At 60.4% G+C, this 57,671-nt stretch carries 44 protein-coding genes and 2 tRNA genes (1 of these 46 running past the window's edge); 35 read left to right on the forward strand and 11 right to left on the reverse strand.

Annotated elements, in window-relative coordinates; all coding sequences use genetic code 11:
- The 17 genes from GT571_RS07050 to GT571_RS07130 all read left to right on the forward strand — a co-directional run.
- Positions 1–185: hypothetical protein (locus GT571_RS07050; protein ID WP_161145533.1), on the forward strand; the 185-nt coding region annotated here is incomplete at its 5' end.
- A gap of 367 nt (positions 186–552) precedes the next feature.
- Positions 553–978, forward strand: coding sequence for a 50S ribosomal protein L31 (rpmE, locus tag GT571_RS07055; protein ID WP_006235303.1), 426 nt, complete (start codon positions 553–555; stop codon positions 976–978).
- Between the two features lie 307 nt (positions 979–1,285).
- Positions 1,286–4,093, forward strand: coding sequence for a preprotein translocase subunit SecA (gene secA / locus GT571_RS07060; RefSeq protein ID WP_161156308.1), 2,808 nt, complete (start codon positions 1,286–1,288; stop codon positions 4,091–4,093).
- Positions 4,093–5,241, forward strand: a complete 1,149-nt coding sequence (prfB, locus tag GT571_RS07065) for a peptide chain release factor 2 (protein WP_117641061.1) — start codon at positions 4,093–4,095, stop codon at positions 5,239–5,241. The genes secA and prfB overlap by 1 nt, the downstream gene beginning before the upstream one ends.
- A gap of 166 nt (positions 5,242–5,407) precedes the next feature.
- A complete protein-coding gene (locus GT571_RS07070; protein WP_161156310.1) occupies positions 5,408–6,298 on the forward strand; it encodes a YitT family protein in 891 nt (296 codons plus the stop codon).
- A 207-nt stretch (positions 6,299–6,505) separates the two neighbouring features.
- The gene (locus GT571_RS07075; protein WP_118079460.1) at positions 6,506–7,336 is read left to right on the forward strand and encodes a transketolase; all 831 of its coding nucleotides are present in this window, start codon (positions 6,506–6,508) and stop codon (positions 7,334–7,336) included.
- 1 nt (position 7,337) lies between these two features.
- Entirely contained in the window at positions 7,338–8,279 is a 942-nt protein-coding gene (locus GT571_RS07080; RefSeq protein ID WP_006235309.1) for a transketolase family protein, read from the forward strand.
- 451 nt (positions 8,280–8,730) lie between these two features.
- Positions 8,731–9,951, forward strand: coding sequence for a cell division ATP-binding protein FtsE (ftsE, locus tag GT571_RS07085; protein WP_161156312.1), 1,221 nt, complete (start codon positions 8,731–8,733; stop codon positions 9,949–9,951).
- On the forward strand, positions 9,938–10,858 hold the full coding sequence (gene ftsX / locus GT571_RS07090) for a permease-like cell division protein FtsX (RefSeq protein WP_117769462.1): 921 nt from the start codon (positions 9,938–9,940) through the stop codon (positions 10,856–10,858). Before ftsE ends, ftsX begins: the two co-directional genes overlap by 14 nt.
- Positions 10,859–10,993: 135 nt before the next feature.
- Positions 10,994–13,129 carry a ribonuclease R family protein gene (locus GT571_RS07095; RefSeq protein ID WP_161156314.1) on the forward strand — a complete coding sequence of 712 codons (2,136 nt, stop codon included), beginning with the start codon at positions 10,994–10,996 and terminating at the stop codon, positions 13,127–13,129.
- Between the two features lie 177 nt (positions 13,130–13,306).
- Positions 13,307–13,912, forward strand: coding sequence for a recombinase family protein (locus tag GT571_RS07100; RefSeq protein ID WP_035137411.1), 606 nt, complete (start codon positions 13,307–13,309; stop codon positions 13,910–13,912).
- Positions 13,913–14,016: 104 nt separating this feature from the next.
- On the forward strand, positions 14,017–14,598 hold the full coding sequence (locus tag GT571_RS07105) for a VanZ family protein (RefSeq protein ID WP_161156316.1): 582 nt from the start codon (positions 14,017–14,019) through the stop codon (positions 14,596–14,598).
- Between the two features lie 204 nt (positions 14,599–14,802).
- Entirely contained in the window at positions 14,803–15,654 is an 852-nt protein-coding gene (locus tag GT571_RS07110; RefSeq protein ID WP_055310345.1) for a MurR/RpiR family transcriptional regulator, read from the forward strand.
- 10 nt (positions 15,655–15,664) lie between these two features.
- Entirely contained in the window at positions 15,665–16,588 is a 924-nt protein-coding gene (gene murQ / locus GT571_RS07115) for an N-acetylmuramic acid 6-phosphate etherase (RefSeq protein WP_161156318.1), read from the forward strand.
- 57 nt (positions 16,589–16,645) lie between these two features.
- The gene (locus GT571_RS07120) at positions 16,646–18,076 is read left to right on the forward strand and encodes a PTS transporter subunit EIIC (protein WP_161156320.1); all 1,431 of its coding nucleotides are present in this window, start codon (positions 16,646–16,648) and stop codon (positions 18,074–18,076) included.
- Positions 18,077–18,193: 117 nt separating this feature from the next.
- On the forward strand, positions 18,194–19,246 hold the full coding sequence (locus GT571_RS07125; RefSeq protein WP_161156323.1) for a MupG family TIM beta-alpha barrel fold protein: 1,053 nt from the start codon (positions 18,194–18,196) through the stop codon (positions 19,244–19,246).
- Positions 19,247–19,338: 92 nt separating this feature from the next.
- The gene (locus GT571_RS07130; RefSeq protein WP_117564210.1) at positions 19,339–19,698 is read left to right on the forward strand and encodes an arsenate reductase family protein; all 360 of its coding nucleotides are present in this window, start codon (positions 19,339–19,341) and stop codon (positions 19,696–19,698) included.
- Between the two features lie 134 nt (positions 19,699–19,832).
- Here the strand turns inward: GT571_RS07130 and GT571_RS07135 are convergent, their stop codons facing one another.
- Positions 19,833–20,243 carry a hypothetical protein gene (locus GT571_RS07135; RefSeq protein ID WP_117564211.1) on the reverse strand — a complete coding sequence of 137 codons (411 nt, stop codon included), beginning with the start codon at positions 20,241–20,243 and terminating at the stop codon, positions 19,833–19,835.
- Positions 20,244–20,509: 266 nt separating this feature from the next.
- Here GT571_RS07135 and GT571_RS07140 point away from each other — a divergent pair.
- The 6 genes from GT571_RS07140 (at position 20,510) to GT571_RS07165 (ending at position 23,094) form a co-directional block, all read left to right on the forward strand.
- A tRNA-Gln gene (locus tag GT571_RS07140) sits at positions 20,510–20,583 on the forward strand.
- 17 nt (positions 20,584–20,600) lie between these two features.
- Positions 20,601–20,677, forward strand: a tRNA-Glu gene (locus tag GT571_RS07145).
- Between the two features lie 94 nt (positions 20,678–20,771).
- Positions 20,772–21,689, forward strand: coding sequence for a tetratricopeptide repeat protein (locus tag GT571_RS07150; protein ID WP_006235324.1), 918 nt, complete (start codon positions 20,772–20,774; stop codon positions 21,687–21,689).
- On the forward strand, positions 21,679–22,149 hold the full coding sequence (gene smpB, locus GT571_RS07155; RefSeq protein WP_006235325.1) for an SsrA-binding protein SmpB: 471 nt from the start codon (positions 21,679–21,681) through the stop codon (positions 22,147–22,149). Before GT571_RS07150 ends, smpB begins: the two co-directional genes overlap by 11 nt.
- Positions 22,150–22,357: 208 nt before the next feature.
- The gene (locus tag GT571_RS07160) at positions 22,358–22,861 is read left to right on the forward strand and encodes a flavin reductase family protein (protein ID WP_055251877.1); all 504 of its coding nucleotides are present in this window, start codon (positions 22,358–22,360) and stop codon (positions 22,859–22,861) included.
- Positions 22,862–22,950: 89 nt separating this feature from the next.
- Entirely contained in the window at positions 22,951–23,094 is a 144-nt protein-coding gene (locus GT571_RS07165; RefSeq protein WP_055251878.1) for a rubredoxin-like domain-containing protein, read from the forward strand.
- A gap of 307 nt (positions 23,095–23,401) precedes the next feature.
- Here the strand turns inward: GT571_RS07165 and GT571_RS07170 are convergent, their stop codons facing one another.
- Together GT571_RS07170 and gpmA are read right to left on the reverse strand one after the other, a co-directional pair.
- On the reverse strand, positions 23,402–24,658 hold the full coding sequence (locus GT571_RS07170) for an Nramp family divalent metal transporter (protein WP_161156374.1): 1,257 nt from the start codon (positions 24,656–24,658) through the stop codon (positions 23,402–23,404).
- A 75-nt stretch (positions 24,659–24,733) separates the two neighbouring features.
- The gene (gene gpmA / locus GT571_RS07175) at positions 24,734–25,507 is read right to left on the reverse strand and encodes a 2,3-diphosphoglycerate-dependent phosphoglycerate mutase (RefSeq protein ID WP_117583012.1); all 774 of its coding nucleotides are present in this window, start codon (positions 25,505–25,507) and stop codon (positions 24,734–24,736) included.
- Positions 25,508–26,131: 624 nt separating this feature from the next.
- Between gpmA and gltB the strand changes: the two genes are divergently transcribed.
- The 5 genes from gltB (at position 26,132) to GT571_RS07200 (ending at position 36,320) form a co-directional block, all read left to right on the forward strand.
- Positions 26,132–30,829 carry a glutamate synthase large subunit gene (gltB, locus tag GT571_RS07180; protein ID WP_161156325.1) on the forward strand — a complete coding sequence of 1,566 codons (4,698 nt, stop codon included), beginning with the start codon at positions 26,132–26,134 and terminating at the stop codon, positions 30,827–30,829.
- Positions 30,830–30,834: 5 nt separating this feature from the next.
- Positions 30,835–32,316: a glutamate synthase subunit beta gene (locus GT571_RS07185; protein WP_161156327.1), complete on the forward strand. Its 1,482-nt coding sequence runs from the start codon at positions 30,835–30,837 to the stop codon at positions 32,314–32,316.
- 361 nt (positions 32,317–32,677) lie between these two features.
- A complete protein-coding gene (locus tag GT571_RS07190; RefSeq protein WP_161156329.1) occupies positions 32,678–33,385 on the forward strand; it encodes a hypothetical protein in 708 nt (235 codons plus the stop codon).
- Between the two features lie 199 nt (positions 33,386–33,584).
- Positions 33,585–34,655 (forward strand): hypothetical protein, encoded by a 1,071-nt coding sequence (locus GT571_RS07195; RefSeq protein WP_161156331.1) that lies wholly within the window; start codon positions 33,585–33,587, stop codon positions 34,653–34,655.
- A 267-nt stretch (positions 34,656–34,922) separates the two neighbouring features.
- Entirely contained in the window at positions 34,923–36,320 is a 1,398-nt protein-coding gene (locus GT571_RS07200; protein WP_240136169.1) for an amidohydrolase family protein, read from the forward strand.
- A 133-nt stretch (positions 36,321–36,453) separates the two neighbouring features.
- Here the strand turns inward: GT571_RS07200 and GT571_RS07205 are convergent, their stop codons facing one another.
- The 8 genes from GT571_RS07205 to GT571_RS07235 form a co-directional block, all read right to left on the reverse strand.
- On the reverse strand, positions 36,454–36,927 hold the full coding sequence (locus GT571_RS07205; protein ID WP_161156335.1) for a hypothetical protein: 474 nt from the start codon (positions 36,925–36,927) through the stop codon (positions 36,454–36,456).
- Positions 36,928–37,074: 147 nt separating this feature from the next.
- Positions 37,075–37,344: a metal-sensing transcriptional repressor gene (locus tag GT571_RS07210; protein ID WP_229066831.1), complete on the reverse strand. Its 270-nt coding sequence runs from the start codon at positions 37,342–37,344 to the stop codon at positions 37,075–37,077.
- A gap of 138 nt (positions 37,345–37,482) precedes the next feature.
- Positions 37,483–37,704, reverse strand: a complete 222-nt coding sequence (locus tag GT571_RS07215) for a heavy-metal-associated domain-containing protein (protein ID WP_055251893.1) — start codon at positions 37,702–37,704, stop codon at positions 37,483–37,485.
- Between the two features lie 147 nt (positions 37,705–37,851).
- Positions 37,852–40,194: a heavy metal translocating P-type ATPase gene (locus tag GT571_RS07220; protein ID WP_161156337.1), complete on the reverse strand. Its 2,343-nt coding sequence runs from the start codon at positions 40,192–40,194 to the stop codon at positions 37,852–37,854.
- 580 nt (positions 40,195–40,774) lie between these two features.
- Complete coding sequence (locus GT571_RS07225; RefSeq protein ID WP_161156339.1) at positions 40,775–44,110, reverse strand: CAP domain-containing protein; 3,336 nt, start codon at positions 44,108–44,110, stop codon at positions 40,775–40,777.
- 402 nt (positions 44,111–44,512) lie between these two features.
- Positions 44,513–45,064, reverse strand: a complete 552-nt coding sequence (locus tag GT571_RS10100) for a DUF6273 domain-containing protein (RefSeq protein ID WP_240136175.1) — start codon at positions 45,062–45,064, stop codon at positions 44,513–44,515.
- Positions 45,065–45,299: 235 nt separating this feature from the next.
- Positions 45,300–46,595 carry a protein kinase domain-containing protein gene (locus GT571_RS07230; protein WP_161156341.1) on the reverse strand — a complete coding sequence of 432 codons (1,296 nt, stop codon included), beginning with the start codon at positions 46,593–46,595 and terminating at the stop codon, positions 45,300–45,302.
- Between the two features lie 171 nt (positions 46,596–46,766).
- Positions 46,767–47,729 carry an FHA domain-containing protein gene (locus GT571_RS07235; RefSeq protein WP_161156343.1) on the reverse strand — a complete coding sequence of 321 codons (963 nt, stop codon included), beginning with the start codon at positions 47,727–47,729 and terminating at the stop codon, positions 46,767–46,769.
- A 599-nt stretch (positions 47,730–48,328) separates the two neighbouring features.
- Here GT571_RS07235 and GT571_RS07240 point away from each other — a divergent pair.
- The 7 genes from GT571_RS07240 to GT571_RS07270 all read left to right on the forward strand — a co-directional run.
- Positions 48,329–50,527, forward strand: a complete 2,199-nt coding sequence (locus GT571_RS07240) for a DEAD/DEAH box helicase (RefSeq protein WP_192934665.1) — start codon at positions 48,329–48,331, stop codon at positions 50,525–50,527.
- A gap of 618 nt (positions 50,528–51,145) precedes the next feature.
- On the forward strand, positions 51,146–51,907 hold the full coding sequence (locus GT571_RS07245) for a 4Fe-4S binding protein (protein ID WP_161156345.1): 762 nt from the start codon (positions 51,146–51,148) through the stop codon (positions 51,905–51,907).
- 294 nt (positions 51,908–52,201) lie between these two features.
- Positions 52,202–52,714 (forward strand): PTS sugar transporter subunit IIA, encoded by a 513-nt coding sequence (locus tag GT571_RS07250; RefSeq protein WP_158563755.1) that lies wholly within the window; start codon positions 52,202–52,204, stop codon positions 52,712–52,714.
- Between the two features lie 18 nt (positions 52,715–52,732).
- The gene (locus tag GT571_RS10220) at positions 52,733–53,587 is read left to right on the forward strand and encodes a PRD domain-containing protein (protein WP_161156347.1); all 855 of its coding nucleotides are present in this window, start codon (positions 52,733–52,735) and stop codon (positions 53,585–53,587) included.
- Positions 53,588–53,686: 99 nt separating this feature from the next.
- Positions 53,687–55,303, forward strand: coding sequence for a PTS transporter subunit EIIC (locus GT571_RS07260; RefSeq protein ID WP_124786033.1), 1,617 nt, complete (start codon positions 53,687–53,689; stop codon positions 55,301–55,303).
- A gap of 3 nt (positions 55,304–55,306) precedes the next feature.
- Positions 55,307–56,689 (forward strand): 6-phospho-alpha-glucosidase, encoded by a 1,383-nt coding sequence (locus GT571_RS07265; protein ID WP_161156349.1) that lies wholly within the window; start codon positions 55,307–55,309, stop codon positions 56,687–56,689.
- 256 nt (positions 56,690–56,945) lie between these two features.
- Positions 56,946–57,671: the 5' end (the start) of an NAD(P)-binding protein gene (locus tag GT571_RS07270; protein WP_161156351.1), read on the forward strand. It continues 1,107 nt past the right edge of the window; only the first 726 of its 1,833 coding nucleotides appear in the window; it begins with the start codon at positions 56,946–56,948; its stop codon lies off the right edge, out of view.

Raw genomic sequence — 57,671 nt, forward strand, 5'->3', positions numbered from 1 at the left:
GGTACAAAGCCTTCTCTGGAGACACGTTTTACGTAGCAGAGTACGACACGACCTACCGTCAGCTTCGCTACAACAAGGGCTACGACTATCTAGGCGCAGAGGCAATCAGCTATACGTCGGGCTGGTACCGCTCCAACTATGGACACATAACCCAGTTCAAGTGTAACTACCGTGTGTACAACTAAAGCAACCGGCCGGGACGAGGGGCGACGCAAAAGCGTCGCCCCTCGTTTTTAACCATGTCAACTGAACCTAGTTCAGTTTGGTTGATTTCCGATCTCAGCCGAACACATTGATCGGAAAGGCCGTTCCCGCAGTCAGTCCAACGTCCCCGGGGCCCTTCTCAGGCCCCGGGGACGGCATTTTCCCAGTTGAAGGAACGGTGGAGATGTGTTTCGATGGGTCAGATTCGTGTCGTTCCGAAAAGACCGTGAACCTTTTGTGGGACGCGCGGCGCCGTGGTACCATAGCCGAGTTTGTTGTCTTGGTCGGAAACCAAGACGCCTTATGCGCTGATCGGTAACCAGCGCCTGACCAATAAGGAGTCCTACCATGAAGCAGGGTATCCATCCCCAGTATGTCGAGTGCACGGTGACGTGCTCCTGCGGCAACACCTTCAAGACGCACGCTACCGTGTCCGAGATGAAGGTCGAGCTTTGCAACGAGTGCCACCCGTTCTACACCGGCCAGCAGAAGTTCGTCGACACCGGTGGACGCGTCCAGCGCTTCGCCGACAAGTTCGGTGGCGCCGCTGCCGCCCAGCTCAAGAAGGCTGAGGAGGCCAAGGCTGCCAAGGCCGCCAAGGCTGCTGAGGCCGAGGCCGCTCGCAAGGCCGCCGCTGAGGCTAAGGCTGCCGAGAAGGCTAAGCGTGCCGCTAAGTTCGCCGAGGAGGCTGCCAAGCAGGCCGCCGAGGCTCCCGCAGAGGCTCCCGTCGAGGAGGCCGCTGCCGAGGCCGAGACCACCGAGGCTGCTGAGTAAATAGCTCGCCGCGGAATCACTCGCATTCATGGCATGAGGGCCGTGCATCCATTTGGGTGCGCGGCCCTTTTCTTTTTATTGGCGCAAGCTAACCTGTCCCCGTGGCACCAAATGGCAGAGAGACGGCGTTTGCTCAGATAAAACCTGCCAAAATAAACCTGTTCCATTGCGGCAGGTTGGTCATAGTTATTACGTGGCGGTCGAGGTCGACCGTATAGGCCGCGCCTTGTTTGGCTAAAGTACAATCATCTGTGTTTAACTCGCCCGCAGCTGCACGGCGTGGGCGATGGCCAAAAAGGAAAACCACATGGGATTCATGTCAAAGCTGCTGTCCTTTGGATCCGATAAGGACCTTAAGCGCTACTACAAGATCGTCGACCAGATCAACGGTCTTGAGCCCCAGTTTGAGAAGATGACCGAGGAGGAACTCCGCGGCCAGACCGATAAGTTCCGTGAGCGTTACGCCAACGGTGAGTCGCTCGACGACATGCTCCCCGAGGCCTTTGCCACCGTGCGCGAGGCTTCCAAGCGCACCATGGGTATGCGCCACTTTGACGTGCAGCTCATTGGCGCCATGGCACTGCACGAGGGCCACATCGCCGAGATGAAGACTGGCGAAGGCAAGACCCTCGTCTCCACGTTGGCCGGCTATCTCAACGCTATTGCCGGCAAGGGCGTGCACGTCGTTACTGTCAATGATTACCTTGCCAAGCGCGACTCCGAGTGGATGGGCCGCATCTACAAGTACCTGGGCATGACCGTCGGTCTGCTCCAGAACAACATGCCGCTCGAGCTCAAGCGCCCGGCCTACCAGGCCGACGTCACCTACGGCACCAACTCCGAGTTCGGCTTTGATTACCTGCGCGACAACATGGTTACCCGTCCCGAGCAGCGCGTGCAGCGCGGCCACAACTACGCCATCGTCGACGAGGTTGACTCCATCCTGATCGATGAGGCTCGCACTCCGCTGATCATCTCGGGCGCTGGCACCAAGTCCGCCAGTACCTACAAGGACTTCGCGCGTGCCGTGCGTGGCCTTGAGCGCGGCGAGGACGTGTCGCACGACATGCTTACCGCCACCGAGGACGTTGAACCCACGGGCGACTACGTCATGGACGAGGCCAAGCACACCATCGCTGCCACCGAGCGCGGTCTTAAGAAGATCGAGCGTCGCCTGGGTATCGATGACATCTATGCCGATCTCTCCGGCCAGCTGGTCAACCACCTGCAGCAGGCGCTGAAGGCCCAGTACATGTTCCACCGCGACAAGCAGTATGTGGTCACCAACGGCGAGGTCAAGATCGTCGACGAGTTCACCGGCCGCATTATGGAAGGCCGCCGTTACTCCGAGGGCCTGCACCAGGCCATCGAGGCCAAAGAGGGCGTGCTTGTACGCGAGGAGAACCAGACGCTGGCCACTATCACCTTGCAGAACTACTTCCGTCTGTATGACAAGCTCTCCGGCATGACCGGTACGGCACTCACCGAGGATGCCGAGTTCCGCGAGATCTACAAGCTGCCCGTCGAGGTCATCCCCTCCAACAAACCCGTTCAGCGTGTTGACCACGAGGACCTGGTGTACCGTACCATTCAGGCCAAGTACAACGCCGTCGCCGACGATGTCGAGCAGCGTCACGCCAAGGGCCAGCCGGTCCTGGTGGGCACCGTCTCCATCGAGAGCTCCGAGAAGCTGTCGGCCGCCCTTACCAAGCGCGGCATCGCGCACGAGGTCCTCAACGCCAAGCACCATGAGCGCGAGGCTCATATCGTTGCCCAGGCCGGACGCTACGGCGCCGTGACCATCGCTACCAACATGGCCGGTCGTGGTACCGACATCCTGTTGGGCGGCAACCCCGACGAGCTGGTGCGCGAGCGCCTTGAGTACGAGGGCCTGACCATGGAGGACGTGACGCCCGAGCAGCTTGAGCAGTTTAACGCCGAGGCCAAGGAGACCTGCAAGGCCGAGCGCGAGCGCGTGCTTGCCGCCGGCGGCCTGACCGTCATCGGCACCGAGCGCCACGAGTCCCGTCGTATCGACAACCAGCTGCGCGGCCGCTCCGGCCGTCAGGGCGATCCGGGCGAGACCCAGTTCTACCTGTCGCTCGAGGACGACCTCATGCGCCTGTTCGGTGGCGACAAGATGGACCGCGTCTCCAAGATGATGGTCACGGCCGATATGGGCGACGACATGCCCATCCAGCACAAGATCATTTCCAAGGCCGTCGAGAGCGCCCAGCACAAGGTCGAGAGCATCAACTTCTCCATGCGTAAGAGCGTCCTTGAGTACGACGACGTCATGAACAAGCAGCGCCAGGTCATCTACGCCGAGCGCAACAAGATTCTGGACGGCAAGGACCTGACCGATCACATCACCGAGGTCATGCACGATACCGTGTACCGCTGTGTTCAGGAGTTCTGCACCAAGGACAGCCACGAGGGCGAGCGCGATCTTGAGGGTCTGCGTAAGTGGGTCGTCGAGCTGACCGGGCATATCGATACCCCTCAGTTCCCCGACGAGGACTTTGAGGCCCTGGCCGCCGATGTCCTGGCCTATGTTGAGAAGTGCTACAACATGAAGGCCGAGCGACTGGGCGAGAACCTGATGCGCGAGCTCAATACCCAGGTCATGCTGCGCGTCATCGATACGCGTTGGATGAACTACCTGCAGGAAATGGACTACCTCAAGACCGGTATCGGCCTGCGCGGCTTTGGCCAGCGCGACCCGCTGGTCGAGTACAAGACCGAGGCCTACGGCGCGTTCCAGATCCTCGTCGACACCATGTACGAGGATTACCTGCGCACAGTTCTGCGCATCGAGATCAAGGCTGCCCCGCGTGCCGTGGAGCACAAGGAGGAGCCCGCGCTCGAGGGTGCGCACTTCTCCGGTCCTGCCGAGGTCGATGGTGACAACGGCGACTCGGTGCTGCGCAAGCAGGCGCAGGTGCAGGCCCGCACGGCTGTCCAGGGTGGTCCGGCTGCCGTCAACAACGGTGGCAAGGTGACCACCTATCGCAAGTCCGAGAGCGACGATCCGTACGTCAACGTGGGCCGCAACGACCCGTGCCCCTGCGGTAGCGGCAAGAAGTTTAAGTACTGCCACGGCAGGAATCGTTAATGGCTGAGGCTTTAGAGGTAACGCCCGCCGAGCTGGACGCGTTTGCGGACCGGCTCGGCGAGGTCGAGTCGTATCTCCACTTGGACGAAAAGCGCACGCGCGTGACCGAGCTCGAGGCCAAAAGCGTGGCCCCCGGCTTTTGGGATGACGCCGACGCCGCCCGTGCCACCATGGAGGAAATCGCGCGCACCAAGGAAGATATCGCTGCCGTGGACAACGCGCGCGGCGAGCTTTCCGATGCCCGCGCCGCGCTGGAGCTTGCCGAGGAGATGGGGGATGACCCCGATGCCGCCGCCCTTCGCGAGGAGGCTACAGCCACGGCTGAGCGCCTGGCCCGTGCCATCGATGAGCTTGAGCTTTCGAGCTGGTTTACCGGTGAGTTCGATCACGGCGATGCCATTGTGACCATCAAGCCCGGACAGGGTGGTCTGGAGGCCCAGGACTGGACCTTCATGCTTTTTAAGATGTACATGAAGTACTGCCAGCGTCGCGGCTGGAAGGTCACGATTAACGACTGCCCCGCTGCTGAGGTCATCGGCATCGACCGCGCGACCTTTACCGTCGAGGGCAAGGACGCATTTGGCATGCTGCGCGCCGAGGCCGGCGTCCACCGCTTGGTGCGCATTAGCCCCACCGACGACAAGAAACGCCGCCAGACCACGTTCGCCGGCGTCGAGGTCATCCCCGTGCTACCCGATGATATCGATATCGAGATCAGCCCCGATGACATCCGCGTGGACGTGTACCACGCGAGCGGCCCGGGCGGTCAGGGCGTGAACACCACCGACTCCGCCGTGCGTGTGACGCATTTTCCCAGCGGCATTGTGGTCACCTGCCAAAACGAGCGCAGCCAGATCCAGAACAAGGCCGCGTGCATGCAGATCCTCAAGGCTCGCCTGTACGAGATTGAGCTCGAGAAGCGCGCCGAGGCCCTGGATGAGATTCGCGGACCCAAAACCACGATTGGTTTTGGCAACCAGATCCGCAGCTACGTGCTCTACCCGTATCAGATGGTTAAGGACCTACGCACGGGCGTTGAGACCAGCAATGTCGAGGCCGTTCTTGACGATGGCGACCTGGACCCGTTTGTTATTGGCTACCATCGCTGGGCCACTGGCAACGCTGACGCAGAGATCCCATCTGCATAAACCGCCCGGTTTATGTGGAAATGGATAAAACCCTCCGAGCAGGGTGGTTTTGTATCCAAAGCAAACCCTGCGCAGGGGTGGTTTTTGTTCGGCGAATCGGTAGAATCGAATACAGCAAGAAGTTCAAAGCGCATCCGTTTGGGTGCGCTTTTTTGAGGGAGGCAGCATGGCATATCGTCTGGACATCAAGTGCATTCTTTCGATGAACTTCTTTCACGACCTGCCCCAGATCATGTTGGGGTGTGCCTTGGCCGCCATCGCGACCGACTTGTTTTTGATTCCCAACGGTCTTGCCGCCGGTGGCGTTACGGGCCTTGCCACCATTATCCAGGCGGTCGGCGCGGCGCGCGGCCTATCGCTTCCCGTTGGTATTCAGACGATCGTGATGAACGCCTTGCTGTTGTTGGTCGTTATGCGCGAGGGCGGCATGTTCTACGTGGTGCAGACCGCGACGGGCTTTGTGCTGCTGGGCTTCTTTACCGATCTGTTCGCCCCGTTTGTAGCACCTCTGGCGGATGCGGACCTGATGCTCCCTGCCATGTGGGGCGGCATTATTACGGGCATCGGTTACGGCATGGTGTTGCGCGCCGGCGCCAACACCGGCGGCTCGGACACGATTGGCCAAATCATCTCGCGTAACACCTCGCTGCCGGTGGGCTCGACCGTCATGGCGATCGATGTTGCCGTATGCGCGCTATCGGCTCCGGTCTTTTCAATCGAAAACGCACTGTATGCAGGCCTTTCGATGGTCATTAGCGGCTACGTGATCGATGCCGTGGTCGATGGTGGCAACAAACGCCGTATGGTACTCATCATCTCGGACAAGTTCCCTGATATCGCTGCCGATATCATGTATGGCCTGGGTCGTGGTTGTACCAAGTTTAAGGCGACTGGCATGTATTCGGGTGCCGAGAAGCCAGTGATTATGGTCATCGTGAGCCGTCGAGAGCTCAATACCCTCAAGACGATCGTGCGCGAGCGCGATCCTCATGCCATCGTGACGGTTGCCGACGTTACGGAAGCCTTCGGCGAGGGATTCAAGGACATTAGCGCGTAGGGTCGATCGCGTTCCATCCAAAAGACGTTCACATTGATAAACCGTTTCATCAGCGGTTCTGCCTGCTAAATTGTTCAAATAATGATAAAAACTCTGGTAAAGCCATCAGTTTCCAGCATAATGAATGACGTACGTGCATTGCGGCTGTGTTGGGATTACCTTCGGTGCCGTGCGCATTTTGTCTAATGAGGATGAAAGGAAGGCACAATGAGCGACGAAGAGCTCAAAAAGGTTGCCAACGAGGTAAGGAAGGGCATCGTCACCGGCGTGCACGCTGCCAAGTCCGGCCATCCGGGCGGTTCGCTCGGCGCTGCCGACATCATGACCTATCTGTACTTTGAGGAAATGAACGTCGACCCGGCCGATCCCCGCAAGGCCGATCGCGACCGTTTTGTGCTCTCCAAGGGCCATTGCGCTCCGGGCCTGTACGCCGTGCTCGCCGAGCGTGGGTTCTTCCCCAAGGAGGATCTCGAGACGCTGCGCCATATCGGCAGCCACCTGCAAGGTCATCCCAACATGAACGACACCCCGGGCGTCGATATGTCCACCGGCTCGCTCGGCCAGGGCATCTCCGCCGCCGTGGGCATGGCGGTTGCCGCCAAGCACTGGGGCGATACTTACCGCACGTACGCCCTGCTGGGTGATGGCGAGAGCGAGGAGGGCCAGGTCTGGGAGGCAGCCATGTTTGCCGGCAACCAGCAGCTCGATAACCTCTGCGTGATCGTCGACCACAACGGCCTGCAGATCGACGGCCCCGTCGAGGAGGTCAACGACCCCATGCCGCTCGCCGACAAGTTCCGCGCCTTTAAGTTCCACGTGGTGGAGCTTGCCGACGGCAACGATTTCGATCAGATCCGCGCCGCCTTTGCCGAGGCCCGCGCCACCAAGGGTCAGCCGACCGCCATCATCGCCGAGACCACAAAGGGCAAGGGCGTTTCCTTTATGGAGAACCAGGTTGGTTGGCACGGCAAGGCCCCCAACGATGAACAGTTTGAGCAGGCCATGGCAGAGCTCACGGCCGCCGGAGAGGAGCTCTAGGATGGCAGACGTCAAAAAAATCGCCACGCGCGTAAGCTACGGCGAGGCCCTCGTCGAGCTCGCCAACGAGCACGATGACTTTGTGGTCCTCGACGCCGACCTGGCCGCCGCCACGCAGACCGGCAAATTTAAGGCCGCTTGCCCCGACCGCTTCTTCGACGTGGGTATCGCCGAGAGCAACCTGATGGGTGTTGCCGCCGGTATCGCGACCACCGGTCGTGTTGCCTTCGCGAGCACCTTTGCCATGTTCGCTGCCGGTCGCGCCTTTGAGCAGGTCCGTAACTCCATCGGCTACCCGCACCTTAACGTTAAGATCGGTGCCACGCACGCCGGTATCTCGGTGGGCGAGGACGGCGCCACGCACCAGTGCTGCGAGGATATCGCCCTGATGCGCGTCATCCCTGGCATGACCGTGATTGTTCCCGCCGACGACGTCGAGGCCCGCGCCGTGACGCGCGCCGCCTACGAGTGCGACGGTCCGGTGTACATGCGCTTTGCCCGTCTGGCCTCGCCGGTTATCAACGACCCCGAGACCTACAAGTTCGAGTTGGGTAAGGGTATTGTCATGCGCGAGGGCGCCGATGTGACCATCATCGCCTGCGGCCTGATGGTCGGCGAGGCTCTCGAGGCCGCCGAGCAGCTCGCTGCCGAGGGCATCGATGCCGAGGTCATCAACATGCACACCATCAAGCCCATCGATGCCGACCTGATCGTCAAGAGCGCCACCAAGACCGGCCACGTCGTGACCGTCGAGGAGCACTCTGTGATCGGTGGCCTGGGCAGCGCCGTTGCCGACGTCCTGTGCGAGCAGTGCCCGACGCCGCTCAAGAAGATCGGCGTCAACGACACCTTCGGTGAGTCTGGCCCGGGTGCCGAGCTCCTGCACAAGTACGGCCTGGACGCCGCCAACATCGTGGCGACCACCAAGGAGTTCTTGGCATAAGGCAAGACGAGGCAAAGTATCGTCTCAACAACCACATCCAAGCCAGAACAGGGGCATCCCCAAAGAGGGCGCCCCTGTTTTTGTTGAATTTAAATTAGAGTCCTGCCAAGCAAAGGTCCCATGGGGAAACGGGCCCATCCCAACAAAGTGCAATTCAGACCCTTCCAACTTTGTATGCGCAGCATTTCAAGTTGGTGCGTCGGTCCCATAGTAGCCGCAGGCCGGGCGCAGGGTTACCTCCCAAATCTTTCCGCAGCGCAGGCCGGCGTTTGTCCGCAGCTCCGCAGGAGCAGGACAAATGCCGGCCATGCGCGAGGACGATTTGGGAGGTAACCCTGCGCCCGGCCGGTGGGATCCCAAAGCCCGCCATGCTTCTTATGTGCAGCAAAGCTAATGCTGCTAAAATGTAAAGCGCTCATGTAGTTTAAACGCACGACGATAAGGAGCACCAGTGGGTAACCACTTCCGTACCTCCGGTGCGGGCGATGATGCCCCCAAGACGCAGGCAGGCGTCCAGGGCAGTCGTTTCGCCACTCCGGATTCAGAGGGCCAGCCTGTTGCTCAGGCCCCCGCTCAGCCGGCAGATCAGGCACAGCCGGCATCCGATCCCTTTGCCTACAATCCCACCAGCGATGTCGCGCTTTCCGGCACGGCGGGTTTTGAGCCCGTTCAGGCCGTGACCGCTCGCGTGGAGCAGCCTCAGGCTGGTGCCGCCACGCCGCAGCCTACCATGGCCGGCATTCCCGACCCCTTGGCCCCTGCGACGCCGGCTCCTCAGCCTGCGCAGTCCGGTCTCTTTGCCGCTATTCCCGACCCCATGCAGCCTGCTGCCCCGGTGGTCGAGAGCGATCAGGCAGCCGAGGTCGCAAGCCTCGATAACGCGCTCAACAACCCCGATTTTACGTCGGTGTTTGCGCCCATCGATCCGCAGGCCAGCCGCAAGAAGATGGCCAAGCAGGCCGGTGTCGAGCCCGTCATCCTTATGGAGCATGTCACCAAGATCTATCCGGCACAGCCTAACAAGCCTGCACTCGACGACATCAACATCGAGATCTATCCGGGCGAGTTCGTCTTCCTGGTCGGTCACTCCGGCTCGGGTAAGACCACGCTGCTGTCGACGCTCAACCGCGACGTCAAGCCGACGAGCGGCCGCATCCTGGTTGCCGGTCAGGACCTCATGAAGATCAAGAACCGTAAGGTTCCGTTCCTGCGCCGCCAGATTGGCGCCGTGTTCCAGGACTTTAAGCTTCTGCCGCAAAAGACCGCCTACGAAAACGTGGCGTTTGCCCTGCAGTGCATCGGCAAGCCCAAGGGCGTCATTCGCAGCCAGGTGCCCGAGGTGCTGCGTCTGGTCGGTCTGGCCGATCAGATGGACTCGCTGCCCGACCAGCTTTCCGGTGGCGAGCAGCAGCGCGTTGCCGTCGCCCGTGCTATGGTCAACCGTCCGCCGCTGCTGATCTGCGACGAGCCCACGGGCAACCTCGACCCGGCGATCTCGCTGGGCATCATGAAGCTGCTTGAGCGTATTAACCGCACCGGCACCACCGTGATCGTCGCCACGCACGACCGCGAGATGGTCGATAGCATGCACCGTCGCGTGATCGCCCTCGAGGGCGGCCACGTCATCCGCGACCAGGAGAGGGGAGGTTACGGCAACTATGGCACCAACTAACGTGGGCTACTCCTTCAAAGAGGCAATCAGCCACTTCTTCCGTAACTGGACTACCTCGCTCGGCGCCGTCATCACGATCTTCCTTTCGCTGTTTATCATCGGCCTGTTCATCATGGGCTCTGCGATGCTGAACTCCGTGATCGGCACCGTCGAGGATCAGGTTGTCATCAACGCGTTCATTAGTGATGACGCCGATCAGGCCGATGTTCAGGCTTTTGAGGCCGAGCTTAAGACGTGGAATAACGTCAAGTCCGTGACCTATAAGGACAAGGACGACGCGCTGGCCGAGTATACGAGCAAGATGTCGGGCAACGCCGACGCCACCATGAGCGCGCTCGATGGCCAGAACCCGCTGCCGGCTTCCTTCGCTATTGAGATGGACGATCCGTCCAAGGTCGAGAGCACGGCAAAGAAGCTCAAGAAGGATGCCGATTTCCAGAAGATCGCGGATGACGGCGACGTCAACGCGAGCGTGCTGTACGGCCAGGAGGAAGTGAGCCGCCTGTTCCAGGTGACCAACTACATCCGCATCGCCGCCGTGGTGCTCGTTGGTCTTCTGACCTTTATCGCATTCATCTTCATCAACAACACGATTCGCCTGTCCATCACGGCGCGTCGTCGTGAGATTGCGATTATGCGTCTGGTCGGCGCCAGCAACGGCTTCATTCGTGGCCCGTTTATCACCGAGGGCGTGCTGCAGGCCATTTTGGGCTCGCTGCTTTCCATCGGCGTTCTGGAGCTGCTGCGCAATCTGATGATCCCGCGTCTGCAGGAGAGCATCGGCTGGATGTCGTTTGCCCTGCCGATGCAGTACTACCTGGTGACCTATGCTGCGCTGATTCTGGTCGGCGTGATTATCGGTCTCTTTGGTTCTGCCATCGCCATGCGCCGCTACCTGCGCGTGTAGGCATGCTTGGAATTCATCCCTTCCAACGGGTCGTCTCTTATGGGGCGGCCCGTTTTTTGATCCCTAGGGGACGGCAGGAAAGCGAATCATTTGGGTAGACTCTTTGGAGTTCGCAATCGATAGTTAGGAGGCGCCATGGGGCGCAATAACAAGCATAAGCGTGGAGCTCGCAATCAGCGCGGGCCGGTGCGCAGCGAACGCCGTCCGAGCCTGACCGGGCGCGTGCAGCTCCATGAGCATAGCGCCTACGTTGTAACCGAAAACGGCGACTACAAGGTCATGGGCCGCGGTAAGCGCGAGATCATGGATGGCGATACCGTTGCCGTGAGCATTAAGAACAGCCCGCACGGTGAGCGGCGCGCCGTGATCGAAAGCGTGGTTGAGCGTGCAGCCATAAGCGTGGTGGGCACGTACCAGACCGCCGGTCCGCTCGGTGTGATCGAGCCGCTCGATTCGCGTCTGAAGGCCGACTTCTTCATTCTGCCCGAGGATACCTCGGCGGATCGTCTGGGTGTCCACCCGGGTGATGCTGTTGTCGCGCGCATTTTGACCTACCCGACGCGCCTGGAATCGGGTACCGTGACGATCGAACGCCGCATTGGCGGAGATGACGCGCCCGATTTGGGCGTTCAATATGTGATGGCGCGTTACGGCTATACCGATAGCTATCCCGAGGCCGCGCTGGACGAGGCCGAGGGGCTTTCGCTCGATGTGTCCGCGGCGCTTAAGGACCCGCTCCGCCGCGATCTGCGCGACCGCTTTGTCATCACGATCGACCCAGTCGACGCGCGCGACTTTGACGACGCCATTTCGCTGGAGCGCACGCCCGAGGGTGGCTACAAGCTGGGTGTGCATATCGCCGACGTTTCACACTATGTGGCTTGGGACGGGCATATCGATCTTGAGGCTCGCCATCGTACGACATCGGTGTATCTGGCCGATCGCGTGCTTCCCATGCTGCCCGAACGCCTGTCCTGTGACCTGTGCTCGCTTCGCCCTGACGAGGACCGTCTTGCGTTTACCGTTGACATTGAGCTCGATGCACAGGGTCGCGTGCGGCATTACGATCCGTACCCCAGCGTGATTCGCTCGCGTGTGCGTATGGACTATGACGGCGCCGAGGCGCTGCTGGTGCGTGCCGGCGCGGTTGAGTATTCGGTGCTGGAGGGTGCAGCCGAGGATGTTGCGGCTGCCGAGACCTCGCGCGAGGAAGCGCTTGAGCGCGGTCTTGCGTGCGAGGAGGCCGCCCGCGGCTACAACGTCGACCTCGGCGATTTCCTTGTCGCCGCTAACGAACTCGCCGAACTCCGCCGTCGTATCCGTCGCGCCCGCGGCTCGGTCGATTTTGACACGGCCGAGATTCGTGCTCTGTTGGATGAGGACGGAGTGCCCGTGCAGATTGTGGCGCGTGAGCGTTCGTGTGCCACGTCGCTTATCGAGGAAGCTATGCTGCTCGCCAACGAGTGCGTTGCAGAGTGGCTGGCAGACCGTGATATCGAGGCCTGCTATCGCGTGCATGAGGATCCGAGCCCCGATAGCCTGCACGGTGCCGCCGTTGCGCTGGCGCAGCTAGGCATCATCGACGATCGCCGTGCTGCCGGTATTGCCCTGGGGAGCCCCGATGAGCTGCAGGCTGCAGTCGATGCTGCCGCCGGTACGGCCAACGCACCGCTCGTTAACACGCTGCTTCTGCGCAGCATGCAGCGCGCGCTGTACAAGCCGCGCAACGAGGGCCACTTTGCGCTCGCCGCGCCGTGCTACTGTCACTTTACGAGTCCCATCCGTCGCTACCCCGATCTGGTGGTGCACCGCGTGCTCAAACTGCAGTTGGCCTATGAGCGGCTCGGCGGCAAGGACGCCTTGGTCCGTACGCCGCGGCTGATCGGCAAGGGGCGCGAGTCGCTGCCGCGCATTCTGCCGCAGATCTGCCGCGCATGCAGCGATGCCGAGCGCGCGGCAGATGCCGCCAGCCATGCGACGCAAAAGATCAAGATTGCCCAGTACTATGAGGACCGTCTGGGCGAGCGCTATGCCGGAACCGTCTCGTGGGTTAGCAGCATGGGCCTTTTTGTGCGCTTGGACCTAACGCAGGTCGAAGGCTTGGTTTCGATCAAGAGCCTGGGCAACGAGTGGTTCGAGTTCGACGAGGACGCGCTTACGCTCACGGGCGCCGACACGGGGACTCGCTATGAACTGGGTCAGCGCGTGATTGTCGAGGTCTCGCGCGTCAATACCACGCGTGGGCACTTGGACTTTAAGCTTATCCATTAGCCAAACCCCGACTCATGGTGGGGGAGCGGAGGGCGGCCTTTCGGGACCGCCCTTCGCATTTGAATCGTGGCTACCTTGCCGTCTGCTCGGTCGCCCGCTTACCTGCTATTTGAGAGGTAAAACCTACCAAAATAAACCTGTCCCTTTTTGGTAGGTTTACAAGAAAGCGGGGATGAGATGGCGACGGTGTACGGTTATGCGCGGGTGAGTTCGCGCGATCAGAATCTGAATCGACAGCTGGATGCGCTGGGCGCCTATGGCGTGGGCTCGGCGAATATTTATGCCGACCATGCGAGTGGCAAGGACTTCGATCGACCGCGTTATCGCGAGCTGCTGCACGTCCTGGGAGACGGGGACGTGCTGGTGGTGCTTTCTATCGACCGACTTGGCCGTAATTACTCCGAGATTCTTGAGGAATGGCGACGCATTACCAAGGAGCTCGGGGTTGCCATTGTGGTGTTGGACATGCCATTGCTTGACACGCGCGTCAGGGCCAGCGGCGCGCCGGATGTGACCAACACCCTGATTGCCGATATTGTGCTGCAACTGCTGAGCTACGTGGCGCAGGTGGAGCGCGAGAATATCCATCGGCGCCAGGCGGAGGGAATTGCAGCGGCGCGGGCGCGAGGGGTCCGTTTCGGTCGACCTCGCAAGCCGTGCCCTCCTCAGTTTGAGCTGGTGCGCGATAGCTATGAGGCGGGCGATATTACCCGCAGCCAGGCGGCAAAGTGCCTGGGCGTGTGCGTGGGGACGTTCGATCGCTGGATGCGCGAGGCGGGGTAGGGGTTTGCGTCGCTTTGTCGCTTCCTGTTGCGATTCAAATTTTGATACGGTGACGATGCCATTTGGGGCTACACTCGCTGATATTCAAAAAAGGAGGTTGGCCCTTGGCGCGCGTAAAACAAATAATCGGATGGACCGCGATCGTTCTGTTCGCTGCAACGCTGGCGGGCATCTGGGTGCTGACGGAGCAAAATGCGGCGCAGACGTCGTTGCTGAGCGAGTCCACCGCGCGTGTGGTGGAGGGTCAGGCTACGGGCGTTCAGGCCGCCGATGCCACGGGTGAAGCCCAGACGGAGAACGGAATGACCGGGGGCACCGATTCGGTTGCCTCGAATGTCCGGTCTGGCCGACTTGCTTCCATTCGCATGTGGGTGGGCGCAAACGTCCGTCGCGTTGCCCATACCGTAGAGTTTTTCTTCGTCGGATTGTTCGCCTCGGTGATCGTGGCTTGCTTTTCCAGGCGTCCGTGGAGCGTGTGCTCCCGTTGCGTGCCCGTATTGCTCTTTTGCGCCGCCTGCTCCGTTGGCGATCAGGTACATAAGATCTTTGTTCCCGGCAGGCATTTCGACGTTATCGATTTAGGATTCGATGCTGCGGGCTATATCACCGCCATGCTGTTGGTATTGCTGGCAGCGGCGTTGGTGCGCCATGCGACTCGGCCGATCGGCGCCCATGCGAGGCGCTAGCCGGTAACAAACCCGTTTCTGATAATGCGGCCTCGTTGAATTATTTTGTGTCGCGCGTATTTCCGAGCGGTCGGATTTGAGGGGCGAGCGGTAGAACGCTCGCCCTTTGTGCGCCACGATGCGGCACAATGTACCGCAAAAGCTGTTTGTATCCGGTACGAATCGTTCGTTGGTCTTTAATTCTTCTCAACGGAGGTGTTTGAGATGGCAAACGGATTGCTTTTGCGGCTTCGCGAGCGTGAGCTCAGCGCGAGCCCGGCGGAACGCAATGTCATCGCATATGTAAGCGCTCATCCGCACGAGGTGGTCGGGCTGTCCGTCCGCGGTCTTGCCGATGTCACGTTCTCCTCGCCCTCGAGCATTTTGCGCTTTTGCAAGCGTTTGGGTTTTGCGGGCTACAAGGAGTTCCAGCGCGAACTGATTGCCGAGCTGGCGCTCTTAGGTGACAAGAAAGACGTAGCCCTCGAGGACATCTCCATGGATGACAGCGTCGAACGTATCGTGGGGAAGGTGATGAAAAGCAACGTGCGCACGATCGAGGCGACGGCGCGAACGCTCGATTACACCGTCTTGGAGCGATGCGCGGCCCGTCTTAAGCGGGCACGCGCGGTCAATCTGTTCGGTATTGGTGCCTCTCGTTTGGTCGCGCACGACCTGGCGCAAAAGCTCATGCGTGTCGACAAAGAGTGCCATCTGTACGACGACTGGCATGATCAGCTCTTATGTGCCAAGAACATGCATGAGGGCGATATGGCAATCGCCTTTAGCTACTCGGGCTTGACGCAAGAGGTGCTGGACTGCACCGCCGAGGCTCAACGTCACAACTGTCCCGTTGTGGCCGTTACCAAAGTAGATGGATCATCCAAGCTTGCCACCATGGCCGATGCCGTGCTCGGCGTTGCTGCGAGTGAACCCTTGGTCCGCAGCGGTGCCATGGCTTCGCGTATGGCCCAGCTTATGGTTGTCGATGCCCTTTACGCTGCTTACGTTGCCAGCGACTACGAACGGGCGACGCATGTCATTAAGCAAAACTACATCGAGAAACAGGAAAGATGAGGTGAATGAAATGCTCGATTTAACAAAATTCACGACCGAACAGCGTAATCAAAGGTCAATGGACCTCGATACGATGACATCGCTGCAAATCGTCACGACGATGAACGATGAGGATCTTCGTGCCGTCCAGTCGGTCACGAAAGTGTTGCCCCAGGTTGCCACAGCAATCGACTGGGCTGCTGAGGCACTCGAGCGCGGCGGGCGCGTCTTTTACATGGGCGCAGGCACCAGCGGTCGTCTGGGCGTACTCGACGCTTCGGAGTGTCCGCCCACGTTTGGCGTGTCACCCGATCTGATTGTCGGGCTCATTGCCGGAGGCGAGACGGCGTTTATCAAGGCTGTCGAAGGTGCCGAAGACAGCGATGAGCTTGGCGCGAACGACCTGCGAGAGCGTGGACTCTCGGACAAGGATCTTGTCGTTGGCCTGGCGGCAAGCGGCCGTACTCCTTATGTGGTGGGCGGCCTTGCGTACGCCAAGGCAACTGGGTGCAAGACCATTGCAATTGCCTGCAACCAAGGGTCGAAGATCGGGGAGAGCGCAGATCTTGCCATTGAGCCCGTGCCCGGTCCCGAGGTGCTGACCGGCTCAACGAGGCTCAAGGCGGGAACGGTTCAAAAGCTCATTCTCAACATGATTTCGACCGGTGCCATGGTCAAGATCGGCAAGGTATACCAAAACCTGATGGTCGATGTGCAGCAGACGAACGAGAAGTTGGTGGTGCGCGGCCAGAACATCGTGATGGAGGCGACCGGCTGCACGCGCGAGCGCGCCGTTCAGGCGCTTGCAGATGCCGGCGGCCATGTAAAAACCGCTATTGTCTCGGTACTGTTGGACTGCGATGCCGAGCAGGCTGCGGTAGCTCTTGAGCGGGCGCGAGGCCATGTCCGTGCTGCGGTGAGTGGCCATGAGAAGAGCAATGCCGACGCCCAATAGGTGCGCGGCGTGAGCTGATATGACATCCAGACGAGATACCCAATACAAGGAGGAGTTATGACGAACAAAGAGCTGGCTCAAAAGCTGCTGGACCTTTTGGGCGGTAAAGACAACGTGCTGGCAAACGCGGCGTGCATGACGCGCCTGCGCGTGACCGTCAAAGACACGGGCAGCGTCGACGCGGAGGGCATTAAGGCACTCGACGGCGTGATGGGCCTGGTCGAGGACGACACGATGCAGATCGTGCTGGGTCCGGGCAAGGTGAATAAGGTGCTCGAGGAGTTCTCCAAGCTCACCGGCCTTGCGAAAGGCGTTGCCGACGAGAGCGTGGTTGACGCTGCGGCCACAAACAAGGCCGCGCAGAAGGCAAAGTACGAGTCCAAGCCGGTTCAGGCCTTCCTCAAGAAGATTTCCAATGTCTTCGTTGCCCTGCTTCCCGGCATCATTGCGGCTGGCCTCATCAACGGTATCTGCAACGTCATTAACGTCTCGACGGCAGGCGCGCTTGCAGGCGAGTGGTGGTACCAGGGCATTCGTTCCATGGGCTGGGCCCTGTTTGCCTATCTGCCCATCTTGGTGGGCTATAACGCGGCACGTGAGTTTGGCGGCTCCGCTGCGCTGGGCGGCATCGCCGGCATGATGTGTATTGCCAACAGTGCCATGCCCCTGCTTGCGCCTGGTGCGGCTGATCCTGCCGCTGCCATTCTGCTGCCGCTCACCAATGCGCAGTACAACCCCGCAGCGGGCGGCATGATCGCGGCTCTTATCGCTGGCGCATTTTTTGCCTGGATGGAGCGTCAGATTCGCAAAGTTATGCCCAACGCACTCGACACGTTCTTGTCCCCGCTGCTGGTGCTCATCATCGGCGCCTTTGCTCTGATGCTCGTCATCCAGCCGGTTGGCGCATGGCTGACGACTGCCATCTTTAGCGTTTTGACCTTTATCTTCGAGAAGCTGGGCGTCCTGGGCGGCTATATCCTGTCGGCAGGCTTCTTGCCGCTGGTTTCCGTCGGCCTGCATCAGGCGCTCACGCCGATCCACGCTATGCTCAACGATCCCGACGGCGCTACCAAGGGCATCAATTACCTGCTCCCCATCCTTATGATGGCTGGCGGCGGCCAGGTCGGTTCCGGTTTGGCGCTGTACTTTAAGACCAAGAACGCCAAGCTCAAGAAGTACGTCGCAGAGTCCATTCCCGTTGGAATCCTGGGTGTGGGCGAGCCTCTGATGTATGCCGTTACGCTGCCGCTCGTTCGTCCGTTTGTGACGGCCTGCCTGGGTGCCGGATTTGGCGGCGCGCTCGCGGCGCTGCTTCACATCGGCACGGTTTCTCAGGGCGTTTCCGGTCTGTTTGGCCTGCTGATCGTCGTTCCTGGCCAGCAGCTCGGCTACGTTGCCGCTATGCTGCTTGCCTATGCCGCCGGCTTTGTCCTGACGTGGTTCTTTGGCGTCGACGAGCAGAAGATCAATGAGTTCTTTGGCGAGTAGTTTGATATCGCGAGCCGTGTTGCTCGGGGTTCGCGGCGCGCGGCAGATTTCTTGATGCTATGGTTGTGCCGGCGGGGCTAACTGCTCCGCCGGCCTTTTTTAAAGGAGCGTTGTAGCGTGAAAACGGGTATTTCGATTTATCTTTCCAGCCCTTTGCAGGATATTGAGCGGACGATTGAGCGTGGTGCCGCGGCGGGTGCGCGCTACGCGTTCACCTCACTGCATATTCCCGAGGATGGGGGAGCGGCGTATGCCGATAAGGTCCGTCATGTGCTGTCGCTGCTCTCCGCCCGCGGCATTGCGCTCATCGCCGATGTGGGGCCGCGCACGTGCGATTTGCTCGGGCTTGAGCGCATCGAGGACCTGCGCGATCTGGGGTTGGAATACCTTCGTTTGGACTATGGCTTTAGCGCCCAACGGGTCGCGGAGCTGTCCGGTGTATTTCGCATAGTGGTCAATGCATCGACGGTGAGTTCTGATGAAATCGCATCGTGGCGTGAGGCCGGTGCCGATGTGACTCGTTTTGCCGCCTGCCACAATTTTTACCCCAAGCCTTATACCGGTTTAGCTCTGGAGGACATTGCTCGGGTGAATCTTCGTCTTGCGGCGCTTGGATTCGAAATCATGGCTTTTGTGCCGGGTGATGCCAACGTTCGCGGGCCGGTATTCGAGGGACTGCCGACGGTCGAGGCGCAGCGCGGTCGCGCGTCAAAGGTTGCTCTCAATATGCTTGAGCTTGCACATGGCGCCGATTGCGACATTGTGTTGGTCGGCGACCCCGATCTTTCCGATGCGGGCTGGGCGCAGTTTGCTCAAGTTTCCGCCGGATACGTGGACCTGCAATGCGAGCTTGAGCCCGGTTATGCCTATGTGCGCGGGCAGATTCATCACGACCGGCCCGACTCGAGCACCCTCATCTTTAGGTCTCAGGAGTCACGTACGACGCATAAGCCGGATTCCGTGCCGACGGATGCCGGAGCCGGCCTGCCGCGAAAGGCGGGGTCGATCGCTGTGAGCAATAGCGGATATGGGCGCTACGAAGGCGAGCTTGAGATTGCGCGGGTCGATCTTCCCGGTGACGAGCGCATGAACGTTGCGGGCCATATCACGCCCGAGGCAATGGAGCTGCTGCCGTTCATCAAACGCGGATTCGGGGTACGGTTCGTTTAGCGTGTGACCCGTGGGCTACAATTGGCCCATCATACGAAGGCGCCTCGTGTGGCGTGTGCCTGCGTTGGCCGATCTATATTCGGAGGATTCCCATGACCGTACTGTTTGTTGAATATCCCAAGTGCTCGACCTGTAAGAAGGCCAAGGCATGGCTGGACGAACACGGGGTAGAGTATATCGACCGCGATATCGTTTTGGACAATCCCACGGCTGATGAGCTTGCGACCTGGATTGCTCGTTCGGGACTGCCGGTGCGGCGCTTCTTTAATTCGTCGGGCATGAAATATCGAGAGCTGGGCCTGAAGGCGCGTCTAGATGCGGGCATGACGGATCGGGAGTGCTACGAGCTGCTGGCGACCGACGGCATGCTGGTTAAGCGTCCGCTGTTGGTGGGCGACGACTTTGCGATTCCCGGCTTTAGGGAATCGGCTTGGGTCGAGGCGTTGCTGTAGCGGCTGCGGAAAGTGCGACCCGTTTTGAGCTTCGATTACGGGATACGGTTTCCGGTTGAGGGCTCGATGGGAAAGTGGGGACCAGTTTGAGCTTGAAATCTGGGACGCACTTTCCGCCGGCAGGCTTGCCCCAGTCAGTCCTCCAACTGCGCCCATTCGTGCGGATCGTAGACCTTTACGTGCTTGTTGGGCTTGCCGCTCCAGTACTCCTCGTCCATAAAGGGCAGATATGCCTGAACGCCGGGGCAGATAAAGGGGATCCGCTGCTGTTGCAGTCGCTCGCGCTGGCGCTGCTCCAGGTGCGCCTCGGATATGACGGTCGGCATACCGGACAGCTCGACGAGGCTTGCCTGGATTCGCTTAAGGTCGGGGAGTCCCGCGTGCCATGACATCCGCATGATCAAAAAGGATGCACGGCGGTATTTTGCCTGCATCACCGTGATGGCGGGGCGCAGAGTGGGATGGATTTTGTCCCGTTCGGGCCAAAGGTCAGCAGTGATCTCGAGGCCCAGGGTCTCCCATAGGTAATCAAGCTCTTCGTCCATGGCGCCTCGATATCTACGTGATCATTGATACTTCGATTGTGTTGCCTGGTGCTATCGTTTTCGCGGTAGAATCTGCCAACGGTTGACGGCTACCGCTCGCGGCGTTTTGCCCTTCGTGTGCAGCGGTCGACTTCACAGGTCCTTCACGTGTCGGCCGTATTTGACTGAATTTCAAAAAAGTCAAAATTGGGGCTTGCGTCACGGCCGGACTTCCCGTATATTTCTTTCTTGCGCAAAGGCACAGCCGAGCGCAGCGATGCAGTCATTGGGATGTCGTCTAATGGCAGGACAGCGGATTCTGGTTCCGTCAATGGGGGTTCGACTCCCTCCATCCCAGCCATTGCATTTGCTACATATGGCCCGTTCGTCTAGCGGTTTAGGACGCCGCCCTCTCAAGGCGGAGATCACCAGTTCGAATCTGGTACGGGCTACCAAAATTGAACGCCCGGGCCTCGTAAGAGACCCGGGTTTTGTGTATTAACCGTATATACGGCGCCTGCCGTGTTTCGCTCAGATCGAGGAGTAGCCATGGATCTGCCCATCAGCTTGCAAGACATCACGTATGCCGAGAACTATCTGGCGCAGGGCGACCTGGCTACGGCGACGCCGCTGCTGGAGCGTCTGGTGGAGCTCGCCGAGGAGTATATCGACGCTGAGTGCAAGACGGAGGAGAAGCGTCAATACTTTAGCTTCGATAGCAAGTTTGAGCGCTTGGCCTATCGCCGCGTGGAGAAGGATCCGCGCGAGCTCGTGCAGGTCGAGGTGCCGTTTGACCGCCTGTACTCTGACATGGCGTTTGCCTACATTCGCCAGCAGGATTATGTGAGTGCTCGCAACGCCTTGATGCAGGCCGTGCGCTGGGACCCCATGAACTGCAACTACCGCCTGGATCTGGCCGAGCTGTTCCGCGCTCTCGAGGACAAGCAGGAATGGGCATCGCTCTCGTTCTCGGTGCTGGAGCGTGCAAGCGATGGCAAGTGCGCCGCCCGCGCTTACGCCAATCTAGGTCAGTACTTCTTGGAGCCCGAGACCGAGAACGTTTCGGCTGCCGTGGGCTGCGCGCGTCTGGCGCTGCGCCTGGCGCCCAACGATGCGCATACGACGCGCCTGCTCAACAAGATCCATACCACCTATCCGGATGCCGCCGATGAGAGCGACGACCACGTGATGGGTGAACTGGCCCTGCAAGGCGTGCCGACCTCGCCTTCGGCCGAGATTGCCATCTGCCTGATTATGTGCGCGACCGATGCTGCAAGCGACGGCGACAAGCAGGAGGCGACGCGCCTGACGGTACGTGCTCGCGACTTGGTGGGCGAGGAGGCCTGCGCGGCGATTATCAAACTGGTGCGCGAGAGCGATGCCGAGCTCAATGCCGAGCGCAAGGCAAAGCGCGAGGCTGCGGGCTCAAACGCCGATGGCGCCAAGGAGGCCGGCGATGCCCAGTAAGCGCGAGCGCAAACTCATTTCCAAGAATCGCTCGGCACATCACGAGTACTTTATCGATGAGACGTTTGAGTGCGGTATTGAGCTGAGCGGTACCGAGGTCAAGTCGATTCGCGAGCGCGCGTGCCAGATTACCGATACCTTCGCACTGATTCGTGGTGGGGAGTGCTGGCTCGTCGGCCTGCATATCCACCCTTATAGTCATGGTGGCGTGTGGAATCGCGATCCCGACCGTCGGCGCCGTCTGCTGCTGCACCGCAAGGAGATCGACTTTCTTGACGGCAAACTTCGCAACCGCGGCTATGCGCTGGTGCCGCTGGAGCTCTACTTTAATACCGACGGCCGCGTAAAGCTGCTGCTGGGCCTAGGCCGCGGCAAGAAGCTCTACGACAAGCGCGAGGATATGGCCAAGCGCGATGTCCAGCGCGAGATCGACCGCGCCCTCAAGGAGCGCAATCGCTAGGCGTTCTGTATAAGTTGCGGTGGAATACGGACTGTTTTGCCTGTTTGAGGGGCTATTCAGTCCTTATTTCACCGCAACTGCGGGCGTCTCATCTTGCTTATACTGTTTTGACACATATGTCTCAAAGGTGGTGTCCGTTGTGGGCGCCGCCTTTTTTGTGGGTACATACATCCATGAGGTTCCAACCCGCGTTAGGGGAGTGATTGTTATGGACAAAACTGCGTTCTTTACCATGCCGAGCGGTCTGTACGTGGTGAGCGCCGCGGCAGACGGGCTGCGCGCCGGCTGCGTCATCAACACTGCGGTGCAGGTGACGTCCATGCCGCCGCGCATTTCGGTTGCCGTGAACAAGGACAACGTCACCTCGGGCGTCATCGCTTCGGCCAAAGCGTTCGCGCTGACCGTGATCGATCAGACCGCCGACATGCTCTACATCGGTAACTTTGGGTTCCGCACCAGCAGCGATTATGACAAGTTTGCTAAATACGAGACCCGCGAGACGGCTCTGGGCATGCCCTATGTGCCCGAGCACGCGGCGGCCCTGTTTAGCTGCCATTTGATCGACACTGTGGATGTTGGCACGCATCTACTGTTTATCGGCGAGGTCGAGGATGCCGAGCGCTTGAGTGACGAGACGCCGCTCACCTACGATTACTACCATAAGGTCCTGAAGGGCAAGACGCCTCCGAAGGCGTCCTCGTATCAAGGTTAGAAATGTTTTAAAAATACTTGCATTATATTATTAAGAATCTATACTGATAAATGAAGTACATCACCAGTTGCGTTTGAGAGGAGAACATCATGGCTGAGGAGAAGAAGACGTATAAGTTCGTGTGCGTCGTTTGCGGTTACGAGGTTGAGGTCGATACGCCCGAGCTGCCCGAGGATTATGTGTGCCCGGTGTGTGGCGTCGGTCCCGATCAGTTTGAGCTCGTCGAGGAGTAGCTCGCAGACACACGGCGAAAGCCGAACATAGCTCTGTCCAAGGGCCTCGGTCGAATTCTCGGCCGGGGCCCTTTTCCTCCGCCCCCAAGGGATCACGGTTGCTGTTGGCCGATCCTGTCTGTTGTGAGTCCGGCCGACCTTTTGTCTTAATCTGTAACGTCTAACGGCTCAAAACGGGTCTTCCTGTTACAGATCGAGACAAACGGAGCTGTCCCTCGGAATGATCTCGATCTGTAACATCTAGACATCAAAAGCGGGTCTAGATGTTACAGATCGAGACGTTTGCCTGGGTAGGTGCCCCGTCCCATTACATCCCTGTCAACAACACGACATCGAGAATCGTCACGATGGCACCAATCCCTACAAGCAGCGCGTTGAGCGGGCGCGAATTGGCGTATTTGCCCATGACGCGGCGTGAACTGGTGAGTCGTATGAGCACAAAGACCGTAATCGGCAGCTGAAGCGACAGCAGTGCCTGACTCCAGATGAGACCTTCAAAAGGATTTGGAACGACCAGGCACGCCGCCACTGCTCCGGCGAAACAGGCCGCCACCCCGACCGAGGAATGTCGGTCGTGGATGTCGTATTCCTCGTCGAACATGCCCGCGGTGATGGTTCCCGCCGCCATGCCCGCTGTCACGCTGCTCGATAGTCCCGCGAACAGCAGCGCTACCGCAAAGATGGTCGAGCTCGCCGGGCCCAAGATGGGGGAGAGCGTGGCCGCTGCGACGGCGAGGTCGTCTACGACAATGCCGTGCGCAAAGAAGGTCGTTGCGGCCAGGATGACCATGGCCGAGTTGATCGCCCAGCCCACGCCCATCGAAAAGAGCGTGTCGAAGAGCTCATAGCGCAGACGCTCTTCGATAACCTGCTCGCCTTGGCCTTCGAAGTGCATGGATTGGATGACCTCGGAGTGCAGGAAGAGGTTGTGGGGCATAACGACCGCGCCTAGGACACTTACGATAATCGCGGCCGAGCCGGTGGGCATACGGGGTGTGATCCAGCTTGTGGCGGCTTGCGGCCAGTCGACGTTGACTAGTGCAAGCTCGGCCAAAAACGAAAGTCCTACCACGCCCACGAAGGCGATGATCCATCGCTCGGCGCGTTTGTAGGAGCTTGTCATGAGCATGGCAATCGATGCCGCCGCGACGATGACGCAGCCGGCGCGTACGGGCAGGCCAAAGAGCATTTGAAGCGCGATCGCACCGCCCAGGACTTCGGCCATGGCGGTGGCGATGGTCGCGAGGTAGGCGCTGGCGAGCACCGTGCGCCCAACGAAGCGGGGGAGAAAGCGGGTCGTGGCCTCGGCAAGGCAGGCGCCCGTGGCGATGCCCAGGTGCGCCGCGTTGTGCTGCAAGACGATCAGCATAATCGTGGACAGCGTGACGATCCACAGCAGCGCGTAGCCAAACTGCGAGCCCGCGGCCATATTGGAGGCCCAGTTGCCCGGGTCGATAAAGCCGACGGTCACGAGCAATCCGGGGCCGATATGCCGTGCGATGTCGAGTCCTCCGTGACCGCCGGTGCGTCGGGAGCCAAAGTGTTGTTTGAGATGGTTGAGCATGGTGCGCTCCTGTGTATGGGCGGCGTGACGTCGCATCTGGGCCGTGCGGCGCCACGCGTCGGTTTTGGGTTGGGGCTACTTGTGCGCTTTGCCCTGATTGGCCACGGCGTCGATCTTGGCGGCGATGGTCGCCGGGTCGCCGATGTAGCGCTTGTCGAGGACGTTGAAATCGGTGTCGAAGGTGTAGACGAGCGGCACGCCGGTGGGGATGTTGACCTTGAGGATCTCCTCGGGCGTGAGGTGCTCGAGCTTCATGACGAGTGAGCGCAGGGAGTTGCCGTGTGCGGCGATGAGTACGCGCTTGCCGGCGAGCATCTGGGGGCGAATCTCGTCTTCGAAATAAGGCCAGGCGCGGGCGATCGTGTCCTTGAGGCACTCGGTATAGGGCAGCTGATCGGGCGCGACATCACGGTATTGCTCCTGGGTGTGGGGATCGCGCGCGTCGTCCGGCTCGAGTGCCGGCGGGCAGACATCGAAGGAGCGGCGCCAGATGAGCACCTGCTCGTCGCCGTGCTCCGCTGCGGCATCGGCCTTGTTGAGACCCTGCAACGCTCCGTAGTGGCGCTCGTTGAGCTTCCAGGATTTGATGACGGGCAACCACTCGCGATCCATTTGGCCGAGCACGATGTCGAGGGTGTGAATTGCGCGCTTGAGACGCGAGGTGTAGCAGACGTCGAAGTCGAAGCCCGCTTCTTTGAGGGCTCGACCGCCTGCTGCGGCTTCTTCGCGGCCCGTGTCGGTGAGTTCTACGTCGGTCCAGCCGGTGAACAGGTTGAGTTTGTTCCACTCGGATTCTCCGTGACGGATAAGGACAAGTTGCATTGTCTGTCGGTCTGCTCGGTGCGCCATAGGGGCCTCCTTGATCTGGCACGGTGTGCGTGCCGTTTGCTTGACGCCGCAAAGGATACCCGTTTTAAGCTTAAAAGTTAACCAAGACTAACAAAATTGTTGTATTTGAATAGGATGATGAAGGGGGGCTGCGAACTGTCTTGATCTGTAACAACTAGGGATGGAAATTGGGCCTAGGTGTTACGGATCGAGACAAACTAAAACCGTCCCGCAGAAAATCTCAATCTGTAACATCTAGGCGCCAAAATTGGGTCTTCCTGTTACAGATTGAGATGTTTGAAGCGGTGAGCTTACAGGCCGAACTTGGGCGTCTTGTTGCCGCCCTTGAGGCCTGCTGTGTCGAGCCCCATCATGCAAAAGTCCGCATGGCCCTTGTTTCCAGAATGATTCAAAGGGGCCAGATGCATATGTGCCGGCTGTCCCTGCACTAAAACGTGTACGTCAGCCTCCAAAGATGTCAAATTTCGACATGTTTGGGGGCTGACGTACATGTTTGATAGCAAGACGTTGATGGTCGGTGTGCGTTACGCGATTGTTTCGAAACGGGCGGGAAACACAACGACGCCCCGATGCCCCTACTATGCCTATTCAACTGACTGTCTAAATATCTAGGGGAGGATCGCGATGCAGGCAGATTCCGCTCAGCAGCAGGGCCTTTATCGCCCAGAATTCGACCACGATGCATGTGGCATCGGCGCGCTTGCCGATATCAACGGTGAGCGCCATCACCAGATTCTGGACGATGCACTGTCCATTCTGGTCAACTTGGAGCACCGCGGCGGTACGGGACTCGAGAAGAACACCGGCGACGGTGCCGGTATCCTGTTCCAGGTTCCGCATCACTTTTTCCGCAAAGAGGCTCAAAAGTGCGGCCAGATTCTGCCGGCAGAGGGCGACTATGGCGTGGCCATGCTGTTCTTCCCGCAGGACGACAAGGGCGTAGAGGATGCCCGTCGCGTGTTTGAGGAGGGCTGCGCCGAGGCCGGCGTGCCGCTGCTCTTTTGGCGCGAGGTGCCCGTCGACCCGCACGACTTGGGCGAGACGGCACGCGCCTGCATGCCCACCATTCTGCAAGCCTTTCTGGGCCGCCCCGACGACACGCCCGCCGGCGATGCCTTCGAGCGTCGCCTGTACGTGTGCCGTCGCACTATCGAGAAGAAGGCCGATGCCGAGTTTGCCCTGCGCGACAAGATCTTCTACGTCTGCTCCATGAGCTCGCGCACTATCGTGTACAAGGGCATGCTCGTCGCCACGCAGATGCGCCGCTTCTTCATCGACCTCAACGACGCCGCCGTCAAGACGGCCGTGGCGCTCGTCCACTCGCGCTACTCCACCAACACCACGCCCAGCTGGGAGCGCGCGCACCCCAACCGCTTTATCATCCATAACGGCGAGATCAACACCCTCAAGGGCAACGTCAACTGGATTCGCGCCCGCGAGCCCAACCTGTACAGCCCCGTGCTGCAGCACGATCTTGAGCGCGTGATGCCTATCATCAACCGCGAGGGATCCGATTCCGCGATTCTGGACAACGTGCTCGAGTTCCTGGTCATGAACGGTCGCCCGCTCACGCGTGCCGCGTCCATGTTGCTGCCCGAGCCGTGGGACCACAACGACAGCCTGAGTGAGGAGCGCCGCGCCTACGACGCCTACCAGTCCATGCTCATGGAGCCGTGGGACGGCCCGGCGGCCATCGCCTTTACCGACGGCCGTACCCTGGGCGCCGCCCTCGATCGCAACGGCCTGCGCCCCGCTCGTTACTACGTGACGCGCGACGGTCGCTTTATGCTGGCAAGCGAGGTGGGCACCATCGAGGTGAGCCCCGAGAACATCGTGACGAGCGGCTGTCTGGGGCCGGGCCAGATGCTCGAGGTCGACTTTGCCCGCGGGCGCGTCATCTACAATGACGAGCTGCGCGCCCGTTACGCCAAGGAAAAGCCCTACCGTGATTGGATTGCCGAGGAGACGCTGACCGTCGACGCGCTCGATGAGCCCGCCGCGCCCGCGTCCGCCGAGGACGCCGAGGTGCCCGCCGCCGTGCGTATGGCCAAGCTCGGCTACCACTGGGATGACGTCGACGAGGTCGTGCGTCCCATGGCCCAGCAGGGCAAGGCCCCGCTCGCCTCGATGGGCATCGATGCACCGCTGGCCTGCCTGTCCAAGAAGACGCGTTCGTTCTTTGACTACTTCTATCAGCTGTTCGCTCAGGTCACGAATCCTCCGATCGATGCCTTGCGCGAGCACATGGTGACTTCGACCACGCTCTACCTGGGCAACCACGGCAACCTGCTCGAGGATTCCCGCACGGCCTGTCAGCTGGTGCGCTTGGAGCGCCCATTGCTCAACGATGAAGAGTTCGAGCATATCTGTGCCATCGACCGTGTTGGCTTTAAGACCCGTCGCTTCCGTGCCGTCTACCGCCGCGATGCCGGCGAGGGCGCGCTGCAGGCTGCGCTCAAACAGCTTGCAGAGGACGTTGAGGCTGCGGTCCGCGATGGCGTGAACATCGTGGTGTTGAGCGATCGTGCCGCTGCGGGCGAGGTGCCCGTGCCGTCGCTGCTCGCTGTGGGCTGCGTGCATAACCACCTGATCCGCGCCGGCGTGCGTACCTTTGCCGACATCGTGGTGGAGAGCGGCGACGCCGTGTCTCCGCACGACTTTGCGGCACTGGTGGGCTACTCCGCGAGCGGCATCTATCCGTACAACGCACATGCGTGCATCCGCGATCTGGCGGCACACGGCGACCTGGACGTGACGGCCGAGCAGGGCATCGCCAACTACAACAAGGCTGCGACTGCCGGCATCGTCTCCATCATGTCCAAGATGGGCATCTCCACGGTGCAGAGCTACCATTCGGCGCAGATCTTCGAGGCCGTGGGCTTTACGCCGGAGTTCGTCAACGCGTACTTCGCCGGCACGGTGAGCCGTGTGGGCGGTATGGGCGTCGAGGACGTTGAGCGCGAGCAAAACGAGCGCTACGACGCCGCGCTCGCTATCCTTAAGAGCCCGGCTCCCGATCAGCTGCCCACGCTGGGTCTGACCAAGTGGCGCCCGCTCGGCGGCGAGGAACACCTCATCGACCCCCAGGCCGTCTACCTGCTGCAGACCGCCTGCCGTGAGGACAGCTACGACACCTTTAAGGAGTACAGCGCCCGCCTGCACCGCACCGGCCGTGCCGTGCGTCTGCGCGACTTGCTCGACTTTGATGCCAGCGGCCGCACGCCGGTTTCGCTCGACGAGGTCGAGCCCGCGCTCAACATCGTCCGCCGCTTTAACACCGGCGCCATGTCGTACGGCTCCATCAGCAAAGAGGCACACGAGTGCATGGCCATCGCCATGAACCGCCTGCACGGCCGTTCCAACTCCGGCGAGGGCGGCGAGGATCCGCGTCGCGAGACCCCGCTGGCTAACGGCGACTCCAAGAACTCCGCCATCAAGCAGGTGGCAAGCGCGCGCTTTGGCGTGACGAGCCGCTACCTGTGCAGCGCCTTCGAGATTCAGATCAAGATGGCCCAGGGCGCCAAGCCCGGCGAGGGCGGCCACCTGCCCGGCAAGAAGGTCTACCCCTGGATTGCCGAGGTCCGTCAGTCCACGCCCGGCATCGGCCTGATCTCGCCTCCGCCGCACCACGACATCTACTCTATCGAGGACCTGGCCGAGCTCATCTTCGACCTTAAGAACGCCAACCCCGGCGCACGCGTGTCGGTCAAGCTGGTCAGCGAGGCGGGCGTCGGCACCATCGCCACCGGTGTGGCCAAGGGTGCTGCCGACAAGATCTTGATCAGCGGTCACAATGGCGGCTCGGGTGCCGCTGCGCGCGACTCTATCTGGCATGCGGGTCTGCCGCTGGAGCTTGGCCTTGCCGAGGCCCAGCAGACGCTGCTGCAAAACGGCCTGCGCTCGCGCGTGGTGCTCGAGGCCGACGGCAAGCTCATGGACGGCACCGACGTTGCCGTCGCCTGCTTGCTGGGCGCCGAGGAGTTTGGCTTTGCGACCATGCCGCTCATCTCGATGGGCTGCCTCATGCAGCGCGACTGCCAGCAGGATACCTGCCCCGCCGGCATCGCCACGCAAAACTGCCGCCTGCGTCGCGGCTTCCGCGGCAAGCCCGAGCACGTCGAGCACTTTATGCTCTTTGTTGCCGAGCAACTGCGCGAGGTCATGGCGAGCCTGGGCTTCCGCACCGTCGACGAGATGGTCGGCCATCCCGAGTGCTTGCGCCAGATCGAGGTCCCGGGCAACCGCAAGGCTAACCTGCTCGATCTGACGCCCGTGCTGGCAAGCGCGACCTGCGAGTTCGGTGCCCACATCCCGGGTGCCGACGGCCGTCACTTCCTGCCCCAGATGGCCGCGGACAGCGAGCTCGACAAGACGCTCGACTCCACGCTGTTTGTGCCCTACACGGCCGACGCTCGCGCGCACCTGCGCCCGATTCGCTTCCGCGCCGATATCGCCAACGTCAACCGTTGCGTGGGCACCATCCTGGGCAACGCGGTGACCAAGGCGCATCCCGAGGGCCTGCCCGCCGGCTCCATCACCATCGACTGCGACGGTTCGGCCGGTCAGAGCTTTGGCGCCTTCCTGCCGCGCGGCATTACGCTCAACGTGTGCGGCGACGCCAACGACTACTTTGGCAAGGGCCTTTCGGGCGGCGAGGTGTCGGTGCGCCCCAACCCGCATGCGACCTACAAGTTCGACGAGAACATCATCGTGGGCAATGTTGCGTTCTTTGGCGCTACGAGCGGACGCGGCTTCATTAACGGTCTGGCCGGCCAGCGCTTTGGCGTGCGCAACTCCGGTGCCACCGTGGTGGTCGAGGGCTGCGGCAACCACGGCTGTGAGTACATGACGGGCGGCCTGGCGCTCATCCTGGGCGAGGTCGGGCAGAACTTTGCCGCCGGCATGACGGGCGGCGTGGCCTATGTCTTTGACCAGTACGGCACGCTCGATGCCCGCGTGAACTACGAGAGCGTTGAGCTCAAGGCCCCGACGGCCGGCGAGCTGGCGCAGATTCGCGAGCTCATCCAGGAGCACGTGGACGCGACACAGAGCCCACGCGGCATCAAGCTGCTCTACAGCTTTGAGACGATGAACAAGCACTTTGTGAAGGTCATTCCGACCGAGTACGAGCGTGTGCTGGCGATTGTCGCTGCGAGCGAGGCTGCCGGCAAGACACATGCGCAGGCAGAGGAACTGGCGTTTGACATTGTGACCGGTCGCGCGAGCGCCGCGGATGTCGCTCGCTTCGATATTGCGGGCGGTGCTGCGGGTGCTGCGTCCGCGGCCGCCAGCTCTGTTGCTTCGACCAAGAAGGAGGCGTAAGTGCCATGGGTAAGCCCGGTGCTTTTCTTGATATCGATCGCGTGACCCATGAGCTACGCCCCGTGGAGGAGCGCAGCCGCGATTTCGATCCGCTGTACGTGGAGCTCGACGACGATGCGCGCCGTGCCCAGGCGAGCCGCTGCATGATGTGCGGTGTGGCGTTTTGCCAGATGGGCGCGAGCTTTGGCAAAGCACGTCCGAGCGGCTGTCCGCTGCACAACCTGATTCCCGAGTGGAACGAGCTGGTGTATCGCGGCCGCTGGGACGAGGCTGCCGAGCGCCTGTCGCTCACCTCGCCCATGCCCGAGTTCACGAGTCGCGTGTGCCCGGCGCTATGCGAGGCCGCGTGCAACCTGGGTTCGGTCGATGGTCAGCCCACGACGATCCATGACAACGAGCGTGCGATCAGCGACCATGAGTGGGCAAATGGCGGTCCGCGTCGCTTTGAGCCGGCAGGGGAGGGCGCACCCACGGTTGCCGTGGTGGGCTCCGGTCCTGCTGGTCTGGTGGCAGCATGGGAGCTTGCGCGTCGTGGCGCCCGCGTGACGGTGTTTGAGCGCGACGACCGCCCGGGCGGTCTGCTCATGTACGGCATTCCCAACATGAAGCTCGAGAAGTCCGTGGTCGAGCGTCGCGTGGCGCTCATGCGCGAGCTGGGCATTGTGTTCGAGCTGGGCGCCGATGTGAACGATCCCAAGGTTGCCGCCAAGCTCGATGACTTTGACGCCGTTGTGGTGGCTGCCGGTGCTCGTGCGCCCCGCGGTCTTTCGGCTACGAATGTGGATGCACCCGGCGTGGTGTACGCCGTGGACTACCTGACGGCTTCGACCGTCTCGGTGCTCGATGGCGGCGAGCCCGCGGTGAACGCGCGCGGCCTGGACGTTGTGGTCATTGGCGGTGGCGATACTGGAAACGACTGCGTGGGTACCGCCGTGCGTCAAGGCGCGCGCAGCGTGCGCCAGTTTGAATTCTTGCCGGCTGCGCCCGATAAGCGCGCGGCGAGCAACCCCTGGCCGCAGTGGCCCAACGTTAAGAAGACCGATTACGGTCAGCAGGAGGCCATCGCTGCCATGGGCGGCGAGATGCGTGCTTGGGGCGTGGATACGCTCGAGGTGCTGCTGGACAAGAAGGGTGCTGCCGCGGGCTTGCGCGTGGTTGACCTGGATTGGTCGGCGGGAAAGCCCGAGCGCATCGCGGGCTCCGAGCACGAGGTACCGGCGCAGCTGGTGCTCATCGCCTGCGGCTTTACGGGTCCTGAGCATGTCGTATTCGATGCGGTGAGTGTGCCTGTTGCCACCGCTGGTCGTCCGCTGCCGGTGATGGCTGCCGAGGGCTCGCACCTCGCGGCTCGCACGGAGGGTGTCGCCGCCGATGCCGCGCCGGTGTATGTGGCCGGTGACGCCCGCAACGGCAGCTCGCTCGTGGTGAACGCTATGGCCGACGCCCTGTCCTGCGCTGCCGAAGTCGCCGACGCGCTGGAGCTGTAAAGTAGTCATTTAAGAACGTCCCCAATGACTGGTCATTTTTTGTCTAGTCGTTGGGGACACTCTTTGCGCGCCTTCGAACGATTTGTTCGTTTGCTGACGTGCGGGTGTTCATTTGTCGACTTTTTGGGCTGTGGTCACCTGTTGTTTCTGTGGTGGCTGCGGGTATCTGGCTCAAAAGGGCGGGTTGGCCGTCTATGTTAACCTGCGGTTTTGTTGCGGTGCGCATTTCCGGTCAAGCTTTTCGTCAAGTGTTTGGTCAGTATCTGGTTTGCAGCCGGAGGCCTATTTTGCCCGTGCTGGTCGTGGCTGCCCACCCTCCTCGTAAGCTCAAATTGAGGTCCATCAGTTTGAGGAGGATGCCATGACTGACCACGCTTTAGACCGAGCGCAGCTAGCCGAAGCCGTTGGCAACGATATTGCCGACATGGCTCACTTTTGGATGCTGCGGAAGTTTCAATTCCTGGAGCCGGCGTGCGAGCAGTTCGAGATTATCGTCGATCCGTGGCTCAACTATTGCGAGGAACCATCTCAAAACGAAATCATGGCCTACAACATGGCGTTTACCGATTGGCTGCTGTTTGAGCGCCCCTATTACCACGGCAAGACGCTGTTGGATCTGTATGTGGACGAGCCAGCAGCGTCAATTTCTCCTGCTTCGCTCGGGCGACTTAAGCAGGTACGTGACACGCAGTATTTCTCGCGCTTTGGCATTTTGGACAAGGATCCCGCGACTGGCATGGTCGTGCTGAAGGACACGCGCACCGATCGTCGCTTTGACGTCTACGACCCACATATCGTGCAAAAGGAGCACTGGAACGATGGTGCGATTGCGGTGCGACTCGCGTGCGTCGACGATGTCTGGCTGACGGCGGGGCAGCTCTACCTGTATGATATCGCGCGCCTGTGCGACACGGCGGTCGACGGGCCAGGCGCGGTGCATCCCGAGGACCTCGAGGACGGTTTCGACACCTCGTGCATCAGCTTCTTTTTGCGCCTGGTCCGCGACATCATGGGCGCCCAGGGGCGCTACGTAAAGTCGCTCAACATCTACGAGCAGGAGTGGGAGTAGGGGATGTGACTGGTGTCGCCCTGCTGCCCTGACTTTGTCTCAATCTGTAACGTTTGGCGGCTGTTTGGGCCCGTAACTGTTACAGATTGAGACGGAAGGTTGGCGGCTGCCGAAAGATCTTGTTCTGTAACAACTAGAGGCTCAAGGACTGTCTTCCTGTTACAGATCAAGACATTTGCCAGCGGAGGCAACAGCTGCGATGGTCCATTTGTCTGACGTGGTGGTGATGAAAGTGTCTAATACCGTTCTCAAACACAAACATGCGACTCGCAACACGTTGGCGCGGAATAGGATGCTCGCGCGGCTCACGGAGACGGCCAAGCAAGGTGCGCTGCTCGCAACGCATGACAATACCGAGCTCATGTGGCTACGACGCCATGTTGGAACCGACGATATCGCGGAGCCCGAACCGTATCTGTTCTATTTTCAGCATGATTGGGATGCATTGACGCTGGCGGAGCGAACACTGAGGACTATCAAAGGGCTTGCAGGGTTCCATCCCGATTGGGCGTTTTGGGGCTATGACGCGGCGCTTTTGTGGGGTCTGGAGGTGCCGAATGATCTGCTCGGGCCGCGTTTCCTTGTTAAGACTTGCTGTTCGGTGACGTTGAGCGGCGGGTGCAGGTTGTTGCGTCCGCAGATGGCGGGCGCGCTCGAGCGCGTCGACGGCGTGCGGGTGACGTCGTTTTGGCGCACGGCGGAGGATTGCTTGCTGCGTGCGCCGTTCTCCTATGGGTTGGCGATTGCCGATTCTGCACTGCGGGCGAAAGGCGTATCACGTGGGGATTTGTGCGAGCGCCTCCGCGCCGATTGCGAGGGCAGGCGAGGGTATCGCAGGGCACAGGTGATTGCGTCGTATGCAGACGGGCTGTCCGAAAACGGCGGCGAGTCTCGGTTCCGAGCATTCTTTATTGCGTACGGCTTTCCGGTTCCGGAGCTGCAGGTGGAGTTTCGCGACCCGCTCGATCCGAGCCAGGTGTTTCGCGTCGACTATTTTTGGCGGCTCGAGGACGGGACGTGTGTCATCGGCGAGCTCGACGGAAAGGGGAAGTACACCTTGCAGAACGGCGAGGGTCGGGAGTCGGTCGACCCATTCGTGGCGGAGCGTCAGCGGGAATCTCATCTGACAATGCTCGGGCATAAGGTGCTTCGGTTTACGTTTAACGAACTCAAAGACCCGGGGAAGCTGGTCGAGAAAATGAGGCTGGCGGGTATTCCTCGGCAGGCTGAATTGGCTGAGGAGTGGAGACGCCAGTGGTATGGGCGCTGAGAGGTTTCGTCTCGATCTGTAACGTTTAGAGGTTGTTTGAGCTCGTAATTGTTACAGATCGAGACAAGCCGGTGAAACGTCGACCGAATATCTCGATCTGTAACATCAAGGGGCCCAATAACCCTGTACCTGTTACAGATCGAGACATTTCCCTGATGTTGCTGAGGTGGGGCTCAACGTATTACGTCCCCCACATCCCCTCTTCCCTCCGTTAACCGATGCGTCTGCAGCAATCCAGCGGGACTAGGTAATAATGGACAAATGTTCATGTTAATCGTGAGGGAGGAGCTCGATATGGCGTCTGCCGATCGTTCCACGTTGTTTATCAATGCGACTGTTCTGGATGGTTCGGAACATATGGAGCCGCAGCCCGACATGGCCGTGGCCGTTGAGCGCGGTGTCATCACATGGATGGGGCCGAGTGCTGTGGCGCAGGCGCCCGCGGGTGCCGAGGTTATCGACCTGGGTGGTGCGTATCTCATGCCGGGCCTCATCAATATGCATGTGCATCTGTGCGGTTCGGGCAAGCCGGTTTCGGCGGGCGATGCGGGTGCGTTGATGAAGAAGCTCGATAATCCCGTGGGGCGCGCCATCGTGCGCCATATCCTCAAAGGTAGCGCCCAGCAGCAGCTTGCAAGCGGCGTGACCACGGTGCGCGGTGCAGGCGACCCGCTGTTTGCCGATCTGGCCGTGCGCGATGCTATCGATGCCGGCAAGTATCAAGGTCCTCGCCTGGTGGCGCCGGGAACGGGCGTCACGGTGCCGGGCGGCCATGGTGCAGGACTGTTCGCCCAGGTGGCTAACAGTCCCGCCGAGGCAGCCGAACAGGTGCGCGACCTGTATGCGCGCGGTGCCGACGTCATTAAGCTGTTCGTAACGGGCGGTGTGTTCGATGCGACCGAGGTGGGCGAGCCGGGCGTGCTGCGTATGCCGGTGGAGGTTGCCGCGGCGGCGTGCAAGGCGGCACACGATATGGGCCTTCCGGTCATGGCCCATGTCGAGAGTACCGAGGGCGTGAAGGCCGCGCTTGAGGCCGGGGTCGACACGATCGAGCACGGTGCCCCGATGACGCCCGAGATCCTGGAGCTGTATCGCGGTGCCGCGGGCACACAGCTCGAGGGACGCGCGCCGAGTGTGACCTGCACGATCAGCCCGGCGCTGCCGTTTGTATTGCTCGACCCGGAAAAGACCCATTCGGCCGATACACAAAAGAAGAACGGCGACATCGTGTGCTCGGGCATCATCGAGAGCGCCCGTGCCGCACTGGAAGCTGGCATTAAGGTGGGCCTGGGCACGGACTCAAGCTGCCCGTTCGTGACGCAGTACGACATGTGGCGCGAGGTGGCCTATTTTGCCAAGTATGTCGGCGTGAGCAACGCCTTCGCGCTGCATACGGCTACGCAAGTCAACGCCGAGCTGCTGGGGCTGGGCGGCGAGACCGGCACAATCGAGTGCGGCAAGGCCGCCGATATCTTGGTGACGCGCAAGAATCCGCTCGACGACCTGTGCGCTCTGCGTGAGCCGATACATGTGATGTGTCGCGGTGATCTGGTACGCAAGCTCAAGGTGAAGCGTATTCCCGAGGTGGACGCCGAGCTCAACGCGATTATGGACATGCCTGCCGAAGCGCTTGCCGAGGAGCTCGCCCGCGATGGCGTAGCATAGGTGTGACAAAGGGACGGTCCCTTTGTCATAATAAAAAAGCCGAGGTCTCAACACGAGGCCTCGGCTTTTTTATCGAACAAATACTTAAGATTTGGGACAAACAAACCTGATTAATTTGTCCCGCGTGCGGGCGCTAGGAGCGGGTTTCCATCTTGGCGTGGCACTTGGGGCAGGTGACGCGGATCTTGCCTTTGCCCTTGGGAACAGAGAGTATCTGGCCGCAGTTGGGGCACTTGAGGTATGCCGTGGTCTTGCGACCCTTCCACATCTTCTTGGCCGTGCGCTTGGCACGCTCAAAGTCTTCCTTGCTGGTGCCGGCTGCGCGTGAGGTGCTAGCCGCTGCAGCGCCGCCGCCCAAGCTGGCGACGAACTTGCCCAAGCCGGGAACATTGGCGGTCGCGGCGACAAAGGCCTCGTTCTCCTTGCGACGTGCATCGATATTTTTGGACAGGCCGCGCAGCACGCCAATCACGATTACGGCGATGGCAATCCAGCTGAGCCACTGGATGCGGGCTATCGATCCGATCATCGCGATGACGATGCCGGCAAAACCCATCACGATGGTGAGTTCATCGGCACCATTGCGACCCTTCATAAAGTCATTCATGCAAATTGCCTTTCATTCGATATGCCGCACGCCTTTATACCCGATTTAGAGCAAGGGGGACAGGTTAATCTGCACCAATGTGGTGCAAACGTACCTATCCCCGATACACCAAGACGGTGCAAAGCGGTCTGTCCCCAATGCCCCCAATTACTTGGAGAGCTTGTCGACGACGCGTTCGATCTCGGCGAGCTTGGCGGCTTTGAGGTCTTCGTCGCCCGATTCGATTGCCGAAGTCACGCAGCCCTCGATATGCGCCTTGAGCACGTCGGCGTTAATGCGCGCGAGGAGCGCCTGCGTGGCCATGAGCTGCGTGGAAATATCGACGCAATAGCGGTCCTCATCGACCATCCGCAAGATGCCGTCGATCTGGCCGCGTGCCGTCTTGAGCATGCGGGTCACCGATTTATGGTCTGCCATCATGGCGGGTCCTCGTTTCTGGTCGATCTTTCGGATATCCCTGTCAGTTGCGGTGAAATACGGACCGTTTAAAGGCCTAGGGCGGCACAACAGTCCGTATTTCACCGCAACTTCTGAGGATTGAGTAGGCAGCGTCTGCTACGCGGCAGTTACGGACAGGGCGTGGAATTTCTCGCCGGCGCCCTCGACGGCGGCGGCGAGCTGCTCGGCGGTCACGGTGTCGGCACACTCCACCTGGACGGTCTGGGTCTCGTGATCGGCATCGGCGTCGGTCACGCCGGCCACGTTGAGTAGCGCCGTCTCGACAGTAGCATCGCAGTGGCCGCACATAAGGCCGGAAGTCTTGATTGTGAATCGCATGGGTATTCCTCTCTGTTGTGTCGGCTTTCCCAGGCACCCGATCTTGACCTTCAAACCGTCGCTCGCGTACCAAAGTACGCGTCGCTCCTCTTTCAGGCCAATCTCGGGCACCTGGAAAACCCGTTCTAAATGGACTTAATGGTGAGCCTATTTTGCCACTTTAGGCTTAAAGGATTTTAGGCGCAGCGCATTGCTTACGACGCAGACGCTCGACAGGCTCATGGCGGCGGCGCCGAACATCGGTGAGAGCTGCCATCCGGTGAGCGGGAAGAACACGCCCGCCGCCAGCGGAATGCCGATGCCGTTGTAGAACAGCGCCCAGAACAGGTCCTGCTTGATGTTGCGGATCGTGGCGCGCGAAAGCTCGATGGCGCGGGCGACGTCCATGAGGTCGCTGCGCATGAGTACCACGTCGGCGCCCTCCTTGGCGATGTCTGCGCCGGTGCCGATGGCAAGGCCCACGTCGGCGCGCGCCAGGGCGGGGGAGTCGTTGATGCCGTCGCCCACCATGGCGACCTTGCCGCCTGCATCCTGCAGCTCGCGCACGTGGCGCTCCTTGTCGGCAGGAAGCACGTCGGCGATGACCTGCTCGCTACTCAGTCCCACGCGGCGGGCGATCGCTTCGGCGGTGACGCGGTTGTCGCCGGTGAGCATGCGCACGTCGACGCCGAGCTTGCGGAGCGCGGCGATGGCCTCGGCGCTCGTCTCCTTGACCTTGTCAGCCACGGCAATGGTGCCGGCAAGCTCGCTGTTCTTGGCAAAGAACAGCGGCGTCTTGCCTTCGGCGGCAAATTGCTCGGCAAGGCCGGCGGGCACCTTCGCGCCCAGCTCGTCCATCAGGCGTACGTTGCCGGCGGCGATGACATTCTGTCCCTCGCGCGCCGTCACGCCACGACCGGGCACGGCGGCAAAGTCCTCGACCGTGCGCGCGACGATCCCGCGTGTCTCGCACTCGGCCATAATCGCCTCGGCCAGCGGGTGCTCGCTTGAGCGCTCCAGCGCGGCGGCCAGCTTGAGCAGCGCCTTTTCGCTCATGGCGGACGAGCCGTCAGCGCGCGTGGCTACCACGATATCGGTCACGGCGGGCTTGCCGCGGGTGACCGTGCCCGTCTTATCGAGCACCACCGTGCCCACGCTGCGCAGGTTCTCCAGCGCCTCGGCGCTCTTAAACAGAATGCCCATCTCGGCGCCCTTGCCGGTGCCAACCATAATGGCGACGGGCGTGGCCAGGCCCAGCGCGCACGGACAACTGATCACCAGCACAGCCACGGCGGAGGTAAGCGCTTCGTTGATGCTTCCGGTCAGCACCATCCACGCCACAAAAGTTACGGCAGAGATTACAAACACCACGGGCACGAACACGCCGGCGACCTTGTCGGCCAGGCGGGCGATAGGCGCCTTGGTGGCGTTGGCGTCCTCGACGAGCTGGATAATCTTGGCGAGCGATGTCTCGGCGCCCACACGCGTGGCGCGGAAGGTAAACGAACCGGTGCGGTTGACGGTGGCGGCGTTGACGGTGTCGCCGGCGGTCTTTTCCACGGGGATGGACTCGCCGGTGAGCGCGCTCTCGTCCACGGCCGAGCTGCCTTCGAGCACCACGCCATCGACGGGGATGGACTCTCCGGGGCGCACGCGCAGGACCTGGCCGGGAAGGATGCTGTCGACGTCGACGGTGGTCTCGCTGCCGTCCTCTGCCACGACGGTCGCGGTCTTGGGCGCTAGGTCGATCAGCGCCTCGATGGCGCCGCCGGTTTTGGACTTGCTGCGCGTCTCGAGGTATTTGCCTACGGTGACGAGCGACAGGATCGTGCCTGCGCTCTCAAAATACAGGTTGTCCATGCTCGTCATCATGGCCTCGTGGATCTGACCCGCGGCTAACTGGTCGGCCATGATGAACATGGCGTAGAGCGACCAGGCAATGGAAGCGGTGGCGCCCACGGCAATAAGGGCGTCCATGGTGGGCGCGCCGTGCGCGAGCGATTTAAACCCGTTGATAAAGTACGCGTCGTTGACATAGACGATGGGGATGAGCAGGACGAGCTCGATGAGGGCGAGCGTCATGCTATGGGTGTGATCGGTGAAAATGTCAGGCAGCGGCCAACCAAGCATGTGCCCCATGCCTATGTAGAACAGTGGGATGAGGAAGACAATCGAGACGATGAGACGAGTGCGCATGACAGAGGCGGCGGCCTCCAATTTTTTGGTGGGCGACTCCATGTGGGCGACGCCGGACCTGGCTTGCGTGCTGCCGTTTGAGCCGGCGGCACCGGTGCCCGCATCGACGGGTGAGGCCGAGTAACCCGCGCGGTCGACGGCGGTGCAGATATCGTCGGGGGAGACCTGCGCGGGGTCATAGTCGACCATCATGGAACCGGCGAGCAGGTTGACCGCGACGCTTTGGACGCCGTCGAGCTTGCTCACGGCACGGTCTACGTGCGCCTGGCAGGCGGCGCATGTCATGCCACCCACGTCGAACTTATCTTGAGCCATGGCTTCTCCTTTCTGTGGTTCGGTGTTGGAATTGTTAACCTGCCGATACTATACACCCATACCCCCTGGGGGTGTCCAGTACAGAAAGAAATGTATGACATCTCGCTGCAGATGAGGGTAGTTGGTTTACCGATGGACCGTCCCAATCAATCATCTCAATCTGTAACATCTGGATCGGTTTTTGAACCATAGCTGTTACGGATCAAGATAAACAGTTGGCAGGAAACTCAATGTCTCAATCTGTAACATCTAGCAGGGAAATATGACCTCTAACTGTTACAGATCAAGACATAGAAATCGGCCGAAAACTAACGTCTCGATCTGTAACAACTAGACCCCGTTTTGCCGAGTAACTGTTACAGATCAAGACAAACCATTCGAGGGTAACCCGAACGTCTCGATCTGTAACAGTAAGATCGATGTTTGGGTCCTAGTTGTTACAGATCAAGACAATCTCGGAACAGATGCTCCGGGCATACAATGTAAAACGCCGGGGCGCCCGCGTGATGGGCGCCCCGGCGCATGCTGGGCAGGGTTTGCGAAGCGGTGGGAGGGAGGAGAAGCCGTCCTCCCGAAATCCTTACTCCTGACGACGCTTCTTGTCAGTCAGGAAGACGCCGGCGGCTACGAGCACGACACCTCCGATGACAAACGTCTCACCGGCGAGCGCAGCATTGTCGCCTGTGGTGGGAAGTGCCGAGTTGGCGGCCGTCTTGGCGTTGCCGGCAGACGGCTTTCCAGTAACCGGCTTAGCGGCAGCCTGCGTGATCTTGGCCTGCTCGGCCTTCGCCGCCTCTTGCTCTTGGCGGGCGATCTCGTCCTTCAGGGCTTGCTCGGCGGCTACGCGTTTTGCCTTCGCCTCGTTGTAGCCGTTGAGAGCCGCGGTGTAGGCGGGCGTCGCAGCATCAAGGTCTGCCTGAGCGGCATCAAGTGCGGCCTTTGCGTTATGTTCTGCCTGCTTGGCGGCGACGCACTTGGCAAAGAGGGCATTGAGCGTATCGTTCGCGTTTGCGTCAGAGCCAGTAGCAATGCCGTTTTCGACGTTGATGGACTTGAGCTTTCCGAGAGTAGCAGCAGCGGCGTCCGATGCGGCCTGAGAATTCTCGACCGCCTGCTCGGCGTTCGCGATGGCATCATTTGCCGTGCTAAGGGCGACTCCGGCATCGGTAACTGCTGCGTCGGCCTCCTTCTTGGCCGCCTCGGCGGTGGCAAGATTATCGGCTGCATTGCTCAGGGCGTCGGCACGGGCCTTCTTTGAAGCAAAGTCGTTTTTCGCCGTGGTCAGATCGCTCGCAGCGTGCTCCGCGGTCGCCGCCTTGGCCTCGGCGTTGTCCTTCGCGGTGTCGAGGGCCTGCTTCTTGGCAGCCTCGTCGAGCTTCGCCTTTTCGAGAGCGCTCTGGGCAGACGTCTGGGCTGCCGTGGCTTCATCAAGCGCCTGATGGGCCTCGTCAGCTTTCTCCCGAGCCGCAGCAACATCGGCTGAATACTTGGCAAGTTCCTTCTTTGCATCTTGCAGAGCCTGCTGCTTTACGAGAGTCTCTGCCTTGGCGTCATCAACCTTCTTCTGACTCTGAGCGGCTTGCTCTTTCGATGCCTTAAGCTCGGCGCGCTTCTGGTTGACGACCTGCTCTGCGGTCGCCACGTTGCTTTGGGCGGCTTTGACCTGGTCTTCGGCTTCGGCAACTTTTCCGTTTGCCTTGGCGAGGTTCTGCTTTGCTAGGGCAACAGCGGCGGCGGCACTTGCTACGCTGTCGTTCTTGGCGGCAAGGTCGCTATTCGCGGCAACAATGCCTTCCTGCTTTTGAGCGACGAGGGTTTCAGCTGCCTTTACGGCATCGGCTTTCGATGCCGCTGTGCTGCGCTTTTGCTCAAGGTCCGTCTTTGCGGCGGCGAGCTTTTCGCTGGCTTTGGAGAGGCTCAGCTGATACTGATCAAAGAGATTCTCGAGTTCATCGATCGAGTATTCTTTTTCGTACGAACCGTAATTGTTGTCGATCTCCAAGACGAACACATACGGCCAAAGGGTTCCGCGCGAGTTGATGCCGTATCCCATGGTTTTGGCGTTAGGTTGTACGATATTCAAATAATGGCCGACGGTGCCAAAGTCTGCCCCTTGCTTTTCGAATTCGGTTTTGTGGCTCCAGAAAGTATCCCAAGCATCTTTGGGGGCAACGTTGCCAAGGCCGGCTTTCGCTGCAGCCTCGTCAAATATCTCCTTTTCATCATCGACCCATTGGTGCGCGATGTTTTCTTTAGTACTGAAGTTCCAAGCGGCATTTTCACAATTGGCGTAATCTGAGTGACCTAGCGTTTTGTCAGAGTAATTGGAGTCGGATTGAGCGATTGCCATTTGCTCGGCCGTCACCCTAAGCTCGCTCAATCCAACGCTTGCACGGTATTCGTTAATCTCGCGCAGCTTGTTAAACGATAGCTTGGCGTTGTCGAGTGACGTGCCGTCTTTTTTATCGCCAATAGTCGTCGGGTTTTTATCGCTCTGCCTATAGATGATGTTTGCAGCGTCGTTGGCACCGATGAACTGGTAGAAGCCGATGACGCTCTGCGCCTCCGCTGTCGTTGCCTTATCGGTTGCTGCCTTGCACGTATCGTATGCTTTCTGTGCATCGACAACGGCTTGATCGGCGGCCGCCTGGTTTGCCTTGGCAGTTTCGAGCGCCTTGTCTGCCTGCTCCTTCTCGGCTTTTGCCTGGTCGACTTGTTTCTGAGCGGCCATTGCCTTCTCCAGTTCGGCAGCATATGCCTGCTTTGCCGAGGTCAACTCCGATTGCGCCGCATCGGCTTTCGTCTGGGCTGCCGTTACATCATGTTCGGCTGCTGCGACTGTCTGCTTCTTGGCTTCGAGCTCGCTTTCGGCGCCGGTGAGGGCGTTCCGCTTGGATGCAACGTCGCTATTTGCCTTAGAAAGGCCTGCTTCGGCAGTCGCCTGCTGCTGTTTCGCCTGGTCGAGTGCGCTTTGGGCAGCATCGACCTTTGCCTGGGCGGCGTCATACTCCGGGCCCTCGGCGCCTGCCTTTGCGGCCGCCAAATCGGCTTGTGCGCTGTCGTACGCTGTCTGTGCCGCGACTACCTTACCATCCGCGGCGTTCTTTTTCTGCTGAGCGGAAGCCAGCGTGCCTGCCGCTTCGTCGTAAGCGTTCTGCGCGGCGCTCTGAGCCTGCTGGGCATCGGCGAGCGCGGAATCGGCAGTGGCCTTCGCAGCCTTTGCTTGATCCAGAGCGGCCTGCGCATCTGCGGCAGCCTGCTTGGCGACCTTGATTTCCTCCGGCGTTGCGTTGGCGGCTGCCTTCTGGGCTGCCTCGAGCTTGACCTGCGCATCAGCTGCCGCCTGCTTTGCGGCATCAAGGACCTTCGACTTGTTCTCGGCGTCGGTCTTGGCTGCATCGAGCTTTCCCTGGGCATCCTTCAGCGTGGCACTGGCGCTGTCGGCCGCCTTGACGCTTTCATCGAGCTGGCGAGCATATTCGGCGCGCGCGGCGGCCTCTGCCTGCGAATTATCGGAGACGGAGACGTCATAGGCGCTTTGTGCGTTGTCGCGTGCCGCCTGCTTTTCGGTATAGGGGGCAGCCACCGTGTCGTAGTCGGATTTGGCGTCTGCCTCGGCAGCCTTTGCGGCGTCGATCGCAGCCTGCAAGTCGGCAATCTTCTGGGCGTCTGCCTTTACTGCGGAGCCTGCCGCCTCGCCGGCGTGGACAGCAAACGGGGACATGATCGCGTCCTGTGCCGTGGTATCACTCACATCGTTGGCAAATGCCGAGAACGGCGCGAGCAGCGACGAGCCGGTCATAGCGATGGTAGTTGCCGCGGTGACGGCGAGTCGTGTTGCCTTGTGGCCCGAGAATGTGGGGCGAGGCTTGGCGCCGCCTGAGACTTCCGAGTGTTTAGGTGCGTACTTTGTCATTTCTTCTCCCAATCGTTGAAGGGGTACCTACGACAATTCGTACGTTACGACCGTCGACAGGGCTCCTGTTGCGCAACATTGGCAAGGAAACATCGACGCACTTGAGTCACATTTATGAGGTGGAGTTCTCGGCAAGCTAATGTCTCGATCTGTAACATCTAGCACCAAATATGACCTCTAACTGTTACAGATCGAGACGGACCGTCCGCGGTCAACTCAAATGTCTTGATCTGTAACATCTAGAGAGGTTTTTAACCCCTTACTGTTACAGATTGAGATGTTGTCTCGCGGGGCTAGGGTTTTGTCTTGTTCTTTAACATCTAGACCTGTATCTGCCGAGCTGGTGTTACAGATCGAGACAATTGCCGGGGAGGGGTCTCGTCATGGCAAGACGCCCGCCGCTTAGATGCAGAATCCGGGGATCACGCAGGTTCGCTTGTTTGGCTTTTCCGCAGGCGTTGCGTACGTAAAGACGTCGCCGTCGTGTCCCACGCGGTTCATATAGAGTGTGCCTTCGCTCTCTGATGTGTCGGGACTCGCCGTTCGTTCCCACCAACAGGTGTCCTTGCCCTTCCACTGGCGAACCAACGTCTCGTTCGTGGTATACGGACTTACCTTGAGCTCGCGGAAGAGTTGGTACTCTTTGCCCTCGCCGTTATAGATGTCGGCCAGGTAGTGAAAGCCCTCGGCAAACGAATCGGGCGGTTGCGTACCGCACAGCTCGACCATGGCGGGCAGCCAAAGGGTTGCGGGCAACTCGCTCAGGCACGATGCGCTTCTGGCGGCGCCAACGTTATTCGAGATCTTTTTGACAGATTTGATGAGTGCGCGCAACTCGTTGGGCAGCAGCTTAAGGCCGTCGTTATCGAGCCATCCCCGCAGCTCGCAATCTGCCCAGCCGGCGCTCGGCGGTTCAGCCGCAGCGTTGCGCTCGGCAATACCCGCGTCGAACATAAACGTCAGCCCGGCCTTGCCCGTCCCGTCCAGAAGCTCATCGTGGCGGATGCCCACAAGCTGCGCGCCAACCTGCAGTCCGTTGGTGAGCGTGACACGCTTGGTGCACGGATAGGGGATATGCCCATCAGCGTCGAGCAGGTGGTAGCGCTTGGCAATCTCGCGTGCCTCGCTACGGGTCTCGGCGGCCTTAATCTTGAGCGAAATCTCCTGCAGCTGGTCCCAAGTGTAGTCGTCAAGCGAACCGCGGATGCCGTCCAGGTAGTCGGGGATGCCAAAGCCATGGGTTGCCGCGCCAACGACGCCGAGCCCCGCAACGACCGCAACGACGCCGCCGATAATAAAGCGACGGCGGGTCATGGCGTCGTGCCGGGCCTGCTCCAAGATCTCTCGCGCGCTCGCCGGCGACGTCGACCTTAAGGTGCGTGCCAGAATCGATATCAATTGCGGCCTCGTCTCCTGCACCCTCGCGGTCCTCAGATTCTGCAGCGGGGAGGTATGTCGAGAGCACCTCGAGCATCTGCTGCTCGGTAGGGCGATCGCCCTGTTCGACCGAAATGCCTTTCATGATGATCTGGACAAGCGCCTTGTCGCCCTCGCAGCGCGGCTCGAGCGGTGCCGGTTTGGTCTTGGTCTTTATGAGGTAGAACGAGCCGGTTGCCGCGGCACCCGTCGACTCGACATCGAACGGCTTGCGACCGCTGTAGAGCTGGTACAGAATGCTCGAAAGCGCATAGACGTCGATCACGGGCGAGCGGCGAAGGGCCGCGATGCCTTCGATATCCTGCGTGAGCATTTCGGGCGCGGCATATGCGGGTGTGGCAAAACGCCAAATGTCGGCACGTCGGGTGATTGTGTCGTCGCCGAGTGCCATGGTCGCGGAGCCCATGTCGATGAGGCAGGGGTCAAAGGAGCAATCGGCAATCTGCTGCTCGAGCGTTCGGCTGGTGGTGCGGAACATGATATTGGCAGGCGACAGGTCGCGATGGATGACCGGATTCACGAGGCCTTGGGTCATCAAGAGCGCGCGAAGTACGGCGTTTCCGACGGCGGCGACCATCTGGGTGGTCAGCCCGCCCGAGGCGTCGTGCGGAAGCAAGGGCAGCGCCTGCTTGAGCGAGGTGCCCTCGACCCACTCCATGAGGATAAGCGGGTCGTCCTCGCACGATCCGTAGCCATAGACGCGCGGAAATCCGCGCAGGTGCGAGACGGTACACAGATGACGATACTCCTCGAACAGCGCGGCGGTGTTGGCCAGGTGAGCGGCCGATTGCTCGGCGGAGCGGTCGGGGGCTTGGCCGGAAAGGATGGCGTTGTCCTTGAGCAGCTTGACGGCAAAGACCTCGCCGCTCGTGTTGGTCGCGCGCAGCACGTGCCCGATATTGCCGCCGTCGCGGTATGCCGTCTGAAGAATAAGCGTCATAAACCGGCGCTTGGCGTCGTCCTCGGCACTGGGGTCGACTGCCACGGCGGTATCGAACGTGTCGAGACGGATGAGTTTGTCGCCATAGGCGCTATCGGTAGTATCCATGGCGTTCCTTTGTCTGGCATGGGTTGCCGCGCGTATACGCGGGCAGTGCGGATATCGGTAAAGTACCATGATAGCCGCACTGCCCACGTATACCGCTGAGTATTGTCGGTTACGACGCAGAAGGTAGAAGACGAAAGACGGACGGCGACCGTCTTTCGATCGCCGTCCGCGCTAGTCCACAATGACAAGGAATGTCGTGTAGAGACCCAGATGGAGCCTGTCGCTGTTTTCGATTTCCACCGGGGGATAGATCTTGCCGGGCTCGCGTTGGTCGCGCGGCGGCTCAATCACAATATCGCCGTCGCCCGCACCCGATTCGAGCACTATGCCGTTGGTCGATCCAAGGCCCTGGGCGTACCAGTGCTCACCCTCAAGCCAAATGCGAAGATGCTCGCGTGATGCGTCGGCGCCCACATCGGTGATGCTGGGCGAGGTTTTGGGCAAAGAACCAATCACGGTGCCGCGCGGATCGCGTGTGAGGGGATGGATTTGCATGTCGACGCAGTTGTCGGCATGTGTCCTGAGCAGACCGAGGTTGGGGGCGACGGTGCGTGGCTGCTCCAGGCTGCCCATAAAGCCACGTCCGACGGTAGTTTCGGTGGTGCCAAAGTGCCCGCCCGTCTTGCTGTCGCAAAAGCGCTCGACGGTGGCCACGCCTTGAACGGGATCGGCAAGTGCACCCGTTGCCACAAAGAGCATCAAGAAGAGCGTGCTTTTCTCGCGCACGGCATTGCCGTCAAAGTTGTCGATGCGATTGAGGGCATTTGCATATAGGCGGCTGTCCAGTTTGTAGCTGGCGAGAGCCGACATCATTTCGTTGGCGGCCGGACCGCGATAGTGCTCGGCGATTGCCCGATAGGCGGACTCGCCGCCGCCGAGCTTGCTGCAGATTGCCGAGGAAAGGTTGAGCGTGGTGACGGTAAAGTCGCTGTAGATGGAGGGCGCGCACTGGTCAGGCTTGCGATGGACGATGTAACGGGTGAGATACGAGCGGTTGGAAGAGCATTTCTCGAGCAGGGTACTGCCGAGATAAGAGTTTCCATTGATGAGCATTCGGGCGATCTCGAGATGTTTAAGACCGCCGAACGAGCGAATATCGTTATAGAGGACCGAGCAAGGCGTCTCTGCTGCCACGGATACCTCCTTTGATTGCTTCCTAGCCAATATGGCGATAGGAATTAATGGCCCCCGGTGGGCGACGTATTAAATGGCTGCGCAATATATAGCGTAACCAAAGCAACATTATAGGCCACATGTTCGAAATTGCAGGAAGACTGAGAGATTTGGTTTGGACTGGACGGAAATCCCCCTCTGTCTTGATCTATAACAATTAGGACCGATTTTACTCGGTAACTGTTACAGATTGAGACGTTTGTGAACCGTGTCGACCGTTTGTCTCGATCTGTAACACGTAGAGGAAGATTTGCCCTGTAGATGTTACAGATTGAGACAATCGGCCGGGCCCACCTCGGGCCCGCCGCGTCCGCCTCGTCATCTGTGGTTTACGTGGGGGCATGCGAAGCGCGGGTATACTAACCGGCGGCGAATCTGCTCCATCGCTTAGGGCCGCTGCGTCTGGACGGCGCGTGATAGGGCTGCCAAAGCGATCGCCAGCGTGCTGAGCAACGTCCTCTCTGTGCGCACCTGTTTTGTATGTATTAGCGCACTACCAAGCACGCCCCGCGCGGCTGCATGCCGTGCCCATAACGCGTGCAGATAAGGAACAACAACATATGCGTAATTCTGTATCCGACGTCACGGACGCCGAGATTCTGGACGAGACCCGCGAGGCCATGACCCAGGCTGCCTTCGATGCTGCCGACGAGGCCAATGCTGCCCAGGCCGTCGAGTCCGCGACCGAGAACCTGCCCGCCTTTGACGAGCTGGGACTTTCGGACGAGATACTTCGTGCTATCGAGAACCTGGGCTACACGGCGCCGACGCCCGTGCAGGCCGGCTCGATCCCCGTGGTGCTCGAAGGCCGCGACCTGCTTGCCGCCGCTCAGACCGGCACCGGCAAGACGGCCGCCTTTTTGCTGCCGACCATGAACAATCTGGAGCACATCGCTCCGCCCAAGCCTGTGCGCGAGCGCAGCGGCCGCAACCGCCGTCGCGGCGCTAAAAAGCCCGAGGGCAACGGCCGCGGCCCCGTGATGCTCGTCATCACCCCCACGCGCGAGCTTGCCCAGCAGATCGACGAGGTCGCGAGCAAGATCGCCGACGTCACCGGTCATGTCGCCGTGACCGTCGTGGGCGGCGTGAGCTACAAGCCGCAGACCGCTGCCCTCAAGTACGGCTGCGACATCCTAGTCGCCACGCCGGGCCGTCTGGTCGATCTGATCGAGCAGGGCGCCTGCCACCTGGACGAGGTCAAGGTGCTGGTGCTCGACGAGGCCGACCGCATGCTCGACATGGGCTTTTTGCCCGCCGTCCGCCGCATTGTGCGCGAGACGCCGGCCGAGCGCCAGACGCTGCTGTTCTCGGCGACGCTCGACGAGGAGGCCGTGGGCGAGATCACCGACCTGGTGAGCGACCCGGCCCGCGTGGAGATCGCGCCTGCCACGTCGACCGCCGACACCGTCGATCAGTTTGTGTTCCCGGTGTCCATCGAGGCAAAGAACAACCTGCTGCCCGAGTTCCTCAAAAAGGAGGGCCCGGAGCGCACCATCGTCTTTATGCGCACCAAGCGCCGCGCCGACAGCTGCTGCCGTCGTCTGGAGCGTAAGGGCATCAAGGCCGCCGCGATTCACGGCAACCGCAGCCAGGCCCAGCGCGAGCGTGCCCTTTCGGCCTTCCGCGACGGCACCGTCGACGTGCTGGTGGCAACCGACGTGCTTGCCCGCGGCATCGACATTAGCGACGTGCGCTACGTCGTGAACTTTGACGTGCCGGCCGAGCCGACCGACTATATTCACCGCATTGGCCGTACGGGCCGCGCCGGCGAGCTGGGGTGGGCCATCACGTTTGTGACCGAGCAGGACGTGGACGAGTTCTACGAGATCGAGAAGCTCATGGACAAGACGGCCGACATCTACGAGGCCGGTGACCTGCATGTGGGTCCCAACCCGCCCGCGGTTGATCCCGAGCGCGACCCTGCGGCCTTTAAGGTGAAGAAGAAGACCAAGCGCGGCAAGTCCAAGAGCAAGAAGAAACTCGAGCAAGCGCGTCGCGACGGCAAGCGCAACGGCGACGATTACGGCGACGTGGCTGGTCGTTCCAACCGCGGTCGCGACGAGCGCCGCGGCGACGGCGAGCGTCCGAGCCGTCCCAAGCGCGGCGGCAAGACCCGCGTGCGCGAGGGCGTTCAGGCTCGCGTGGATGAGGCCGTTGAGAGCGTGGCCCGCGAGGTGGCTGCCGAGGAGCGCGGCGGTGCTGCTGCCGTCAAGCAGGCCCCGCGCGGCAACCGTGCCGAGCGCCGTGCCAAGCAGTTCCAGGGCGAGGCGCATCGCCGTCGCCGCGAGGACGAGGACCGTGGTGGCCGTCGTCGTGTTGAGCGCGAGGACGAGGGCCGCGGTTCGCGCGGCGGCAAGCGCGGCTCGGGTGACCGTCGTCGTTCCGGTCGCAATGACGAGCGCAGTGGCCGTGGCGGCGAAGGCCGTGGTTCGCGTGACGAGCGCGGCGTCCGTGGCGGCGAGCGTCGCGAGGGTGCTCGTGGCAACGGTGGCCGCAGCGGCGCCGGTCGTTCGAATGAGTCGCGCGATCGTCGCGACCCGCGTGCCAGCCGCGATCGTCGCGATGATTGGCGCAACTACGACGACACCCGCGAGGAGCGCCGTGGCGGCTACCGCGGCGGGCGTGGTGACAACCAGGCCGGTTCCCGCGGCGGTCGCGCCGGCGGTCGCGATAACCGTGGCAGCTATGGTAACAATCGTGGCGGCAATCGCGGCGGCAGCTCCCGTCGTCCCGGCGACGGCGGCGGCAAGCGCAGATAACATACGCATCGCACGCTAGCGTGAGACAAACAAAAGGGCCCGAGCAAACAACGCTCGGGCCCTTTTGTTTACCGTGTCCATCGCTAATCCAAACGTGATTTTCTCGGGAATGCATCTGGGGGATGCCGAGGACCTATTTTCTGTCATGCGGCAATGGGTCCCATGGGGTGCGTCGTGCATTTTTGGAGTATTCAGCAGCTCTAGTTGGTTGCATACGATTCGGTATTGCCAACGGCGGCCTTCGGATATCCCTAGCGAGCGTTCCGAGTCAGATTTCGCCGTTTTCCGGAGCAGGGGCGCGTCATTCTCGCCATGTCGGGACTTAGAATGATACGGCGCCCTACAGTTTTGCCCACCCGCGGCGGTGCTGGCGCGGTCACGTTGCAGAATACTCCGTTTTTTGCACGGGCCAGGATGGGGTACCTCAGGAGAACACGGCGGTATCCCGTAAATATATACAATCTGTACCGTAATTAATACAAAACGAAGAGGCAGACAGCGTAGGGTGGGTGCATTGGGGTGTTTGGTGCACCAAAACGGGGATCCCACGTACCGTATACTCTGGCTGGATGTGAAAACGGCTTGACGCGTCGCCAGGCGTAGGGGGAGGGTGCCTCGATGGACGTATTCGAAATTGTGTTTAGTCCGACGGGTGGAACGCGGAAGGTGTCTGGCCTTGTGGCCGGGGCGCTGGACAAAAATACCGTTACCGTCGATCTGACCGATAGCGGGCTAGATTTCAGCGCCGTCTCGATGACTGAGGACGACGTGGCCGTAATCTCTGTGCCGGCGTATGCCGGTAGAATCCCGGCTGTGGTGGCTGACCGGTTGGGCATAGTGCGCGGCAACGGGGCTCGGACTGTTTTGGTTTGTGTATACGGAAACCGCGCGTTTGAGGACACGCTCGTAGAGTTGGAGGACGTTGCGAAGCGCGCCGGATTTAGGGTGGTCGCAGCGGTTTCTGCTATTGCTGAGCATTCCGTTGCTCGTCAGTTTGCTGCTGGGCGACCGGATGCGCAGGATGCGGCGCAGCTCGCAGAGTTTGCGCAGCAAATTCAGCAGAAGCTGTTGGCTGAGGATGCATCCGAGCCCTCTATTCCCGGCAATCGTCCTTATAAACAAGCTGGAGGTCACCGCATGGCACCCGAGGCAACAGAGGATTGCGTCTCCTGCGGTGCATGCGCCGCGGCGTGCCCCGTTTGCGCTATCGACAAGGGCGACCCCAAGCGAGCAGCTGACGAGGCGTGTATCTCCTGCATGCGCTGTATCGCCGTATGTCCGCGAGGCGCTCGCAAGCTTGATCCCAACAAGCTATCCGCTGTTTCCCAGATGCTGAGCAAGGTTTGCGTCGTGCGGAAGGAATGCGAACTCTTCATCTAGCGCATACGAAATTGGTGCAATGGGGCCAGAGCAAGGAGTGTCCCTGGGTGCCGGCAGAAAAGGAACGTCCCCAAGTGCCGCTTAAATACCGTTTATCGAAGAAAAAATACCGCTCACCGGTCATAATGATTGTTCTGGCTTTGGGCTTGTCTACAATAGCTCCCGTAAAAAGAAATGCGGAAGGTTACCGAGTCCCTCGGACGTGGGCCTAACCAAAGTCTTTGAACGGATGTGTCTCTATGGACGCATTCGCTTGATTTTGGTTGGGCTATATTTATGAAGGGACATGCCACCATGGGTTTCTTTTCTCGCCTGATGGGCGGTTCGGATGAGCAGAAGACTGCAACTTCCGAGTTCGAAATCCTCGCTCCCGTTTCCGGCGAGCTTGTTCATCTGGAAAAAACCAATGACCCCGCTTTTAGCAGCCGTGCCGTGGGCGATGGCGTTGCCGTGGTTCCCCAAGAGGGAACGGTGTGCGCTCCTGTCTCCGGTACCGTCGCGGCGCTGTTCCCGACCGAGCACGCGCTGGGTATCATGTCCGACGACAGCTCTGCTCAGGTGATGCTGCATATCGGAATCGACACTGTTAAACTTGAGGGCAAGGGCTTCCATGCGCTTGTTGCTCAGGGTGACCATGTCGACGCGGGCCAGCCCCTCGTCGAGGTCGATTTCGACGCGGTCCGCGCCGCCGGCTTCGATCCCACGGTCTTCGTTATCGTGTGCGAGCGTTCGGAGAACTCGACTCTTCGTGAGCACGCTTCCGGCCCTGTTGCTGTTAAAGAGCCTGTCGTCTGGCTTTCCGAGTAAATTCTTGTGGTGGGTACCGTGGTTATCAAGCGAGTTTTCAACAACAACGTCGCAATGGTCACTTCGGACGATGGCCCTGAGCTCATCGTCATCGGTCGAGGCCTCTGCTTTGGCCGTCATGCCGGCGATGCCATCGACGAGGCATCGGTCGAAAAGACCTACGCGTTGCAGGAGGGAACTTCTCAGGATTCGCGTACGATTGACCGCTTGGCACATCTTTTAGAGTCCATCCCCACCGTCAACCTCGTGATTTCCGAGGACATCGTTCAGATGCTTCGTCGAGAGCTCAATGTTGATATCAACGACAAGATTCTCATTGCTCTCGCAGACCATATCAGCCTTGCTTTGGAGCGCGAGCGCAAGGGCGTCCCCTGCGAGAATCCGTTGCTGCTCGAGATCCAGCAGTTCTATCGCAAGGAGTATGCGCTTGCGGGCCGTGCGCTGCAGATTGTCAAGGAGTATATGGGCATCCAGATGAGCGAAGAAGAGCAGGGTTTTATTACGCTGCATATCGTCAACGCCACCATGCCGCAACGCTCCGACCGTCTCATCATCTCGGTCCAGCTTGTTCGCGACGTGCTCACGATTGTTTCCGAGCGCTATGCTACGACCCTCGATGACACCTCGCTGCCCTATGAGCGTTTCGTTCGTCACCTGCAGTTTTTCGCACAGCGAGCGCTCGATCCTGCGGCCGGGCAAATCAATGGCGACGCGCTGTTCCGAATCGATGAAACGGCGTATCCGTGCGCATTCTCGTGCGCGGACGCCATAGCTGCCCACTTGTCGTCTACCTATAACGTTGTCGTTACCGATGCCGAGAAGAGTTATCTCGCATATCACATTGTTAACCTGCTTGGAGAACCTGGTCTCTAGGCATAACGTGCCCACACATCGATTGATATAAGGCAGGGCTCACGGTCTTGTCTAGGGCACATCTGTCTTAATTTGCGGAAAAGGAAGGGGAGTACCGCTATGACCGCAAAAAAGAAGTTCAATTTCAAAGCGCCGTTGGAGGTGTTCGCGAAGTCAATCGTCCAGCCGATGATGTATCTCTCGGTTGCCGGCATTCTGCTCATCGTGGGCATTATTCTGACCAACAAGACCATTTGCGCCTTGATCCCCGTACTGGGCTCCGGTCCGTTCCAGCTTGTGGGCACCGTTGTCTATCAGTCGCTGATGTTTATCATCAACAACCTCTCGATTCTGTTCTGCGTGGGCATCGCCGGCGCCATGGCAAAGAAGAACAAGGGCCATGCTTCGCTGATTGCCCTGATGTCGTTCTTCCTGTTCCTGCAGGCTAACAACATCGTGCTCAACGCCACCGGCTCTCTTGCCGAAGCGAGCGGCATGCTCGGTCTTACCGGAACCGGCCAGAGCACCGTTATGGGCATTCAGGTGCTCGATACCGGCGTGTTTGGCGGCATCATTCTTGGTTGCATCACCGGTGCCGTGTTCAACAAGTACTCGAACAAGCAGTTCCCCATTGCCCTTTCGATGTTCTCGGGCGTTCGTTTTCCGTTCCTGATCATGATTATCATTTCCTGGATCATGGGTGCTGGCTTCTGCATCGTTTGGCCTCCGGTTCAGGGTGCCATCTCCTCCGTTGCCGGCATCATTAAGGAGTCGGGCAACATCGGTCTGTTTATCTACGGCATGCTCAACAAGCTGCTCGTTCCTACCGGTCTGCATCACCTCATCTACACCCCGTTCCAGTTCTCCGATGTGGGCGGCACCCTGACGCTGGGCGATCAGGTTATCGCCGGCGCCTATCCCATCCGTGTTGCCGAGATGGCAATGACGGGCCAGCCCTTCTCCGATAGCACCTATTTCAACAGCTACACCTTCAACAACCTGTGGCCCTACATCGGTATCGGTCTCGCCTTTATCTTCACCGCTTACAAGGGGAACAAGGATAAGACCAAGGCCGTTATCATCCCGCTGATCATCACCGCCGTGCTCTCCTGTGTCACCGAGCCCATGGACTTCCTCTTTGTCTTTGCCGCTCCCGTGCTCTTTGTTGTTCACTCGGTTCTTTCCGGTATCTTCCTGGTCCTGCTCAAGGTCCTCTCCGTGCCCGCTTCGACTGCAGGCGGCATCATCAACATCGTGGTTTCCAACCTGGTCCTTGGTGTCGATAAGACCAACTGGCCGATGATGCTCGTGCTCGGAGTCGTCAACGCCGCTCTGTACTTCTTCCTCTTCACCTTCCTTATTAAGAAGCTCAACCTCCACACGCCTGGCCGCGAGGAGGAGTCCGAGCTCGCCGAGTCCGTTGCCGAGGGCGAGGCCGCCGCGTCTGTCGCGGTGAAGCAGGGCGCTGTTGCCGCAGCTCCCGCAGAGGGCGTCGATGCAGGTATTGCCGACCTGGTCGCAGGTCTTGGCGGCAAGGACAACATCGAGGAGCTCGAGAACTGCTTTACACGTCTTCGCGTGAACGTTAAGAACCCGGACCTCATCGATGAGAACCTCATCAACCACGTGCCCAACAGCGGCATCAACCGCAACGGCAACAATATCCAGATCATCTTTGGCATGAAGGTCGCCGAGATGCGCGACAAGGTCGAAAACGCAATTGAGAAGGAGCAGTAAACAATGATCATTACTCTGTGTGGTGGCGGATCCACCTTTACCCCTGGCATCGTCAAGTCCATCGCTCTGCGCAAGGACGAGCTCGACGTTGACGAGATTCGTCTGTACGACATCAACGAGGAGCGCCAGCGCAAGATCGGCGTGCTCGTGGACTGGATTCTGCACGAGGACCTCGGCCTGGACATCAAGCTCACGGTGACCACCGACAAGGAGACGGCTTTTACCGACGCGAGCTTCGTGTTTGCCCAGATGCGCGTGGGCGGCTACGCCATGCGCGAGCAGGACGAGAAGATTCCGCTGCGCCATGGCTGCGTGGGCCAGGAGACCTGCGGTTGCGGCGGCCTTGCCTACGGCATGCGCACCATCTTCCCCATGGTCGAGCTGATCGATGACGTCGAGAAGTACGCCAAGAAGGACTACTGGATTCTCAACTACTCCAACCCTGCTGCCATCGTCTCCGAGGGCTGCCGTGTGTTGCGTCCCAACGCTCGCATCATCAACATCTGCGACATGCCGATCGCGATCATCGACGTGGTTTGCGCCGCACTCGATATCGACAAGAAGGATGTCGAGTACGATTACTTTGGCCTCAACCACTTTGGCTGGTTCACCTCGATTCGCCACAAGGGCGAGGAGGTGCTCCCGCAGCTGCGCGAGTACATCAAGGAGCACGAGATTCTGCTGCCCGATTCGTACCTCAAGGGCATGGGCTCGCTGATGCCCAAGAAGCCCGAGGAGGCCACTGACGAGCACCCCGAGCAGAACCGCCACACCAAGGGCAGCTGGTACTACGTCTGGAAGGGCGAGTACGAGATCATGGAGTGCTTCCCGGAGTACCTGCCCAACACGTATCTGAACTACTACCTGCAGCAGAAGGAGTTCGTCGAGCATTCCAACCCCGAGCGCACCCGTGCTAACGAGGTTGAGGAGACACGCGAGAAGAACCTCTTCGACGGCATCGACCACTACGAGAAGACTGGCGAGATCGACGAGAGCACGTTCTATGCGGGCAGCCACGGCGACTGGATTGCCGACCTGGCTATTGCTCTGAAGAACGATACCAAGCAGCGCTTCCTGGTCATCTGCGAGAACAAGGGCGCTATCCCCAACATGCCCTACGACGCTATGGTCGAGCTGCCTGCCTACATTGGCAAGAATGGCCCCGAGGTCATCAGCCGCGACAACATTCCGCTGTTCCAGCAGGGTCTTATGATGCAGCAGCTGAACTCCGAGAAGCTCGTGGTCGAGGCCACGATCGAGGGTTCGTACGAGAAGGCACTCAAGGCCTTTACGCTCAACAAGACCGTGCCGTCGATGAAGGTCGCCAAGGAAGTTCTCGACGACATGATCGAGGCCAACAAGGGTTACTGGCCCGAGCTTAAGTAAAAGCAACAGGGTCGCTGACCGCATACCTAGAGCAATGCCCCGTCCACGTGATTGCGTGGACGGGGCATTGTCATTTGGTAACGCGTTTTATCAAATATGGCATTTATCTGCGGAAATGTTCGTTTTCACCGCTAAGGACGACGTTTCATACCGCCTGCCGAACCGTGTCGCTGCCAAACAATTTTATAGGTCAGTGTTGTGCGTGTAGCAACTTCGCTCGGTCTCGCCTCCGGGCTGCCATGTGAGAGGGGATCTTATGGCTCGACTGCACGTAATGGAACGCAGCCACGCTCAGGCCGTCATGGACGACCTGCACGATGCGCTCGGACGCCGTCTGGCGGTGAGTTCGCTCGCCCCGTGTCCCGTTGAGTTTACGGCAGCGCTCGTTAACCTGTGCTCCACCCAGAGCTGCGGCAAGTGCACACCCTGCCGTGTGGGCCTGAGCGCGCTGAGCGACCTGCTCGCCGATGTGCTCGAAGGGCGCGCCGATGAGTCCACGCTCAACCTGATTGAGCGCACGGCCCGCACCATCTACCTTTCGAGCGACTGCGCCATCGGCTACGAAGCCGGCGCCATGGCACTCACGGCCATTCGCGGCTTCCGCGACGATTTTGAGCATCACATCCGCGAGCACTCCTGCGGCTTTGACCGCGAGGCCCGCGTCCCGTGCGTTTCGGGCTGCCCGGCGCACGTCGACATTCCCGGGTACATTTCGCTGGTCGAGGCCGGCCGCTATGCCGACGCCGTCAAGGTCATCCGCAAGAACAATCCGCTGCCGCTCGTCTGCGGCCTGGTGTGCGAGCATCCCTGCGAGATGCACTGCCGCCGTGGCATGGTCGACGACCCCATGAACATCCTCGCCCTCAAGCGTTTTGCCGTCGAGCACAGTGACCTCAACGACCACAAGCCGCATGTAGTGGACAACACCGGCAAGCGCGTCGCCGTGATCGGCGGCGGCCCGGCCGGCCTTTCCTGCGCCTAC

Origin of the sequence: Collinsella aerofaciens (genome assembly GCF_009876115.1) — a bacterium.
GTDB classification, from domain to species: Bacteria; Actinomycetota; Coriobacteriia; order Coriobacteriales; family Coriobacteriaceae; genus Collinsella; species Collinsella aerofaciens_N.

What these genes read in the sequence shown, in the direction of transcription:
- GT571_RS07225 (WP_161156339.1), bottom strand. Translation starts at nt 44,110, where the DNA reads ATGACAAAGTACGCACCTAAACACTCGGAAGTCTCAGGCGGCGCCAAG.
- smpB (WP_006235325.1), top strand. Translation starts at nt 21,679, where the DNA reads ATGCCCAGTAAGCGCGAGCGCAAACTCATTTCCAAGAATCGCTCGGCA.
- GT571_RS10100 (WP_240136175.1), bottom strand. Translation starts at nt 45,064, where the DNA reads ATGTTCGACGCGGGTATTGCCGAGCGCAACGCTGCGGCTGAACCGCCG.
- GT571_RS07110 (WP_055310345.1), top strand. Translation starts at nt 14,803, where the DNA reads ATGGCAAACGGATTGCTTTTGCGGCTTCGCGAGCGTGAGCTCAGCGCG.
- rpmE (WP_006235303.1), top strand. Translation starts at nt 553, where the DNA reads ATGAAGCAGGGTATCCATCCCCAGTATGTCGAGTGCACGGTGACGTGC.
- GT571_RS07240 (WP_192934665.1), top strand. Translation starts at nt 48,329, where the DNA reads ATGCGTAATTCTGTATCCGACGTCACGGACGCCGAGATTCTGGACGAG.
- GT571_RS07075 (WP_118079460.1), top strand. Translation starts at nt 6,506, where the DNA reads ATGAGCGACGAAGAGCTCAAAAAGGTTGCCAACGAGGTAAGGAAGGGC.
- GT571_RS07080 (WP_006235309.1), top strand. Translation starts at nt 7,338, where the DNA reads ATGGCAGACGTCAAAAAAATCGCCACGCGCGTAAGCTACGGCGAGGCC.
- GT571_RS07135 (WP_117564211.1), bottom strand. Translation starts at nt 20,243, where the DNA reads ATGGACGAAGAGCTTGATTACCTATGGGAGACCCTGGGCCTCGAGATC.
- GT571_RS07205 (WP_161156335.1), bottom strand. Translation starts at nt 36,927, where the DNA reads ATGAATGACTTTATGAAGGGTCGCAATGGTGCCGATGAACTCACCATC.
- prfB (WP_117641061.1), top strand. Translation starts at nt 4,093, where the DNA reads ATGGCTGAGGCTTTAGAGGTAACGCCCGCCGAGCTGGACGCGTTTGCG.
- GT571_RS07265 (WP_161156349.1), top strand. Translation starts at nt 55,307, where the DNA reads ATGATCATTACTCTGTGTGGTGGCGGATCCACCTTTACCCCTGGCATC.
- GT571_RS07100 (WP_035137411.1), top strand. Translation starts at nt 13,307, where the DNA reads ATGGCGACGGTGTACGGTTATGCGCGGGTGAGTTCGCGCGATCAGAAT.
- GT571_RS07230 (WP_161156341.1), bottom strand. Translation starts at nt 46,595, where the DNA reads ATGGATACTACCGATAGCGCCTATGGCGACAAACTCATCCGTCTCGAC.
- GT571_RS07245 (WP_161156345.1), top strand. Translation starts at nt 51,146, where the DNA reads ATGGACGTATTCGAAATTGTGTTTAGTCCGACGGGTGGAACGCGGAAG.
- GT571_RS07150 (WP_006235324.1), top strand. Translation starts at nt 20,772, where the DNA reads ATGGATCTGCCCATCAGCTTGCAAGACATCACGTATGCCGAGAACTAT.
- GT571_RS07185 (WP_161156327.1), top strand. Translation starts at nt 30,835, where the DNA reads ATGGGTAAGCCCGGTGCTTTTCTTGATATCGATCGCGTGACCCATGAG.
- GT571_RS07220 (WP_161156337.1), bottom strand. Translation starts at nt 40,194, where the DNA reads ATGGCTCAAGATAAGTTCGACGTGGGTGGCATGACATGCGCCGCCTGC.
- GT571_RS07170 (WP_161156374.1), bottom strand. Translation starts at nt 24,658, where the DNA reads ATGCTCAACCATCTCAAACAACACTTTGGCTCCCGACGCACCGGCGGT.
- ftsX (WP_117769462.1), top strand. Translation starts at nt 9,938, where the DNA reads ATGGCACCAACTAACGTGGGCTACTCCTTCAAAGAGGCAATCAGCCAC.
- gltB (WP_161156325.1), top strand. Translation starts at nt 26,132, where the DNA reads ATGCAGGCAGATTCCGCTCAGCAGCAGGGCCTTTATCGCCCAGAATTC.
- GT571_RS07165 (WP_055251878.1), top strand. Translation starts at nt 22,951, where the DNA reads ATGGCTGAGGAGAAGAAGACGTATAAGTTCGTGTGCGTCGTTTGCGGT.
- GT571_RS07160 (WP_055251877.1), top strand. Translation starts at nt 22,358, where the DNA reads ATGGACAAAACTGCGTTCTTTACCATGCCGAGCGGTCTGTACGTGGTG.
- GT571_RS07200 (WP_240136169.1), top strand. Translation starts at nt 34,923, where the DNA reads ATGTTAATCGTGAGGGAGGAGCTCGATATGGCGTCTGCCGATCGTTCC.
- GT571_RS07250 (WP_158563755.1), top strand. Translation starts at nt 52,202, where the DNA reads ATGGGTTTCTTTTCTCGCCTGATGGGCGGTTCGGATGAGCAGAAGACT.
- GT571_RS07215 (WP_055251893.1), bottom strand. Translation starts at nt 37,704, where the DNA reads ATGCGATTCACAATCAAGACTTCCGGCCTTATGTGCGGCCACTGCGAT.
- secA (WP_161156308.1), top strand. Translation starts at nt 1,286, where the DNA reads ATGGGATTCATGTCAAAGCTGCTGTCCTTTGGATCCGATAAGGACCTT.
- gpmA (WP_117583012.1), bottom strand. Translation starts at nt 25,507, where the DNA reads ATGGCGCACCGAGCAGACCGACAGACAATGCAACTTGTCCTTATCCGT.
- GT571_RS07190 (WP_161156329.1), top strand. Translation starts at nt 32,678, where the DNA reads ATGACTGACCACGCTTTAGACCGAGCGCAGCTAGCCGAAGCCGTTGGC.
- GT571_RS07210 (WP_229066831.1), bottom strand. Translation starts at nt 37,344, where the DNA reads ATGGCAGACCATAAATCGGTGACCCGCATGCTCAAGACGGCACGCGGC.
- murQ (WP_161156318.1), top strand. Translation starts at nt 15,665, where the DNA reads ATGCTCGATTTAACAAAATTCACGACCGAACAGCGTAATCAAAGGTCA.
- GT571_RS07195 (WP_161156331.1), top strand. Translation starts at nt 33,585, where the DNA reads ATGGTCCATTTGTCTGACGTGGTGGTGATGAAAGTGTCTAATACCGTT.
- GT571_RS07120 (WP_161156320.1), top strand. Translation starts at nt 16,646, where the DNA reads ATGACGAACAAAGAGCTGGCTCAAAAGCTGCTGGACCTTTTGGGCGGT.
- GT571_RS07130 (WP_117564210.1), top strand. Translation starts at nt 19,339, where the DNA reads ATGACCGTACTGTTTGTTGAATATCCCAAGTGCTCGACCTGTAAGAAG.
- GT571_RS07095 (WP_161156314.1), top strand. Translation starts at nt 10,994, where the DNA reads ATGGGGCGCAATAACAAGCATAAGCGTGGAGCTCGCAATCAGCGCGGG.
- GT571_RS07070 (WP_161156310.1), top strand. Translation starts at nt 5,408, where the DNA reads ATGGCATATCGTCTGGACATCAAGTGCATTCTTTCGATGAACTTCTTT.
- GT571_RS07260 (WP_124786033.1), top strand. Translation starts at nt 53,687, where the DNA reads ATGACCGCAAAAAAGAAGTTCAATTTCAAAGCGCCGTTGGAGGTGTTC.